Annotated in this window: 52 protein-coding genes, 1 tRNA gene and 1 pseudogene (1 of these 54 only partly in view); 26 read left to right on the top strand and 28 right to left on the bottom strand. The window is 69.9% G+C overall.

Annotated features, from left to right (window positions below; genetic code table 11):
* Nucleotides 1-18: 18 nt before the first annotated feature.
* Nucleotides 19-1,287: a sigma-70 family RNA polymerase sigma factor gene (locus tag A4R43_RS29580; RefSeq protein WP_172964539.1), complete on the bottom strand. Its 1,269-nt coding sequence runs from the start codon at nt 1,285-1,287 to the stop codon at nt 19-21.
* 482 nt (nt 1,288-1,769) lie between these two features.
* Here A4R43_RS29580 and A4R43_RS29575 point away from each other — a divergent pair, with 482 nt between their 5' ends.
* Both A4R43_RS29575 and A4R43_RS29570 read left to right on the top strand, forming a co-directional pair.
* Nucleotides 1,770-2,087, top strand: a complete 318-nt coding sequence (locus A4R43_RS29575; protein WP_216641980.1) for a hypothetical protein — start codon at nt 1,770-1,772, stop codon at nt 2,085-2,087.
* A 60-nt stretch (nt 2,088-2,147) separates the two neighbouring features.
* Nucleotides 2,148-4,778, top strand: coding sequence for a DEAD/DEAH box helicase family protein (locus A4R43_RS29570; RefSeq protein WP_098085224.1), 2,631 nt, complete (start codon nt 2,148-2,150; stop codon nt 4,776-4,778).
* A 17-nt stretch (nt 4,779-4,795) separates the two neighbouring features.
* Here the strand turns inward: A4R43_RS29570 and A4R43_RS29565 are convergent, their stop codons facing one another.
* From A4R43_RS29565 to A4R43_RS29555, 3 genes are all read right to left on the bottom strand, one after another.
* Complete coding sequence (locus A4R43_RS29565; protein WP_098085221.1) at nt 4,796-5,884, bottom strand: hypothetical protein; 1,089 nt, start codon at nt 5,882-5,884, stop codon at nt 4,796-4,798.
* Between the two features lie 116 nt (nt 5,885-6,000).
* Nucleotides 6,001-6,807, bottom strand: a complete 807-nt coding sequence (locus tag A4R43_RS43470; protein ID WP_228822309.1) for an MATE family efflux transporter — start codon at nt 6,805-6,807, stop codon at nt 6,001-6,003.
* Nucleotides 6,804-7,103 carry a helix-turn-helix domain-containing protein gene (locus A4R43_RS29555; protein WP_220818066.1) on the bottom strand — a complete coding sequence of 100 codons (300 nt, stop codon included), beginning with the start codon at nt 7,101-7,103 and terminating at the stop codon, nt 6,804-6,806. The genes A4R43_RS43470 and A4R43_RS29555 overlap by 4 nt, the downstream gene beginning before the upstream one ends.
* Nucleotides 7,104-7,477: 374 nt before the next feature.
* Between A4R43_RS29555 and A4R43_RS29550 the strand changes: the two genes are divergently transcribed.
* Genes A4R43_RS29550 through A4R43_RS29540 form a run of 3 tightly spaced genes read left to right on the top strand, consistent with a single transcriptional unit; the run spans nt 7,478 to nt 9,464 of the window.
* On the top strand, nt 7,478-7,792 hold the full coding sequence (locus tag A4R43_RS29550; protein WP_113695281.1) for a hypothetical protein: 315 nt from the start codon (nt 7,478-7,480) through the stop codon (nt 7,790-7,792).
* Nucleotides 7,793-7,818: 26 nt separating this feature from the next.
* Complete coding sequence (locus tag A4R43_RS29545) at nt 7,819-9,033, top strand: NlpC/P60 family protein (RefSeq protein ID WP_113695280.1); 1,215 nt, start codon at nt 7,819-7,821, stop codon at nt 9,031-9,033.
* Nucleotides 9,034-9,068: 35 nt separating this feature from the next.
* On the top strand, nt 9,069-9,464 hold the full coding sequence (locus A4R43_RS29540) for a hypothetical protein (RefSeq protein ID WP_113695279.1): 396 nt from the start codon (nt 9,069-9,071) through the stop codon (nt 9,462-9,464).
* Here A4R43_RS29540 and A4R43_RS29535 read toward each other — a convergent pair.
* Nucleotides 9,383-11,380 (bottom strand): helix-turn-helix transcriptional regulator, encoded by a 1,998-nt coding sequence (locus tag A4R43_RS29535; RefSeq protein ID WP_162788646.1) that lies wholly within the window; start codon nt 11,378-11,380, stop codon nt 9,383-9,385. The two genes, A4R43_RS29540 and A4R43_RS29535, sit on opposite strands and share 82 nt — an antisense overlap.
* 82 nt (nt 11,381-11,462) lie before the next feature.
* On the opposite strand from A4R43_RS29535, the gene A4R43_RS29530 reads away from it, so the two are divergent.
* The gene (locus A4R43_RS29530) at nt 11,463-12,236 is read left to right on the top strand and encodes a sporulation protein (protein WP_113695277.1); all 774 of its coding nucleotides are present in this window, start codon (nt 11,463-11,465) and stop codon (nt 12,234-12,236) included.
* Here A4R43_RS29530 and A4R43_RS29525 read toward each other — a convergent pair.
* Together A4R43_RS29525 and A4R43_RS29520 are read right to left on the bottom strand one after the other, a co-directional pair.
* A complete protein-coding gene (locus A4R43_RS29525) occupies nt 12,233-13,183 on the bottom strand; it encodes a pyridoxal-phosphate dependent enzyme (protein ID WP_113695276.1) in 951 nt (316 codons plus the stop codon). The genes A4R43_RS29530 and A4R43_RS29525 overlap by 4 nt on opposite strands.
* Nucleotides 13,183-13,821, bottom strand: a complete 639-nt coding sequence (locus A4R43_RS29520) for a helix-turn-helix transcriptional regulator (RefSeq protein WP_236808362.1) — start codon at nt 13,819-13,821, stop codon at nt 13,183-13,185. Before A4R43_RS29520 ends, A4R43_RS29525 begins: the two co-directional genes overlap by 1 nt.
* 111 nt (nt 13,822-13,932) lie before the next feature.
* On the opposite strand from A4R43_RS29520, the gene A4R43_RS29515 reads away from it, so the two are divergent.
* Nucleotides 13,933-14,376: a DUF4262 domain-containing protein gene (locus A4R43_RS29515; protein ID WP_113695275.1), complete on the top strand. Its 444-nt coding sequence runs from the start codon at nt 13,933-13,935 to the stop codon at nt 14,374-14,376.
* On the opposite strand, the gene A4R43_RS44210 is transcribed toward A4R43_RS29515, so the two are convergent.
* Nucleotides 14,370-15,326, bottom strand: coding sequence for a hypothetical protein (locus A4R43_RS44210; protein WP_236808361.1), 957 nt, complete (start codon nt 15,324-15,326; stop codon nt 14,370-14,372). The two genes, A4R43_RS29515 and A4R43_RS44210, sit on opposite strands and share 7 nt — an antisense overlap.
* A 47-nt stretch (nt 15,327-15,373) precedes the next feature.
* Here A4R43_RS44210 and A4R43_RS29500 point away from each other — a divergent pair, with 47 nt between their 5' ends.
* Nucleotides 15,374-15,898, top strand: coding sequence for a DUF2020 domain-containing protein (locus A4R43_RS29500; RefSeq protein ID WP_113695274.1), 525 nt, complete (start codon nt 15,374-15,376; stop codon nt 15,896-15,898).
* Nucleotides 15,899-16,062: 164 nt separating this feature from the next.
* Nucleotides 16,063-16,515, top strand: a complete 453-nt coding sequence (locus tag A4R43_RS29495) for a DUF6918 family protein (protein ID WP_113695273.1) — start codon at nt 16,063-16,065, stop codon at nt 16,513-16,515.
* 63 nt (nt 16,516-16,578) lie between these two features.
* Here the strand turns inward: A4R43_RS29495 and A4R43_RS29490 are convergent, their stop codons facing one another.
* Entirely contained in the window at nt 16,579-17,289 is a 711-nt protein-coding gene (locus A4R43_RS29490; protein ID WP_236808360.1) for a hypothetical protein, read from the bottom strand.
* A 92-nt stretch (nt 17,290-17,381) separates the two neighbouring features.
* On the opposite strand from A4R43_RS29490, the gene A4R43_RS29485 reads away from it, so the two are divergent.
* Entirely contained in the window at nt 17,382-17,933 is a 552-nt protein-coding gene (locus tag A4R43_RS29485; RefSeq protein ID WP_113697982.1) for a peptidylprolyl isomerase, read from the top strand.
* A 47-nt stretch (nt 17,934-17,980) separates the two neighbouring features.
* Nucleotides 17,981-18,964 carry a rhomboid family intramembrane serine protease gene (locus A4R43_RS29480; RefSeq protein ID WP_113695272.1) on the top strand — a complete coding sequence of 328 codons (984 nt, stop codon included), beginning with the start codon at nt 17,981-17,983 and terminating at the stop codon, nt 18,962-18,964.
* On the opposite strand, the gene A4R43_RS29475 is transcribed toward A4R43_RS29480, so the two are convergent.
* Both A4R43_RS29475 and crgA read right to left on the bottom strand, forming a co-directional pair.
* Complete coding sequence (locus A4R43_RS29475) at nt 18,947-19,375, bottom strand: PH domain-containing protein (protein ID WP_113695271.1); 429 nt, start codon at nt 19,373-19,375, stop codon at nt 18,947-18,949. The two genes, A4R43_RS29480 and A4R43_RS29475, sit on opposite strands and share 18 nt — an antisense overlap.
* A 66-nt stretch (nt 19,376-19,441) precedes the next feature.
* Entirely contained in the window at nt 19,442-19,708 is a 267-nt protein-coding gene (gene crgA / locus A4R43_RS29470) for a cell division protein CrgA (protein WP_113695270.1), read from the bottom strand.
* Between the two features lie 140 nt (nt 19,709-19,848).
* Here crgA and A4R43_RS29465 point away from each other — a divergent pair, with 140 nt between their 5' ends.
* Both A4R43_RS29465 and A4R43_RS43465 read left to right on the top strand, forming a co-directional pair.
* Nucleotides 19,849-20,712, top strand: a complete 864-nt coding sequence (locus A4R43_RS29465) for a class E sortase (RefSeq protein WP_236808358.1) — start codon at nt 19,849-19,851, stop codon at nt 20,710-20,712.
* Nucleotides 20,712-20,867 (top strand): hypothetical protein, encoded by a 156-nt coding sequence (locus tag A4R43_RS43465; protein ID WP_194239994.1) that lies wholly within the window; start codon nt 20,712-20,714, stop codon nt 20,865-20,867. The genes A4R43_RS29465 and A4R43_RS43465 overlap by 1 nt, the downstream gene beginning before the upstream one ends.
* Before the next feature lie 4 nt (nt 20,868-20,871).
* Here the strand turns inward: A4R43_RS43465 and A4R43_RS29460 are convergent, their stop codons facing one another.
* Nucleotides 20,872-22,188: a ferredoxin--NADP reductase domain-containing protein gene (locus A4R43_RS29460; protein ID WP_113697981.1), complete on the bottom strand. Its 1,317-nt coding sequence runs from the start codon at nt 22,186-22,188 to the stop codon at nt 20,872-20,874.
* 148 nt (nt 22,189-22,336) lie between these two features.
* Between A4R43_RS29460 and A4R43_RS29455 the strand changes: the two genes are divergently transcribed.
* Entirely contained in the window at nt 22,337-22,978 is a 642-nt protein-coding gene (locus A4R43_RS29455) for an aminodeoxychorismate/anthranilate synthase component II (protein WP_113695268.1), read from the top strand.
* Nucleotides 22,979-23,041: 63 nt separating this feature from the next.
* Here A4R43_RS29455 and pknB read toward each other — a convergent pair whose 3' ends face one another.
* From pknB to A4R43_RS29420, 7 genes are all read right to left on the bottom strand, one after another.
* Nucleotides 23,042-25,015: a Stk1 family PASTA domain-containing Ser/Thr kinase gene (gene pknB / locus A4R43_RS29450; protein ID WP_113695267.1), complete on the bottom strand. Its 1,974-nt coding sequence runs from the start codon at nt 25,013-25,015 to the stop codon at nt 23,042-23,044.
* Nucleotides 25,012-26,358: a serine/threonine-protein kinase gene (locus A4R43_RS29445; RefSeq protein WP_113695266.1), complete on the bottom strand. Its 1,347-nt coding sequence runs from the start codon at nt 26,356-26,358 to the stop codon at nt 25,012-25,014. The genes pknB and A4R43_RS29445 overlap by 4 nt, the downstream gene beginning before the upstream one ends.
* A 4-nt stretch (nt 26,359-26,362) precedes the next feature.
* Nucleotides 26,363-27,832, bottom strand: coding sequence for a peptidoglycan D,D-transpeptidase FtsI family protein (locus A4R43_RS29440; RefSeq protein ID WP_113695265.1), 1,470 nt, complete (start codon nt 27,830-27,832; stop codon nt 26,363-26,365).
* Nucleotides 27,829-29,277, bottom strand: a complete 1,449-nt coding sequence (locus A4R43_RS29435; protein WP_113695264.1) for an FtsW/RodA/SpoVE family cell cycle protein — start codon at nt 29,275-29,277, stop codon at nt 27,829-27,831. The genes A4R43_RS29440 and A4R43_RS29435 overlap by 4 nt, the downstream gene beginning before the upstream one ends.
* Nucleotides 29,277-30,716, bottom strand: coding sequence for a PP2C family protein-serine/threonine phosphatase (locus A4R43_RS29430; protein WP_113695263.1), 1,440 nt, complete (start codon nt 30,714-30,716; stop codon nt 29,277-29,279). Before A4R43_RS29430 ends, A4R43_RS29435 begins: the two co-directional genes overlap by 1 nt.
* On the bottom strand, nt 30,713-31,177 hold the full coding sequence (locus A4R43_RS29425) for an FHA domain-containing protein FhaB/FipA (protein ID WP_113695262.1): 465 nt from the start codon (nt 31,175-31,177) through the stop codon (nt 30,713-30,715). The genes A4R43_RS29430 and A4R43_RS29425 overlap by 4 nt, the downstream gene beginning before the upstream one ends.
* A gap of 113 nt (nt 31,178-31,290) precedes the next feature.
* Nucleotides 31,291-32,580, bottom strand: coding sequence for a DUF3662 and FHA domain-containing protein (locus A4R43_RS29420; RefSeq protein ID WP_113695261.1), 1,290 nt, complete (start codon nt 32,578-32,580; stop codon nt 31,291-31,293).
* Between the two features lie 133 nt (nt 32,581-32,713).
* On the opposite strand from A4R43_RS29420, the gene A4R43_RS29415 reads away from it, so the two are divergent.
* Nucleotides 32,714-32,796, top strand: a tRNA-Leu gene (locus A4R43_RS29415).
* Between the two features lie 123 nt (nt 32,797-32,919).
* Here the strand turns inward: A4R43_RS29415 and A4R43_RS29410 are convergent.
* Together A4R43_RS29410 and A4R43_RS29405 are read right to left on the bottom strand one after the other, a co-directional pair.
* The gene (locus tag A4R43_RS29410) at nt 32,920-35,049 is read right to left on the bottom strand and encodes a serine/threonine-protein kinase (RefSeq protein WP_113695260.1); all 2,130 of its coding nucleotides are present in this window, start codon (nt 35,047-35,049) and stop codon (nt 32,920-32,922) included.
* Between the two features lie 163 nt (nt 35,050-35,212).
* On the bottom strand, nt 35,213-35,587 hold the full coding sequence (locus tag A4R43_RS29405; RefSeq protein WP_113695259.1) for an FKBP-type peptidyl-prolyl cis-trans isomerase: 375 nt from the start codon (nt 35,585-35,587) through the stop codon (nt 35,213-35,215).
* A 172-nt stretch (nt 35,588-35,759) separates the two neighbouring features.
* Between A4R43_RS29405 and A4R43_RS29400 the strand changes: the two genes are divergently transcribed.
* From A4R43_RS29400 to A4R43_RS29390, 3 genes are read left to right on the top strand one after another with little or no spacing between them, the layout of a single operon-like run.
* Complete coding sequence (locus A4R43_RS29400; RefSeq protein ID WP_113695258.1) at nt 35,760-38,972, top strand: penicillin acylase family protein; 3,213 nt, start codon at nt 35,760-35,762, stop codon at nt 38,970-38,972.
* Between the two features lie 17 nt (nt 38,973-38,989).
* Nucleotides 38,990-39,940 (top strand): SGNH/GDSL hydrolase family protein, encoded by a 951-nt coding sequence (locus A4R43_RS29395; RefSeq protein ID WP_113695257.1) that lies wholly within the window; start codon nt 38,990-38,992, stop codon nt 39,938-39,940.
* 50 nt (nt 39,941-39,990) lie between these two features.
* Entirely contained in the window at nt 39,991-41,043 is a 1,053-nt protein-coding gene (locus A4R43_RS29390) for a trans-sulfuration enzyme family protein (RefSeq protein WP_113695256.1), read from the top strand.
* On the opposite strand, the gene A4R43_RS29385 is transcribed toward A4R43_RS29390, so the two are convergent.
* Both A4R43_RS29385 and A4R43_RS29380 read right to left on the bottom strand, forming a co-directional pair.
* On the bottom strand, nt 41,040-42,080 hold the full coding sequence (locus tag A4R43_RS29385) for a patatin-like phospholipase family protein (protein ID WP_236808356.1): 1,041 nt from the start codon (nt 42,078-42,080) through the stop codon (nt 41,040-41,042). The genes A4R43_RS29390 and A4R43_RS29385 overlap by 4 nt on opposite strands.
* Before the next feature lie 4 nt (nt 42,081-42,084).
* Nucleotides 42,085-42,837 carry a FadR/GntR family transcriptional regulator gene (locus A4R43_RS29380; protein WP_113695255.1) on the bottom strand — a complete coding sequence of 251 codons (753 nt, stop codon included), beginning with the start codon at nt 42,835-42,837 and terminating at the stop codon, nt 42,085-42,087.
* 83 nt (nt 42,838-42,920) lie between these two features.
* Here A4R43_RS29380 and A4R43_RS29375 point away from each other — a divergent pair, with 83 nt between their 5' ends.
* Genes A4R43_RS29375 through A4R43_RS29340 form a run of 8 tightly spaced genes read left to right on the top strand, consistent with a single transcriptional unit; the run spans nt 42,921 to nt 51,283 of the window.
* Complete coding sequence (locus A4R43_RS29375) at nt 42,921-44,414, top strand: ABC transporter substrate-binding protein (protein ID WP_113695254.1); 1,494 nt, start codon at nt 42,921-42,923, stop codon at nt 44,412-44,414.
* Entirely contained in the window at nt 44,411-45,358 is a 948-nt protein-coding gene (locus A4R43_RS29370; protein WP_113695253.1) for an ABC transporter permease, read from the top strand. Before A4R43_RS29375 ends, A4R43_RS29370 begins: the two co-directional genes overlap by 4 nt.
* Complete coding sequence (locus A4R43_RS29365; protein ID WP_113695252.1) at nt 45,355-46,176, top strand: ABC transporter permease; 822 nt, start codon at nt 45,355-45,357, stop codon at nt 46,174-46,176. The genes A4R43_RS29370 and A4R43_RS29365 overlap by 4 nt, the downstream gene beginning before the upstream one ends.
* Nucleotides 46,163-46,930, top strand: coding sequence for an ATP-binding cassette domain-containing protein (locus tag A4R43_RS29360; protein WP_113695251.1), 768 nt, complete (start codon nt 46,163-46,165; stop codon nt 46,928-46,930). The genes A4R43_RS29365 and A4R43_RS29360 overlap by 14 nt, the downstream gene beginning before the upstream one ends.
* Nucleotides 46,927-47,685, top strand: coding sequence for an ABC transporter ATP-binding protein (locus A4R43_RS29355; RefSeq protein ID WP_113695250.1), 759 nt, complete (start codon nt 46,927-46,929; stop codon nt 47,683-47,685). The genes A4R43_RS29360 and A4R43_RS29355 overlap by 4 nt, the downstream gene beginning before the upstream one ends.
* On the top strand, nt 47,682-49,118 hold the full coding sequence (locus A4R43_RS29350) for an aldehyde dehydrogenase family protein (RefSeq protein ID WP_113695249.1): 1,437 nt from the start codon (nt 47,682-47,684) through the stop codon (nt 49,116-49,118). The genes A4R43_RS29355 and A4R43_RS29350 overlap by 4 nt, the downstream gene beginning before the upstream one ends.
* Nucleotides 49,115-49,879, top strand: a complete 765-nt coding sequence (locus A4R43_RS29345; protein WP_113695248.1) for an SDR family NAD(P)-dependent oxidoreductase — start codon at nt 49,115-49,117, stop codon at nt 49,877-49,879. Before A4R43_RS29350 ends, A4R43_RS29345 begins: the two co-directional genes overlap by 4 nt.
* A 21-nt stretch (nt 49,880-49,900) precedes the next feature.
* Nucleotides 49,901-51,283: an amidase gene (locus A4R43_RS29340; RefSeq protein WP_113695247.1), complete on the top strand. Its 1,383-nt coding sequence runs from the start codon at nt 49,901-49,903 to the stop codon at nt 51,281-51,283.
* Here A4R43_RS29340 and A4R43_RS29335 read toward each other — a convergent pair.
* From A4R43_RS29335 to A4R43_RS29320, 5 genes and pseudogenes are all read right to left on the bottom strand, one after another.
* Nucleotides 51,234-52,463: an MFS transporter gene (locus tag A4R43_RS29335; RefSeq protein WP_113695246.1), complete on the bottom strand. Its 1,230-nt coding sequence runs from the start codon at nt 52,461-52,463 to the stop codon at nt 51,234-51,236. The two genes, A4R43_RS29340 and A4R43_RS29335, sit on opposite strands and share 50 nt — an antisense overlap.
* Nucleotides 52,464-52,502: 39 nt before the next feature.
* Nucleotides 52,503-53,783, bottom strand: coding sequence for an aspartate aminotransferase type Ic (locus A4R43_RS29330; RefSeq protein ID WP_205215545.1), 1,281 nt, complete (start codon nt 53,781-53,783; stop codon nt 52,503-52,505).
* 240 nt (nt 53,784-54,023) lie between these two features.
* Nucleotides 54,024-54,386 (bottom strand): annotated as a pseudogene (locus A4R43_RS43460) (DUF4276 family protein); the annotation flags it as partial.
* The gene (locus A4R43_RS29325) at nt 54,379-55,503 is read right to left on the bottom strand and encodes an AAA family ATPase (RefSeq protein ID WP_113695244.1); all 1,125 of its coding nucleotides are present in this window, start codon (nt 55,501-55,503) and stop codon (nt 54,379-54,381) included. The gene A4R43_RS29325 and the pseudogene A4R43_RS43460, both read right to left, overlap by 8 nt.
* A gap of 57 nt (nt 55,504-55,560) precedes the next feature.
* A protein-coding gene (locus A4R43_RS29320) for an HpcH/HpaI aldolase/citrate lyase family protein (protein ID WP_162788644.1) crosses the window boundary here: on the bottom strand, nt 55,561-55,937 show its final stretch. Its footprint extends 478 nt past the window's final position; 377 of the gene's 855 nt are visible here — the last part of the coding sequence; the start codon falls outside the window, past its right edge; the stop codon is at nt 55,561-55,563.

Genomic DNA, 55,937 nt, shown 5'->3' with positions numbered 1-55,937 from the left:
TTACTACGACCGGCTGGCTCAGTTCTCGTCGAAGTGCGCCTCGGCGGCCCGGCGGATCTGCGCTAGGCGCTTCGAGACGGCGCTGTGGTTGGCGTACCCGAGCACGTCCGCGATCTCGGTCTTCCTGGTCACGCCGCTGTTGAGCAGCACGACGATCTGCCGGTTCCGGGCGTCCAGCAGTGTGAGGAAGTCGTTGGTGACCAGGTTGTCCAGCACCTCGCTCTCCGGCCCTTGGACCGGGATGGTGTCGGTCAACTCGACGAACTTCACCGTGACCTTGCGTCGTTTGCCGTGCAGCTTGCGTTCGAAGTCTTCGCGTGCGTACGACCAGTGGCTGGAGAAGTCGTCCTCGATGCGGTGGGAGCGGACGGCGTCCAGGATGCCGCGGAGCTGGCCGGTCCGGTCGGCGGCTTCCACGGTCTCGACCACGGCGTCGTGGGCGTCGTCCTCGCCGAACCACACGGGCCCGCCCATCCGCGGGTTGCCGGCGATGGCCCCGGCGAGCACGCTGCCGTCCTCCAGGAGGACCGGGCCGGGCGTCTTGCCCTTGTCGACCTCGGGGAAGTCCCGCAGCCGGTCTTGGATCGTGGCGGTGACCGCGGGCACCCAGAAGTCGAGGTTGTGGGCCAGCAGCCGGATCGGGTCGTCGGCTGAGAACGCCTTCATCTTCGACCCCGACATCAGGTGCGGCCAGACCGTCCACGCCCAGGCGCGGGCGAGCCGGGCTTCGAAATCGGTCGGCAGGAAGTCGTCGATGCCGGCCCAGTCGGCCATGAACGGCCACTGGCCGCCACGCAACAGCGGGAGTCCGAACATGTCCAGGATGCGCTTGGGCAGCAGGTGGAACAGCGGCGCGTACTCGAAGTACCGCGCCCGCGTCCGGGGCACGAATGTGACATTGACGTCGCCGAGATCGGCGATCTTCGCCATCGGCTTCGGCAGGTCGTCCAAGTCGAAGAAGCGCCGCCGGAACTGGGCCGCTTCCCACAGCATGTTCCACTGCGCGAGTGCGACGAAGTCCCGGTCCGAGGTGTGGGACATCGGGAGCGTCGCGTACTCCGGCGGAGCCGGTTCGCGCGGGCGGACGACGCCGCCGAAGATGAATCCGGCTGAGATGTTCCGCAGGGATGGGAACTCCTCCGGAGTGGCCTCGGCCTCGGGGAGGAACACGTCATCGCGCCGCCACGCCAGCACCTCGGCCGCAGTCGGCTCGCGATCCTCGCTCACCTCATCCTCCGCCGTTCGCTGCTCCGTGCGCTGACCGGTCCGCTCGTCGATCTGGGTCATACCTACATCACGACAGTCTCCGCGGGATTCGTTCCGAGCGCCGCGAGAGTCACCGGACGTCACCGCACTCCTCGCCTCCGACGCAACCGCCGAGGACGCTCCTAGACCTCAACCGGACACCGTCCGACACACTCGAACGTATGTGCGAAGAGATGGTACGTTGCTGGTCATGGACCCGCGGCTACTCCGAACTGCTCAACCGGACGGCAGGCTGGCATACGGGCGCGACAGCTCCGGCAGGCCCGTGGCGCTCCTGCCGGCCAGGTGCAAGCTCGGCTTGCACACGCTCCCTCCATCCGAGTATCGGGCGGTTGTGCACGATGGCGAGGTCCATATCAGCTGTCCGGCTTGCGCTGCCGAGGGTGCTGATCATTGCTGGCGGCTGACTACCAATGGCCCGACTCCCGACCGCGCTGAACTGGACGAGGAGACCTATCGCGACCTCGTCCTCCGTCGAGCGAGGACAACACCGTCGTTGGCGGGTGGCCAACGTGATCAATAGCCCGTTCACCACCTGGGAAGGCGACGACGTTCACGGCCGAAGGCCCGTGCTCACCAGCGTCTGGGTCCTGCTGGACGACCTGTTCCCTCGCCCGCCCGATGCCCCTCGACACGTCATCGTGACTGGCCTGGATCTGACGGGCAAGGTGCAAGGCCGGCTCCACGGACGCTTTCCCAGCGTCGATGGCAACTGGCTCGGAGTGGTCAACTACGAGATCAGCTACGCCGATGGCCGCCGAGAGAAGCTGCACCTGGTCGACCAGTTGCTGCCGTTCTCGGTGCTGCGAGAACCGAAATAGCTCGATCGAGCATGCGCCCCGCGCCGTAGAGTTCATGCCCTACGGATGGAGGAGTGAGCGGTGGCGGAACCGGCGGCAGTACCCGACTTCGACGAACGGCTTGCCGGATTCCAGTCGACCACGTTCAAGGAGCTTCGGCCTGGTCAGAGGCAGGTACTGGCCGCCTACGCGGCTCACCACCTCACGACACCGGACGTGGCGATCGAAATGCCGACCGGTGAGGGGAAGACCCTGTTGGCGCTGTTGATCGCCGACTACGCCCTCGACCAGGGAATGTCGGTTGCTTACCTGACCGGCACCCGCCAGCTGGCAGAGCGGGTTGAGGACGAAGCCACCAAGTTGGGCCTGGAGGTCGTCCGGTTCGCCGCGAAGGACTACGGCGGCGCCAAGCTCGACGACTACCACCAGGCCCAGGCGGTGGGCGTGATGAACTATTGGGTCTACTTCAACAGCAGGCCCGTTCCGAAACCCGCCGACCTGGTCATCTTCGACGACGCCCATCTAGCGGAACAGCCGCTCAGCGGGCTACAGACCCTGCGCATCCCCGACAAGCCTGGCCCTGCTCGCGTCCTGTATCGAACGATCTGTGATCTTGTCGTCGCGCACACCGACGCATACGCCGGACTGCAGGCGATGCGCGATGGCACCGCTCGGCCGGGCACCCCGCCCGAGCTGCTGTCGTTCAGCGACTGGGCGGCGATCGCCACAGCGTCGCGGGACGCGATCGAGGCGTCGCCGCTGGTCGCCGACCTCGCGCTCAAGGACGAGTCGGACGAGATCAAGGCAGAGGTCAAGAAGCTCCGGGACGAGATCAAGTGGGTGTGGCCGAAGGTCCGTGAGCACCTCACCCACTGCGGCGTGCTTGTCGGGCCGTCCGGAATCGAGATCCGCCCCTACCACCCGCCGACGGCGCTGAACGCGGGGTACAGCCAGGCCAAGCAGCGGATCTATCTCTCGGCGACCCTCGGTTCGATGGACGACCTGCAACGCCGCATCGGCGGCGGCCGGGTCACCCGGCTGGAGACCGAGCAGCCGCTGCTTTCCGGCAGCACCGGCGAGCGCATGTTCGCGTTGAACCCCTCGTCCGAGCAGGCACTCGACCTCGGCGTGCTCAGCTGGGCACTCGAACAAGTCCAGGCAGCCGGTGGGAAGGCGGCCTGGCTGTGCGCCAGCCACAGCGAAGCGGACACACTGCAAGCGATCCTCGGTGGGCTCGGCCATCCCGTCTACCGCCTCCGGGCCGGCGACGACACCGCAGTCGACGGCTGGAGCCGCGCTCCCCAGGGGCAGTTGATCACTGCGGGCCGCTATGACGGGCTCGACTTCCCCGGCGACATCTGCAAGCTGGTGATCATCACCACGGTCCCGCAGGCCAGCAGCGAGTTCGAGCGGTTCGTGGTCGCCTACCTCGGTGACGCGACCTTCATGCGGCACCGTGTCGGACAACGAGTCACCCAGGCTCTCGGCCGGGCCAATCGCACCGCGACCGACCGCTCGCTGTACCTGGGACTCGACCCGACGTTCGCCCAGATCCTCGCCGACCCAGCGGTTCGCGCGTCCATTCCCGAAGGCACACAGCCGATCGTTCGCGCCGCGCTCGAACTCTACGACCAGGGCTCGGTCGCCACGACCGACGCCTGCCGGGCGTTCTGGCAGGTGGCCCAACCGTCCGGCCCCACCGAACCCGTCAAGCAGGCAACGCCGCGGCGACGGCCACGCCCAGGACGTAGCACCGGCGGCAGCGGTGAGGTCGCTAGCGCCGACGCTGAGGTGTCGGCGGCCACCGACCTGTGGATCGGCGACCACGGCCGCGCTGCTGAGCGAGCACGCGAAGCCGCGGACCTGCTCGCATCCGCCGGAGAGACCGAGCACGCCGCGTTCTGGCGCTACGTCCAAGCCCACGCACTGTTCGACCGCGGACGGAACGAGGACCTCGCCGCCGCGCGCACCGCCCTCGAAGACGCCACCACCAACGGGCCTCGCACCGCGTGGTTCCGCCGGTTGGGCCGCACGGTCGCCGACCTCAAGGGACACGAGCGCACCGCTGACGACACCGACCGCCTCTTCCTCGTGTGGGATGAATGGCGTCGTGAAGCCGGAGGCCGGCTCGACCGCGCACTCTCCGACGGGCGCACCCTGCTCGCCGGCAGCCACGATCAGCAATGCGACGGCCTCAAGGTGCTCGCACGTCTGGTCGGAGCCAGTGGAGAACGACCGCCCAAGACCGAACAAAGCGCCACCGACTGCCGGTGGACCTGGTCAACCGTCAAGCGCGGCGAACGTCGCGTTTGGGAGGTCAAGACCGGCGAACCGCACCCGGTGTCCCGCGGAGACGTCAACCAGCTGCTCGGCCAGATCGAAGTCGAGACCAAGCGCGCAGCCAAGACACGGGTCTACGGCTGCTTGCTCACCCCGGCCACCACCGTCCAGAGCGACGCCGCCGAGGCAGCCCGCGACAGGATCACCCTCATCAATCACGACGCCGCCGTCCGGCTCTACAACCTGCTGGCCGACCGCCTTCAGCAGTACGCAGCGCTCTGCGGCGACGGCAACGCCGAAGCCCGCGGCGAGGCTCGCACGAAGATCGAGGCCACACTGCCGCCTGACGGCTGGCTGGGCAAACTGCTCTCCCCAACCCTCGGGAAGATCATCACCGTGGACGACGTGGCGAGCTTGTTCCCCTCGCGCTGACCCGGCCTTCACCGCCGTCATCCTGAGTTCGACCGGGCCACGGCCGCAGGCGGCAACTGTTCGCGATCATCGGAATGGACAACCGCAAGGTGCCGTTGTGGGTGCATCCTGCCGTCTCCTGCAGGTGTGGCGAGGTGCTGGATCGCTGGTTCGGGATCGTGAATGACCACGATCCCGGCGACAGCGTCGGTAACCCACGTTGGCGGGGTCCGGCCAGCGAGCAGGTCTTGGACATAGGCCGGAGGTCGGTGACGTAGCCCGCCGAGGACGTGCGCCAGGTAGGGCACGCCGAAGTGGCCGCGATCACTCGGTAGGTGAGTGAACACTGCGTCTTCAACGCCGTCGTCTGCGTCTTCCGACAGCGCCGCTGAGAACTGTCCCATGCGGATGGAGTGCACGGCTTCCAGCATGGTCTTGGCGACCCGCCGGGCGCCGAGCTGCGGACGGCGCATGAACTCGGCGATGTCCGGGTGAACAGCCGCTAGGGGAGGCAACGGTGGCTGTGAGCGGCCGGGGTCAGCGACGTCCTCAAGTGGCAACGACCAGTGAAACGCCTCGACCGCGACGTTGTCACGCACCCGCGGCATCAGGTAGTGCGGGATGATGCTGGGCACGATCGACACCCCGGCCCGCTCCCGGTCGCGGCAGTTGGCGCCATCGTGATGCGTCAGTCCGCAGGCGAGGCCCGCACGGTATGCGGGCGTACCGCAGTACAGGACGTGAGCAGCCGGGACGCTGAACGTCATGGATGAGACGAGGAGCTTGTCGATCTGCGCGGGCTCGGTCTTCCTGCGGCGGTAGCCGAAGTCGACGTGCCAGCCGGTACCGCGGCGCTTCAGGATCTTGGCCTGGGTCAGCAGTCCGAAGCTGGTCCCGGTCGTGTCGATCCACCACCACAACCAGTCGGCGCCCACGGCGCTCTCTTGCCGCTTGGTGAACTTCCAGTACCGGACATCGGGAAATGCTTCCGTCAGCAGGATGTCCGTCGCGGTTTCCTCTGCCCACATGTCCTCGGCCTGGAGCACCTTCGACATGTGCTGGTCGACGGCGAGACGCCCGCGCTGGAACGCCTGGTACGGATCAGGCCGCCCATCGCCGCTGATCATCCTGCTCTCCAACCAATCACCCGGAGCGGGGCAGGCGCCTGGCCCCGCTCGTGCTCACCGAACGATCCTTCCACGGCCGGGGCAACCGGCCACGCTGGCGAGCACCGCCGCTCACGTCACGCCGCCAAGGCCGTCGGCACACCCCTCGCCGCATCCCCAGCGCCCGCGTCGACCGGACCCCCTGCGACCTCGGCTTGGTACTCCTCGCGGACAGCCTTGACAAGCCGCCGCGCCCGAGTCGCGCCAATCCCAAGCCGTACACGAAGCGTGTCCGCGGAGATCGGCTTCTGGTGAGCAGCACGGTGCGCCGCGTCTTCTCGCCGTGCCTGCGCCAAGAGCGCTTCCGGTGTCCGCCCAACGACTGGTCGCTCGCCACCTTGCTGCGGGACGTCCTCGTCGAGTTCGGGCCCCGTCTCCGGCGCACCGTCATCCGAGTCCACAGGGACAGCCGGCTCAGGCCGATCGCCTTCGCGTGCGGCTGGCACATGACTCGTTGCGCCGATCGCCTGCAATAGGCCAGGGCCGACCTCCGACCAGCCGATCAGGAGGAGTGGCCCTACCGCGTCGAAGGCCGCCTTACCAAACTCGCCTGCGACCAGAGGCTCTGCCACGTTCAACGCGAGCGTGACCACGCTTGCGAAGATCAGCAGCCGACGAGCAGGCCGCAGCACCTCCGGGGATGCACCGGCGAGCGCCAGGTGCCGTGTGCCGAGCAGCAGCCCGAGGATCGAAAGATCAACAGCGGGAGCCACCAGTGGCGCGACCCAGGCGGGCACGCCGAGCCGGAGCGCAAGGTTGAGGACGTTGCCGAAGCCGAAGAGAAAAGTGAGGCCAACGACGATGCCCATGATCACGGTGACGGCTTGAACCACAGCAGCCCTCTCCGAGCCTGATCGCGTCGACACAACTGCACGCCTGGTCATCGAGCACCACCTGCTTCGACGCGCGGACGCCCGTGGGTGTCTCGGGTGGGGATGCCGCGTTCACGCAGCTTATTCAGCACGGTGGTGTGGTTGACGCCGAAGTGGTCGCCGACTCGCGCCAGGGACCAGCCGAGCTTGTAGAGGTGGATGGCGTCGTCGACCTGCTCAGGCGAGAGGCCGCGGCGGCGCATCGGCACGCCGTGCCGGTGGAGGATGTTGCTGACCGTCCGCCGCTCGATGCCGAACCGGTCACCGAGTTCGTACACCGTCGCGCCGGACCGGTAGTCAGTGATCAACTGCTCGACTTGATCGGCACGGAGTTGCCGGGCCCGGCGAGGTCGGTCGCGCTTGATCACGGTCGGCTCGGGGGTATCGAGGCTGGGAAGCTTCTCGCGGAGCTCTTCCAGCGCCCTGACCTGGTCTTTTATGTTCGAGTAAGGTCCCCTAACCTCCACCCGATCCAGGAGAGCCCTGTTTGCGAAATGCGCAAACGGGGCTTTCTTCGTCGATGGGGAACCGAAGCGGCTCCGGCTGCGTCGGTAAGCACGAACGCCGTCATCGGCGTTCCGCGGAACGCGCGCACGGGCGGTTGTGAACTCATAGACTGCGGGGCAGGGCAGCGCGGGCCCGGTGAGCACCGGCGTAGCCGCCGAAACTGGAGGGACCACAGATGACTCGCCGATTCGACCCGGAACAGATCGCCGAGCTGGCCAAGAAGGTCGGGGGCCTCAAGGACAGCTTCGGCACGGCAAGCACCGATCTGGGTGACGGCAATCCCGGCGGCGCGTACGGCTCGCTGAAGAACGCGGCCGATTCGGCCAAGACCATGCAGGGGTTCTACAGCGGCGTGAACGCCGAGTTCGGCGCCGCCGCGAAGCTGGTCGAGGCCGCGTCCCAGGCGCTGGCCCACGCCGCCGAGCGCATGCGCACCGATGAGGACGCCGCCGTGTACACCCTCGGTGGCGCCAAGGCCGAGCGGGACTGAGAACGGGAAACCAGGGGACTTAGGCGATGACCACCGCAGAACAGCAGCCGAGCACGCTCGACGACCCGGCACAGGACCGCCCGAAGTCGATGGACGCCATCGACACCCACGCCAAGCAGGCGGAAAAGCTGGACGCGGGTGCGGTCAACGAGCAGGCGACGAAGGTCGGCGGAGCCGCCACCAGCGCCAACGATCTCGGCGACCAGCTCAAGGTCTTCCGCGACGACGTGCTCCGCGAGTGGGAGGGCAAGGACGCCGAAGCCGTCGCCGACCACCTCGAGCAGCTCGGCAAGGCCAGCTACAACGTCAGCGACAAGGCCGAGGCGGCCAGGGACATCCTCCAGCGGGTGTCGGAAATCCTGGAGAACGTCAAGAAGAAGGTCACCCAGCTCGCCCAGGAAGCCAACGACAAGGACGCGGACAACCGCGCCCTGATCGGCGCGGCCAGGCAGCGGAAGAACAGCGCCACCGACGAGAGCGAGATCGAGGCCGCCGCGGCGGACATCGAGCGCCTCCGGCAGCTGAACGAAAAAGACTCCAACGGCAAAAAAGACGAGATCGAGCAGGCGCTCGACGAGGCCGAGAAGCAGATCGACGAGCTGCTCAAGCCGCTCGGCCTGGAAATCGAAGGCGGCTTCGTCGAGCTGGTGCCCGCGGACGCCAGCCAGGGCGGCACGTCGGCGAGTTCCGCCGGTGCCCCCATCAACTCCGGCGGTGGCGGCACTCCTTCGGGTGGCGGCGGCAGCCCCAGCGGCGGTGGTGGCGGCAGCGACTCCGGCGGTTCCTACGCCGGGGTCCAGGGTGACGGGCGGCCCGCCAAGCCGATCGACGCCCGCGGTGACAACCCGGCGAAGATCGCCGAGCAGTTCCTCGGCCGCAACGCCGGTGACCTCAAGGGCAGCGGCGAGCTGCCCGCGATGCAGTCGTGGGTGCCCAACAACGTCAACTGCGCGAACTTCGTGTCCGGCTGCCTGGAAGCGGCCGGCCTGATCGACAAGAGCCAGGCCAGCGCGTCGGTCGCGCAGCTGCAGGCCAATCTCAAGGCGGACGGCTGGACTTCGGTGCCGCTGTCCGAGGCGAAGCCCGGCGACGTGGTGATCTCGAACGGTGGCGGGCACGTGGTGCTGTACGCGGGCGACGGTCAGTTCATCGGCTCGAACAACATCAATCCGGACGGTTCGCAGCAGATCAGCATGGGTGGTGGCGGTGGCCTCGTCGAGGTCCTGACCCCGCCGGCCTGAGCCGGTTCACCGCTTCGCTAGTGAGAGGTAGCTCGATGCACAGCCAATCCGTCCCGGTGGGTCTCGAAGACGACTCGGTCCGGTCCGCGGTGCTCCAGGCCGCGACCGCGCCGCTCGACGAGGTGTTCGACGACCGCGTCCGGCTGGAGGTCGACCAGCTCAACCGCGTCGGTCCGTGGGTGTTCCTGAAGGGGACCATGCACGGCAGCGACAGCGGCCGTCCCTACTACGCGGGCACCGTTTTCGAGGCACGCCGGGCTGACGGCGTGATGTCCGACGTCTACGCCGTGTTGCTCCGGTCGAAGGAGTCGATCGTCGACAACGACGCGCGCGGCTGGCACGTGGCCGACTACGTGATCGGCCCGACCGACGTCGCGTGGCTGGTCTGGCCGGACAAGCACGAGGCACCGCGCTCCGTGCTCGGCATCTGAGCGAGGTCCAGGCCGCGGAGCTGGGCTCGGCTGGAGACGCCGAGCTTCGGATACGCCTTGTACAGGTGGTATCCGACCGTGCGCGGGCTCAGGAACAGGCGCGTGCCGATTTCGCGGTTGCTCAGCCCGGCCGCGGCCAGCTGGGCGACGCGTAGTTCCTGCTCGGTCAGCGTGGCGGCCTTCGGGCGGGCGCCGCCGGTGGGGCGCAGTTGCGCTTCGGCGGCGTCGGCCCAGGGTGCCGCACCCAGCCGGGTGAAGGTTTCGAAGGCCGCACGCAGAAGTGGCCGCGCCTGGGACGGTCGCCGGGTGCGCCGGAGCCATTCGCCGTGCAGCAGCTGGGTTCTCGCCTGGTCGAACGGGTGGTCTTCGCAGTGGGCGGCGGAGTCGGTGAAGTGCTTCTCGATGTTGCTGTCTTCGGCTGAGAGCAGGGCTTGGCAGCGCGCGAGGCGAGCGTGCACCAGGGGAGACGTGGTGTGCTCCGCCCACGGGCGCCAGGCTTCGAGCGTGGCCTGAGCCTCTGCCGTGTTTCCCGCGCGGACCAACGCTTCGCCCAGATCGCCGGTGGCCAGCCGGGCGACAAATCTGTGGGTGATCGAGGCCAGGTGCTCGGCGGCGGTCTCGGCGTTTCCGTTCGACAGCTCGGCAAGGCCGATTGCCCAGGTCGCGCGGGCGGCGGCGAGCTCGTTGTGCAGCGGTAACGCCAGCTCACGCGCGGCTGTCGCCTCGTCACGGCAGGGCCTGCCGCGGGCGGCGGCCAGAAGCGCCAGTGTCGCAAGGAAATCGGCGCGGCGAGCGCGTTGGCCGGTGTCCTCTGTGGACCGAATGCCCTCCTCGGCGCGCGCCTGCGCCCGGTCCCAGTGGCCCAGGTCGAATTCCAGCTCGGCCAGCCACAACTGGGGCAGCACCAGCACCGCGTGCATGCCGTTCGCGGAGAACTCGGCCAGCGCCGACCGGCCGAAGTCGTAGGCCTGCCGTGCCGACGGTCCCGACCGGCTCAGCACCAGCGGCCAAAGCCATTGGTGTGCATCGCTTTCCGGTAGTGCGTGCGGAGCCGCGGCACGCAGGCGCCACGGATCCGAGGTGTGCGCGTCGGCCGACAGCTCGGTGAACCTGGCCAGCAGTCCCGCGTATTCGGCGAAGGCCGGATCGGCGGCGGTGATGCGGGAGGCGATCGGCGCGAGCGGCAGTCCGGCGTGGTGCGCGGCCGCCGCGGCCATGAACAAGGTCCCGGGTTCCGATGCCGAGCGCAGCAGGTGGTCGTGCGCGGACAACTGGTCGCCGTCGCCGAGTGCGATCAGGCCGTGCAGGCGATCGAGCACCCGCGCGACGGAAGGTTCGTGGCGTTCCGGCGTCGCTTCGGCGACCAGCGTGCGCGCGAGTTCCGGCTGTCCCGATTTCCACGCCAGGTACGCGGCCGCCGCCGTGCGACGGTGTCGCTCCGGTTCCCGCGACAGGCGTGCCGCTTCACGCAGAACCATTGCGGCGGACGCAATTCCACCGCGACGCGTGGCATCCGACGAACGTGCTTCCAGCCGGGCGGCCAGGTCCTCGTCCGGCGGAACCTCGGCAGCCGACGGCAGTTCGGCCCCGGTCAGCAGGATCGCGACACCACGCGCGCGCCGGGCCGCGAACCGCAGGGCGGCGATCGACGACCGGTCCCAGTGGTGGGCGTCTTCCACCCTGATCAGCAAGGGCGACAACGATTCCAGCAACCGCAGCACGGCCGTGTACAGCACGAGGTCCGTGCACGAAGCATCCCGCGACCCCAGCGCGACGTGGATCGCGTCGCGGTGCACCGGCGGCAGCGCTTCGACCTCCGCCTGGAGCGAGCCGAGCAACTGGTGCAGGCCCGCGAACGGCATCGCCGATTCTTCCGGCGTGCCACGAGCCGATAGCAGCCGGATCTCGCGAATCACGGGCTCGACGGTAACCGGGCCCGGCTGAGGACGCGCTCAGCCGGTCGTGGACAGCGGCCCCAGAAGTGGGAAGACTCGCGGCATGTTCAAGAAGCTGCTCGCCGCCGTCGGTGTGGGCGGAGCCGAGGTCGAGACCGAACTGTTCACCCCGGGCGTGCAGCCGGGCGGCGTGGTCGAGGGGGTGATCCGGCTGCGCGGGGGCGAGGTGCCGCAGGAAATCCCCGGCGTGCTGGTCGAATTCGTCACGCGGGTGGAGCACGAGGGCAACGATCGCGAGGTCGACGTCAACCGCACCTTCGGGCGCACCGACGTCCGCCGCAACGTGCCGCTCGCCCCGCGTCAGACGATCGAGCTGCCGTTCCGGCTGCCCGCCCCGCTGGAAACCCCGATCAACTTCTACGACAACCGCCAGCTCCACGGCACCACCGTCGCGGTGCGGACCACGCTGGAGATCGCCGGCGCGATCGACGCCACCGACAACGACCCGATCGGCGTTGGCGCGCTGCCCGCGCAGCACGTGCTGCTGGCCGCGGTGGAAAGCCTCGGTTTCCGGCTGCATTCGGCCGACGTCGAGGCCGGGCACCTGCGGGGCACCCGGCAGCGGCTGCCGTTCTACCAGGAGATCGAGTTCCACGGCTCGCCCCGCTACCCGCGGTTGAAGCAGCTCGAAGTCAGCTTTGTCGCCGGGCCCGACGGGATGGACGTGGTGCTCGAGGCGGACAAGAAGGCCGGGCTGCTGTCCAGCGGCCGCGACCTGGTCAACCTGCTGCGCGTGGACTACCACACGATCGACCGCGTCGACTGGGCCGGCGAGGTGCACCGGATCGTCGAGCCGATGGGGAGCGGCTGGCTCTAGGCGAGCAACGCGGCGAAGCGATCGGCCGCGACGTTGCCGCCGGACAGGATCACGCCGACGCGCTTGCCCGGCAACCGGACCTGTTCGGCCAGCAGCGCCGCGACCGCCGCCGCGCCGCTCGGCTCGACCACGATCTTGGTGCGCTCGAACAGGAAGCGCATCGCGTCGAGGATCTGCGCGTCGGTGACGGTGACGATCCGGCGGACGTGCTGGCGGATGATCTCGAAGTTCAGCACGCCCGGTGACGGCAGCGCGAGCCCGTCGGCCACGGTTTTCGGCACCGGCACGGAGACCGGTTTCCCGGCGGCCAGCGACCGTTTCTGGTCGTCGCCCGCTTCCGGCTCCACGCCGATGAGTTCGAGTTCCGGCCGCAGCGTGCTCGCGACCGTGGCCGCGCCCGCCATCAGCCCGCCGCCGCCCATCGGCGTGACGAGCACGTCGAGTTCCGGCTGCTCGGTGAGCAGTTCGAGGGTCGCGGTGCCCTGTCCGGCGATCACGTGCGGGTGGTCGAACGGCGGGATCAACGCGAACCCGTTGTCCGCGGCCAGTTTCTCGCAGAGCGCGAACCGGTCTTCGGTGTAGCGGTCGAACCGGCGCACCTCGGCGCCGTACCCGAGCACGGCGTCCACTTTGGACTCCGGCGCGTCGGCGGGCATCAGGATGGTGGCCTTGGTGCCGAGCAGCCGCGCGGCCAGCGCCACGGCCTGCGCGTGGTTGCCCGACGAGTGCGTGCACACGCCCGCGGCCAGTTGCTCGGGGGAGAGCTGGGCGATCGCGTTGTAGGCGCCCCGGAACTTGAACGCGCCGACGCGCTGGAAGTTCTCCGCCTTGAGGAAAACCCGTGCGCCGGTGAGCGAATCGAGCGTGCGCGAGGTGAGCACGGGCGTGTGGTTGGCCTGCCCGGCCAGTCTCGCGGCCGCGGCGCGGACGTCGTCGATGGTGACCATCAGTTCTCCCCGGATTTCCGTATTTCGGTCAGGTAGCTGTACGCCGACGCGCGGGAGATCCCCAGCGCGGCGGCCACTTCGGGCACGGCCTTCTGCAGGCCGAAGACGCCGCGTTCGTCCAGCGCGCGGAACAGGTCGAGGCGTTCGGCGCGGGAGAGCCGATCCACCGGGCGGCCGAGCTTGAGCTCCTCGGCCTGCACCACCGCGCGGACCAGTTCGGTGACGTCGTTGGTGAAGGTGGTGGTGTCGTCGGGAATGGCGTCCAAAGCGGACAGTTCGCCGAGCAGCACCGCGGTGTGGCGCAGTTCGGTGATGTCGACGTTGACGCAGAGCGCGCCGAAGACCTCGCCGTCCTCGTCGCGCAGCAGCATGGTGGAGGACTTGACCAGCCTGCCGGACGCGGTGCGCGTGACGTAGTTCAGCTGGTCTTCGGCGTCCTTGCCGCGCGCGAGCAGGCCGAGGCCGATCTCGCTCATCGCGCCGCCGACCGCGCGCTGGGTGACCTTGCCCGCCACCGCGACCACCGAGGCGTCGCGGTTGCGGTAGTCGTGCAGCACCACTTCGCAGTGGGGGCCGAAGGTCGCGGCGAGGCCGTCGAGCACGGGGCGCAGGGCGTGGAGCACGGCATCGGCAGTCACTTGGACAGTATGTACAGGAGTTGGACGTATTGTCCAGTGAGCTACCGGAAACTGTCGGTGGCGCGCGGTAGTATCGAACAAAAGTTCGAAGCCTGATTCCGGGGGTGCGTCTTGAACAACACCATTCTCGACGAGGACGACCGCACGTGGGAGTTCATCCGGATCTCCGGGTGGGCGGTCCGGTACGTGGAAGGCTGGGCGGCGGAGGGCGCGCCGTACGGCTACACCGTGGGCCTGAGCGCGCTGGACCATCCCGAGCTGTTGATGTTCGGGTTCGGTGAGGCGAACACCGCGGTGATGCTGGACGAACTGGCCGAGCGCGTGCTCGGCGGGGAGCGGCTGCACGCGGGCAAGGTGGTCGCCTTCGACGAGCGGATCCACCGCGCCACGCTCGTCCCGGTGCCCGATTCGCGGCCGTACCTGGTCGACGCCAACCGCCTGTTCCGCTCGCCGGTGCCCGCCCTGCAGGTGGTCACCGACGATCGGCGCGGCTACTTCCCTTGGGAGGAGGGGTATTCACTGCCGGTGGGCAGGCAGCCGCTGCTCGGTCAGTAACCCCGCGGCGGCCCGTACCCAGGCTGCTGCGGCGGATACGGCTGCTGCTGGCCTGGCTGACCGGGCTGCTGCTGACCGGGCTGCTGCTGACCGGGCTGCGGCGGTTGGCCGGGCTGCTGGCCGTACTGGGGCGGCTGACCGTACGGCGGTTGCTGTTGCGGGTACGGCTGTTGCGGCGACGGCGGCTGACCGGGCTGACCGGGCTGACCGGGCTGTGGCTGACCGGGCTGATACTGCGGCTGCCCGTGCGACGGCGGCTGGCCGGGCTGCTGCTGGCCGGGCTGTGGCTGGCCTGGCTGCGGTTGGCCAGGCTGATACGGCTGCCCGTGTGGTTGCTGCGGTTGGCCGTGCGGCGACGGCGGTTGCCCGTGCGGCGGCTGGCCGTGTGGTTGCTGCGGGTACTGCTGTTGCGGTGCCTGCTGCCCGAATCCCGGTTGCTGCGGCTGCCACTGCAACTGCTGGTACGCCTCCCCGGGCTGCGGGAAGGTGAAGAAGATCTTGGCCTTGATCGAACCCTGCATCGCGGCGCCCCAGACCTTGCTGCCGGTGAAGGTGTGCGTCTGCCCGCCGGACAGGTCGACCGCGACCATGCGTGTCTCACCGCCGAACTGGTTGCCCGGTTTCGCGGTGGCGGCCTGGATGGCGTCCGGGTACACGCGTTCGCCGACCAGTCCGGCGATGACCACGGACGCGGCGGTCCAGCCGACCGTGCCGACCACGTTCGCGCGCGCGTGCTGCGTGGCGTGCCCGGTGAAGTCGTACAACGCGGCGGCGGTGACCTCGGGCAGCGCCGCGGCGACCACCGCGTAGTTCATCGTGGACATCATGACCGACTCGGTGAACAGGCCGAGCACGGCGTTGGCCGGGCCGATCTGGATCTGCCGGAGCTGACCGCCGGACCGCTGCACGCGTTCCGCGACCACGCTCAGGTACTGGTCAGGGGTGAGCACCCGCTCATACTGGCAGAGTTCCGCGGTTCTGGTTGACTGACCGCGCTATGCGCTCATTCGTTTTCGCCGCCGCCGTGTCGTTCGGCGTGCTGGCCGGTTGCTCGTCGCCGGAAGCTCCGGCACCGCCGCCGGTTCCGGCGCCGCCGCCCAGTCCGGTCGCGCCCGTGGCTCCCGCGGCGCCCGAGCCCGCCGCCGACGGGAAGTGCCCCTATCTCGAAGAAACCGCGGTGGAACGCGCGAACGGGCAGCGGGTGTCGAAGGTGCGGTTGTCCGCAGAGCCGCCGCCGACCTGTTTTTTCTATGCCCTGAACGGAAAACCGCAGCTCACCGTGCGCCCGTACGCCGGCGATCCCGCGGTGGCGAAGGCCGTGGTGGATCAGGCCGCCCCGATCGCCACGTCGAATCCCGCCGACCAGCCACCCGGCTGGCAGGGCGGAATGCAGACCACGGGCGAGGGCGCGGTGTACGCGGTGGCCAAGGGCGGCAACGCCGTGGTGGTCACCACGAACCAGGGCCAGACGGTCAAAGCACGCGAGGTGGCCAAGCAAGCTATCGCGTCATTGGGTTGGTAGGCAATACGGGTTCCCGCTCAGTGGCGCAAGTTGATCTTGTATTACCCTGGCCGCCACGCGCAGGCGTCGAGGACTCGCGCACAGTCAGCCGGAAACGCCGGTCGCTACCGGGCGTGAAGGCTGGACACAGTCGGTTAATTCGATTCAATGAAGGATATGAAGCCGTGGCTGAAACCCTGAAGGAAATCCTGCTTGACTCCGGTCGCCGGCCGGCTGTCGTGACCGACCTCCAGAACCTGGTCGACGAAGAGGTTTCGGACAAGGGCGGTGTCTCGGGCGCGGTCGTCAAGACCGGCTACGCGGCCGTCAAGAAGATCAAGCCGGGCATCATCCCCGCCGCCGTCGACTCGCTGCTCGACGACTTCGCCTCCGCGCTCGAGCCGTTCTACGGCGACTACAAGGCCAAGGGCGGCGCCGACTTCGGTGCCTACCTGTCCGGTCGCTCGGACGAGGCCTCCGACGCGCTGCTGGGGGTCACCGACGCCCGTGCCGAGCGGAGCAGCCGCGACAGCATCAAGAAGGTCTACGGCAAGCTGCGCCCGAACGGCAAGAAGAACGTCGAAGAGGCCCTGCCCCGCCTGGGCAAGCTGATCGACAAGCACGCCGCCACCGCGTGACTCGCTGATTGATCGCGAAGAAGGGCCCCCGGGAGACGTCCCGGGGGCCCTTCTCGTGTCAGCTCAGTTCTTCTTCTCGGTGCCCGAGGTGCTCTGGGCCTGCTGGCCGTTCGCACCCTGCGCCTTGGGCGTGGCGGTCTTGCCAGGGGCCGGCGTCGGCGCGGGGGCCGGCTTGGGTGCCGCGGCCTTCGGCGCCTCGGTGGTGTTCGAGGGCTTCGGTGTCTCCCGAGCCTCCGGCTTGCTGCCGTCCCCGCCGGTGCGCGGCGGAGCGGGAGCGATGGGCGGTTCCGGCTTGGACCGCATGGCGAGCGCGGCACCGGCCGCGACCACGGCGATCCCGATCAGCCACGGCCACTTGCGGCGCTTCTTGTCGCCCTTGGCGGCGACCTTCGCCTCGGCGAGGGCGGCCTTGAACTCCTTCTTGGCCGCCTTGAAGTCCTTCTTGCCGCGGCGCTTGGACTCACCGGCGGACTTGGCGGCCTTGATCGCGGCCTTCTTGGCCTTGCGGCCCGGCTTGCGCATCTCGGCGATGCGCTCGGCGGCTTCCTTGCGCGCCGCCTTCGAGCTGCGGGCCAGGTCCTTGCCGGTCTTCTTGGCCTGCTTCGCCAGCTTCTTGCTGGCCTTGCGCCCTTCCTTACGTGCCACTTCGGCGCCTTCGGCGAGCCGGAGCTCGGCTGCCTGAGCGGCTTGGGTTCCGGCTTCCACTGCGCGCTTGCGTGCCGTGGACAGCCCGGTCTTCACCGACTCACCCACCGCTTCTGAGGCCCGGGTCATGGCCTTCACCTTCCGTCGTTTCGTTTGGCATCTGTCTCGTTCCCCTTAACCTATCGTGCCCCTTTTCGGCCGATCGCGCCGCAGATGGCACGATTGGCCCCGTGACCGAAAGCAACGGATCCCCCGCCGGTGGCGTGCGCAAGGCGACGCTGCACACCAATCACGGCGACATCAACCTGAACCTGTTCCCCGACCACGCACCCAAAACGGTGGGGAACTTCACCGGCCTTGCCGACGGCAGCAAGGACTACACCCAGCCGAACGCCAAGGGTGAGAACTCGGGCCCGTTCTACGACGGCTCGATCTTCCACCGGGTGATCGACGGCTTCATGATCCAGGGCGGCGACCCGACCGGCACCGGCCGCGGCGGCCCCGGCTACAAGTTCGGCGACGAGTTCCACCCGGAACTGCAGTTCAACAAGCCGTACCTGCTGGCCATGGCCAACGCGGGCCCCGGGACCAACGGCTCGCAGTTCTTCATCACCGTCGCGCCGACCACCCACCTGAACTTCAAGCACACCATCTTCGGTGAGGTGGCCGACCAGGAGTCGCGCAACGTGGTCGACCAGATCGCGCGCACGGCCACCGGCCCGGCGGACCGCCCGCTGAACGACGTGGTCATCGAGCGGATCTCGCTGAGCTGATTCGCGGCGCTGAAGCAGGGGGTGGATGCGGGTAAGTTGGACACATCGTGACTCAGCCCCCGTATCCCCCGCCTTCAGGGCCCGCGTACGAGCAGGCCCTGCCCACCTGCTGGTGGCACCCCAAGCGGCAGACCGGCCTGCGCTGCGTCCGCTGCGAGCGGCCCGCGTGCCCGGACTGCCTGCGTGAGGCCTCCGTCGGCGCCCAGTGCGTCGACTGCGTCCAGGCCGGCCAGGTCCAGGACCGCGCCCAGCGGGCGCAGTACCGGGCCGCCGGGTACGGCGCGCGCACGGTGGCCGGTGCCAGGGTCCAGCGGCCGATCGTGACGCCGGTGCTCATCGCGCTGAACGTGCTGGTGTTCGTCGCGACCGTGGCCCAGGCGCAGAACCCGATGGACAACTCGGGTGCCGAGCTGATGACCCAGGGCTCGCTGTGGCCGTACGGCATCACCTTCTTCGACGAGTGGTGGCGCCTGGTCACCTCCGGGTTCCTGCACTTCGGGCTGCTGCACATCGCGATGAACATGCTCGCGCTGTGGGTGCTCGGGCGTGACGTCGAAGTGCTGCTCGGCCGGGGCCGGTTCCTCGCCGTCTACTTCCTGTCCCTGATCGGCGGTTCGGCGGCGGAGTTCGTCTTCGGCGCCGTCGGCCAGCCCACGGTCGGGGCGTCGGGCGCCATCTTCGGGCTGATGGGCGGCGTGCTGATCGCGGTGTTCCGGCTCAAGCTGAACCCGACGATGGCGCTGGTGACCATCGGGCTGAACCTGGTGCTGACCTTCTCCATCCCGAACATCTCGTTCCTCGGCCACCTCGGCGGGTTCGTGGTCGGGGCGATCGCGGTGGCCGCGCTGGTCTACGCGCCGGCCAAGAACCAGCTGACCTACCAGGTCGTCGCGCTGGTGGTGCTGGCGGTGGCGCTGGCCGCGCTGATCCTGTTCCGGGACCTGCAGCTGGCCGGGCAGGTGTGCTCGCTGGTGCGCAGCACGCAGGAGATCGTCTGCCAGGACCCGGCGAGCCTACCGTCCGGCGCGTAGCGCGCTGAGCACGTCGAGCACGTCACGCGGGTCGGTGCCCAGCTCCAGCCAGCCCAGCACCAGCAGGTGCGGCGGGATGTCCTCGCATTCGATCTCGAGCGTGGGCACCTCGCGCCCGAGGCGGCGGGTCTTTACCAGCCGGACGCGGACCTGGGACCACTCGAGCCGGTGGTCGCCGGTGAGCGTGCGGACGCGGACGCCGTGCGCGTCCGCGCTCAGCTTCGGCCGGATGGCGCTGCCGTTGGCCGCGAACCCGGCCAGCGCCAGCGCGGCCACGCCGAACAGCACCGGGCCCGCGCGGTCGCCGGAGAGGCCGGTGAGCACGGCGGCGACGGTCGACAGGGCGGCGAGCAGCCAGCCCGCCCAGACGAGCGCCGGTCGCGGGGCCCAGCTTGCCGACAGGTTATCCACAGGGCTTATCCACACTGGGGACTAGTCACACGGTTGTAATTCGCTGTCAAGCCGCCATTCGGCCGATCAACGCCACTTCATCGTCATCAGCAGGCCGGAGATCATCAGCGCGAAGCCGATCGCGAAGTTCCAGTTGCCCAGCTCCGTCATGAACGGGATCTTGTCGCTGGCGAGGTAGTTCACCACGAGCCAGGCCAGCCCGAGCAGCATCAGGCCGAACATCACGCCCTTGTAGATCGGGTGGGACGGGCCTGCCGCCCGCACCTTGACCGGCGTGCGCCGGTCGGCGGGCGGGGTGTAGGCGGTCTTCTTGCGGACCTTGGACTTGGGCATCGGAGTCCTCGCTGCTCATGGGCTCGTTCGGGTGGCCGGTGCGCAACCAGGGCCACCCCAACACGTTAACGTAATCGGGGCCGGGCAAGAACGGGGGACGACTACTCCGTCCGGCCGAGATTGGTGTGAAGGGAGCCCCTGTGGCGGTGTCCGACGACGAGCGCGAGCTCGTCGGGCCCGAGTCCGGCCCGGTCAGCACGGCCGAGCGCACCGATCCGCGCTGGCGGACCGCCGTTCGCACGACCGGTGAAGTTTTGATAACGCTCGGTATCGTCGTGCTGCTCTTCGTCACCTACGAGCTGGTGGTCACGGACTGGTTCTCCGCCGAGAAGCAGGCGGACGCGGAAGCCAGGCTCGACGACCGGTGGGCCGAACCGCAGCGGCAGCTGCACCTGGACCCGGCCGACGGGGAAGCCTTCGCCCGCCTCTACATCCCGGCGTTCGGCCCGGACTACCGCTTCACCATCCAGGAGGGCGTCGGGCCGGACGCGCTGGAGGTCGGCCCCGGCCACTACAAGGGCACGGCCTGGCCGGGCGAGCCGGGCAACTTCGCGGTCGCCGGGCACCGGGTCGGCAAGGGCGCCCCGTTCAACGACCTCGACCTGCTGAACTCGTGCGACGCGATCGTGGTCGAGACCTCCACCGACTTCTTCGTCTACCGGATGCTGCCGAAGCAGGAGGAACTGGCGGGCTGGGCCGAGGGCCGCGGCCGCGACCCGAAGTGCGCCGGCGTGCCGACGCTGCGGGACCTGCCGGACTACGAGGAGACCGTCGGCCGCCGCATCGTCACCCCGGACCGCGGGGACGCGGTCGCGCCGGTGCCGTACCGCGCGCACAGCCTCACCCCGCCGGTCGGGCGGGCGCCGCTGGTCACGCTGACCACCTGCCACCCGCAGTTCTCCGACCGCGAGCGGCTGATCATCCACGGCGCGCTGGTCAAGCAGCTGGCCAAGGCGCCGGGCGCGGGCTATCCGGAACTGCTCAAGGCGATCGGGGAGGCCTGATGTACGGCTGGATCTGGCGGCGGCTGCCCGGGCCGCTCGCGGTGCGGGCGATCACCGCGGTGGTGCTGGTGCTCGCGGTGATCGCCCTGCTGATGTTCGTGGTGTTCCCGTGGCTGGAGCCGTTGCTGCCGTTCAACGACGTCGCGGTGCAGTAGGTGCTCAGCCGCGGCTGACGCGCAGCATCTCCTCGCGCTCGACCACCTTCACCCGGTCGCGGCCCTGCGGCTCGCCCAGCGCGCGCTCGTGCGCGTCGAGCTTGCCCCAGCCCGCCCAGGTGGTGAACGGCACGCCGCGCTCGAGCAGGAAGTCGATGATCGCGTCCGGCTCGTTGCGGGTGGTGCCGGTGAGCGTGTCCGCGTCGGCGAGCAGGCTGGCGATGGTCTCCGCCGCGTCACCCTTGGTGTGCCCGATCAGGCCGACCGGCCCGCGCTTGATCCAGCCGGTCACGTAGACGCCCGGCACCTGGTTCTCGTCGATGTCGAGCACCCGGCCCGCCTGGTTGGGCACGGTGCCGGTGACGTGGTCGAACGGGATTTCGGCCAGGTGCGAGGACAGGTAGCCGACCGCGCGGTAGACCGCCTGCACGTCCCAGTCGTGGAAGACGCCGGTGCCGCGCACGTTGCCGTCGCCGGTCAGCTCGGTCCGCTCGGTGCGCAGGCCGGTCACCTTGCCGTCGCCGAGGACCTCGGCTGGCGAGTGGAAGAAGTGCAGGTGCAGCCGCTTCGGCCGGTTGCCTGGCTCGCGGATCGCCCACTCCTGCAGCGTCTTGACCACCATGTCGACCTGCTTGGAGGAGCGGATCGCGGCCATCGAGCCCTCGTCGAACTCGATGTCCTCCGGATCGACGATCACTTCGACGTTCGGTGAGTGGTCCAGCTCGCGCAGCTCCATCGGGGTGAACTTCGCCTGCGCGGGCCCGCGGCGGCCGAACACGTGCACGTCGGTGACCGGGCTGGCCTTGAGCCCTTCGTAGACGTTCGGCGGGATTTCGGTGCTGAGCAGCTCGTCGGCCGTCTTCGCGAGCACCCTGGCCACGTCGAGCGCCACGTTGCCGACGCCGAGCACGGCGACGCTGGTCGCCTCCAGCGGCCAGGTGCGCGGCACGTCCGGGTGCCCGTCGTACCAGGACACGAAGTCGGCGGCGCCGTAGCTGCCCGGCAGGTCGATGCCGGGAATGTCGAGCGGCCGGTCGGCGGAGGCGCCGGTGGAGAAGATGACCGCGTCGTAGAACTCGCGCAGCTCGTCCAGCTTGAGGTCGGTGCCGTAGTCGACGTTGCCGAGCAGCCGGATGCCCGGCCGGTCGAGCACCTTGTGCAGGGCGTTGACGATGCCCTTGATGCGCGGGTGGTCCGGGGCGACGCCGTACCGGATCAGCCCGAACGGCGCCGGCATGCGCTCGAAGAGATCGATGTGGGTGGGTGTATCGGACTTGTCCAGGATGTCGGCGGCGTAGATGCCGGCCGGGCCGGCGCCGATGATCGCCACGCGCAGTGGACGGTTCAATGCACTTACCTTCGTTCGAGTCGCGGGAGGGCCAACACTTCCACGGTAAGGTGAGGCGAACCTAAGTTTCACTGTGATCTGGCGTACCCGTCCAGCATGCGGACACGGCTAAGCTGGCGGCATGCGCGTGCTCGTCGTCGACAACTACGACAGTTTTGTCTACAACCTGGTCCAGTACCTGGCCCAGCTCGGCGCCGACTGCACGGTCTGGCGCAACGACGTGGTCGACGTCTCGCGCCTCGGCGAGTTCGACGGCGTGCTGGTCTCGCCTGGCCCGGGGACGCCGGAACGCGCTGGTCAGAGCATCGAGGTCGTCCGGGAATGCGCCTCGCGGGAGCTGCCGATGCTCGGGGTGTGCCTCGGCCACCAGGCCCTCGGCGTCGCCTTCGGCGCGACGGTCGACCGCGCGGAGGAACTGCTGCACGGTAAGACCAGCCGCGTCGGCCACTCCGGCGGCGGGGTGCTCGCCGGCCTCCCGGACCCGTTCACCGCGACGCGGTACCACTCGCTGACCGTGCTCCCGGACACCATCCCGGCCGAGTTCGAGGTCACCGGCAGCACCGAGTCGGGCATCGTGATGGGCATGCGCCACCGGTCGCTGCCGCTGGAAGGCGTGCAGTTCCACCCGGAGTCGGTGCTCACCGAGGGTGGCCACCGCATGCTCGCGAACTGGATGGCGAGCGCCGGTCACCCGGTTGCTCCCCAGGTCGTGCGTGACCTGGAAGCGGCCACCCGCGCCCTGCAGAAAGCCGCCATCGCCTGAACCACGAACCAAAAGAGGGGCACCGGCCGCGATCGGCTGGTGCCCCTCTTCGTACGTCTGGCGTCAGCTGCCGCCCGGGATGCCCGGGATGGACGGCGGGCCGCCGCCCGGCTGGTTCTGCTTGCCGATGTACAGCGTGACCGTCTGGTCCTTGGTGATCGTGCTGCCGCTGGACGGGTCGCTGTTGGTGACCCGGCCCTCCAGGTCCTCGTCGTTCACCTCGTCCTCGAGGGTGACCAGCTGACCACTCCAGCCCGCGTCCTTGAGCTCCTTCTTCGCCTGCTCCAGGGTCGCCCCCTGCAGGTCCGGCATGGAGATCTGCTCCTTGGCCCCGGTGGACACCTCGAGCGTGATCGTGGTGCCCTCGTCGACCGTGCCGCCGACCGGGTTCTGCGCGACGACCTCGTCCTTCGGCTTGTCCGAGGTGACGTCCTTGCGGGTCACCTTCAGGTTCAGGTCCTCCAGCGCCTTCTTCGCCTCGCTGAACTTCTTGCCCACCTGGCTCTGCGCCAGCACCTGGTTCGGCCGCTTGCCCACGGTCAGCTTGATCGCGGTGCCCTGCTCGGCCTCCACGCCCGAGCGCGGGTTCTGCTCGATGACCTTGCCGTACTCGTTCGGGTCCTTCGTCTCGACCTCTTCGATGTTCGGGTCGATCTCGAAGCCCTGCTCCTTGGCGAGGTCGGCCGCCGGGCCCTGCTCCTTGCCGACCAGGTCGGGCACCTTGACCTTCTTCGGCGCGGTGCCGATCTGCACCTTGACCACCGAGCCCTTGGCCACCTCGACCCCCACCTCGGGATTGGTCGAGACGACCTTGTTGATCTGGTCGCTGTTGCACGGCGGCGTCGTACCGGCCTGCGCGGCCTTGCAGATGACCTCTTCGCGCTCCGGCTGCAGGCCCGCCGAGCGCAGGGCCTCCATCGCGGCCGCTTCCGTCTGGCCCTTCACCGTCGGGATCGCGACGAGTTCCTTCTTCTCGTCGAAGACACCGGCGAAGTACATCACCGCGGCCACGATCAGCACGCCGAGCACGGCGAGCGCGGCCAGGATCTTGTTCCGCTTGCTGCGTCTGGCCCTGTCCTCGGCGAGCGGGTCGTACCCGTCGGCGCCGTAACCGTCGTCGTAGGCGGCCGGTGGGCGACGGCTGTTCATCACCTGCGTGCGCTCGTCCTCCGACATCACCATCGGCGCGAGCGGGTGCTGCCCCGACAGCGTGCGGACCATGTCCGAGCGCATCTCGGCGGCCGACTGGTACCGGTTCGCCGGGCCCTTGGCCAGCGCCTTCAGCACCACCGCGTCCAGCTCCGGCGACACCGCCGGGTTCACCGACGACGGCGGGCTCGGGTCCTCCCGCACGTGCTGGTAGGCGACCGCGACCGGCGAGTCACCGGTGAACGGCGGCTCCCCGGTGATCAGCTCGTACAGCACGCACCCGGCGGCGTAGACGTCACTGCGGGCGTCCACCGACTCACCCCGCGCCTGCTCCGGCGACAGGTACTGGGCGGTGCCGATCACCGCGGCGGTCTGCGTCATCGCGGACTGGCCGTCGTGGATGGCGCGGGCGATGCCGAAGTCCATCACCTTGACCGCGCCGTTGGTGGTGATCATCACGTTGGCCGGCTTCACGTCGCGGTGCACGATGCCGTGCCGGTGCGAGAAGTCCAGCGCCGCGCAGACGTCCGCCATCACCTCCATGGCGCGCTTCTGCGACATCGGACCCTCGGTCTTGACGATGTCACGCAGCGTGCGCCCGGAGACGAACTCCATCACGATGTAGGGCAGCGGACCGTACTCGGTCTGCGTCTCCCCGGTGTCGTACACGGCCACGATGGCCGGGTGGTTCAGCGCGGCCGCGTTCTGCGCCTCCCGCCGGAACCGCTCCTGGAACTGCGGGTCCCTGGCCAGGTCGGCACGCAGGATCTTGATCGCGACCTCACGGCCGAGCCGTACGTCATGCCCATGGTGAACCTCGGACATGCCGCCGTAGCCGAGCGTGTCGCCGAGCTCGTAACGATTGGAGAGCAGTCGGGGTGTGCTCATCGGTGCGTGCCGTTCCGTTCCATCCATGTTGGGTCCATCATCCCTGGCAAGCCGTCGTCTCCGGGTGAACGCACCGAACCCTCCGTTGCGTTGTCCCCGTCTTCGTTCTGACCCGGCCCCGGCTGGGGCGTGTGGTGCGGCGGGCCCTCGCTGGGCTCCGCCGGGCGTGGCGCGGTCGGCTGGTAACCCGGATCACCCACCGGCTCGCTGGTCTCGACGTTCCCCGACGGTGTGTCACGCGAACCGCTGAGCAGCTTCGGGACGACCAGTGCGGCCGCCACCACCACCGCGACGACCACCAGGGCGAGCAGGATCCACAGGCCGGTGTGCCCGCGCCGCCGCGGCGGAACCATCGGCCCGACCCCGGTGGCGGGGCCCGGCTGGTGCGCCGGCGGCGCTACCGGCTGGATCGCCGGGTGCGAGACGGGGCCGACCGGCGCGTGCGAGTTTACCGGCAGCTGCTGGCCCGCGGCCTGTGCGTAGGCCGAGGCGAGGCCGAGCGGCGTGGGCAGGCCGCGGCCGGCCCGGACCGCGGCCACCGCGTTCGCGAACTCGCCGCCGTTGTTGTAGCGCTGCCGCGGGTCCTTGACCAGCGTCGCTTCGATCAGCGCGCGCAATCCCGGCGGGACGTCCGGCGGCAGCGGGGGCGGGATGTCGCGGATGTGCATCATGGCGACCGTCACCGCGTTCTCGGACAGGAACGGCCGGTAGCCGGTGAGGCACTCGTACCCGCAGACCGCCAGCGAGTACACGTCGCTGGCGGGTTCGGCGTCGTGGCCGAGCGCCTGCTCCGGCGCGATGTAGTGGGCGGTGCCCATCACCATGCCGTTGCGGGTGACCGGCGCCGCGTCGGCGGCCTTGGCGATGCCGAAGTCGGTCAGCTTCACCTGGCCCGCCGGGGTGACCAGGATGTTGCCCGGTTTCACGTCGCGGTGGACCAGCCCGCGCTCGTGCGCCGCCTGCAGCGCGCGCCCGGCCTGCTCCAGCAGGTCCAGGGTGAACTCGGGGGAGAGCCTGCCCTGCTTGGCCAGGATCGCGGCCAGCGGGTCGCCCTCGACCAGCTCCATCACCAGGTAGGCGATGCTCAGCTCGTCGGCCACGGTTTCGCCGTAGTCGTGCACCGCGGCGATCCCGGCGTGGTTGAGCGAGGCCGTGGTCCTGGCCTCGGTGCGGAACCGGTGCAGGAACTCCGCGTCCCCGGACAGCTCCGCCTTGAGCACCTTCACCGCCACGGTGCGGTCGAGCCGGGTGTCGCTGGCCTGCCAGACCTCACCCATGCCGCCGACCGCGATCCGGCTGGTGAGCCGGTAGCGCTCGGCGAGCAGCTGACCCGTGGACAGCATCGGCTCATCCACCCCCGAGTGCGGCGGCGATGGCGGACCGGCCGATCTCGGCGGCCACCGTGCCACCGGTCGCGGCCAGGCCGCGGTCACCACCGGACTCGACGATCACCGCGAGCGCGATCTTCGGGTCGTCGGCGGGGGCGAAGGCGGTGTACCAGGCGTGCGGCGGGGTGGCCTTCGGGTCGCTGCCGTGCTCGGCGGTACCCGTCTTCGAAGCGATCTTCAGCGCGTCGTTCTTGCCGCCGCCCTTGGTGTTGGCCTCCGAGGCCAGCATCATGTCCTTGAGCACACCGGCGTTGCTGGCCGACATCGCCGGGTCGTCGGTCAGCTCCTCGGGGCTGAACTTCTCCATCTCCGAGAGGTCCTGCGCCAGCAGCGACTTGATCAGCTGCGGCTTCATCACCGTGCCGCCGTTGGCCACGCCCGCGGACAGCAACGCCACCTGCAGCGGGGTCAGCCGGACGTCGCGCTGGCCGATCCCGCTCTGGTACAGCTGCGGCTTGCCGGCGAGGTCACCGAGGCCGGACGGGGCAACCCGCATCGGCACGGTCAGGTCGGTCTGGCCGATGCCGAACTTCTCCGCGGTCTCGGTCAGCTTGTCCTTGCCGAGGCCACCGGCGATCTCGGCGAAGGCGGTGTTGCAGGAGTAGGCCAGCGCGTCCTTGAGCGTGTTTCCCTGGCAGGTGGCGCCGCCGAAGTTCTCCAGGTCGGCGTTGGTGCCGGGCAGCTTCACGTTGGCCGCGGTGGTGACCTCGCTGTCCGGCTTCATGCCGTCCTCGAGCGCGGCCGCGGTGGTGACGATCTTGAAGGTCGAGCCGGGCGGGTAGGTCTCCGAGATCGCCCGGTTCAGCATCGGCTTCTTCTCGTCGGCGTCGAACTCGGTCCAGGCCTTCTCCTGCTCCTTGCCGTCGTGCGAGGCGAGCGCGCTCGGGTCGTAGGAGGGGGTGGAGACCATGGCCAGGATCTCGCCGGTCTTCGGGTCCAGCGCCACCAGCGCGCCGGTGTAGCCCTTCTTGGTCATGCCTTCGTAGGCGGCCTTCTGCACGGCCGGGTTGATGGTCAGCGCCACGTTCCCGCCGCGCGGGTCGCGGCCGGTGACCATGTCCGACAGCCGTCGCACGAACAACCGCGGGTCGGAGCCGTTGAGCACCTCGTCCTGCGCGCGTTCCATGCCGCCTGCGCCGTACCGGATCGAGTAGAAGCCGGTGACCGGCGCGTACATCGCGCCACCGGGATAGGTGCGCAGGAACTTGTACTTGTCGTCGGTCGGCTCGATCCCGGCCAGCACCTGGCCGTTGGACGCGGCGATGATTTTGCCGCGCTGGCGGGAGTACTCGTCGAGCAGCACGCGCGCGTTGTGCGGGTCCGTGCGGTAGTCCTCGGCCTTGATGAACTGCACGTAGGTGGCGTTCACCAGCAGCAGCAGCAACATCACGAGCATGGTCACGCCGACGCGGCGCAGTGGTGTGTTCATTTCGGACGCTCCACCATCACCGTATGGGCTTCGGCCAGCGGCGCCTGCTGCTGCGGGCGCGGCTTCGCGCTGGTCTGCGGGCGCCGTGCGGCATCGGAGATCCGCAGCAGCAGGGCGACCAGGATGTAGTTCGCCAGCAGCGACGAACCACCGTAGGACAGGAACGGCGTGGTGATACCGGTCATCGGGATCAGCTTGGTGACGCCGCCGACGATCACGAAGAGCTGCATCACGATGGCGAAGGACAGGCCGCCGCCGAGCAGCTTCCCGAAGGTGTCGCGCACGGCGAGCGCGCTGCGCATGCCGCGCATCGCGAGGATCAGGTAGACCATCAGGATCGCGCAGAGCCCGATGAAGCCGAGCTCCTCGCCGATCGCCGCGGTGATGAAGTCGGTGCTCGACTCGGGCACCATCTCCGGCCGCCCGGCGCCGAGGCCGGTGCCGCCGATCCCGCCGGTGCCGAGGCCGAACAGCGCCTGCACGATCTGGAAGCCGTCGCCGGTCGGGTCGGCGAACGGGTCCAGCCAGTTCGCCACCCGGGTCTTGACGTGGGTGAACAGCTGGAAGGCGATCAGCGCGCCGACGGCGAACAGGCTCAGCCCGACGACCACCCAGATGATCCGCTCGGTGGCCACGTACAGCATCATCAGCACCACGCCGAAGAACAGCAGCGAGGTGCCCAGGTCCTTCTCGAAGACCAGGATGCCGAGGCAGGCCACCGCGGCGATCAGGATCGGGCCGAGGTCGCGGGCACGCGGCAGCTCGATGCCCAGCACCCGCTTGCCCGCCGCCATGAACAGGTCGCGCTTCGACACCAGGAAGGACGCGAAGAAGATCATCAGCAGGATCTTCGCGAACTCACCGGGCTGGATGGAGAAGATGCCGAGCTTCAGCCACACCTTCGCGCCGTTGACCTCGGACAGCGAGCTGGGCAGCAGCGCGGGCAGGGCGAGCGCGATGATGCCGACCAGGCCGAAGGTGTAGGCGTAGCGGGTCAGCGTGCGGTGGTCCTTGATGATGATCAGCACGGCCAGGAACAACGCCAGCGCGATGACCGTCCACATCACCTGCTTGGGCGCGTTCGCCGAGAACTCGCGCCCGGCCTGCAGCGCCTTCTCCGCCCTGGCCAGGTCGATCCGGTAGATCATCACCAGGCCCAGGCCGTTGAGCAGGGCCACGCACGGCAGGATCAGCGGGTCGGCGTAGGGCGCCCACTTGCGCACGGCGAGGTGCGCCACGGTGAGGATCGCCATGTACGCCAGGCCGTACCAGAGAATGGCGAAGCTGAGCTCCTGCTCCTGGTTCGCCTCCACCAGCATGAACGCCGCGGTGACGATGAACGAGGCGAAGCCCAGCATCGCCAGTTCCGTTCCGCGGCGGGTCGGCAGGTCACGCGGGGGATTGGTGACGTACTGACCGGCGGGATCGGAGTTGGGCTGGCCCATCAGCGGACGCCGCCCGTGGCGAGCCGGCAGTCCACCCCCGGGCGATCCGGGCTGGGGGTGTCCACCGGCGCGGAGGACTGTTCCGGCGGGGGAACCGAGGACGGCGGCGGCTGCACCGGCGTCTGCTGCTGCGCGCCGAAGCCGCCGATCAGGCCGCCACCGGAGCCCGGGACCTCACCCGGGATGCCGCCGCCCTGGCTCGGGGGCTCGGGGCAGATCGGCAGCCGCTTGTCCCACAGCGAGTCGATGTAGTCGCGCGCGGCGGCCAGGCTGTCCATCCGGACCCCGTTGCGCACGTCCTCGCGCGGGGCCTCCTGCAGGTCCGACAGCAGCAGCCGGTCGCACAGGTTGGCGCCGGGCGCACACGAGTCCTCCACCTGCTCCTGCAGGTCCAGACCCAGCACGCTGCCGGACACCCCCTGGTAGATGACCACCTCGTCGTTCGGGCCCGCGCCGACGTAGTACTGGCTCAGCACCCAGTACCTGGTCGCGATGGTGCCCGCGGCCAGCACGATCAGCACCAGGATCAGCACCCCGAAGATGCGGAACAGCTTCCGCCGCCTGGCCTTGGGGTCCGGGGGCGGCGGGGAGTCCTGGCGCCGCGGCTGGGGCGGGGGCGCGGTCAGCGCCCTGGCCCGCGCGGCCGGGGAGTCGCCCTGGTGGTTGTAGTCGTCACTGCCGTCACCGGCGGCCCCGCCGACGATCGGCGCGTTCTCGCCGTAGTCGACGTCCACCACGTCGGCGATGATCACCGTGACGTTGTCCGTGCCGCCGCCCTTGAGCGCCAGCTCGATCATCCGGTCCGCGCAGTCCTGCGGGTCCGGGATGCGCATGGCCTCGGCCATGGTCTCGTCGCTGACCATGCCGGACAGCCCGTCGGAGCAGACCAGGTAGCGGTCGCCGGCGCGGGCTTCCCGCACGGTCAGGCTCGGCTCCACCTCGTGGCCGGTCAGCGCCTTGAGCAGCAGCGAGCGCTGCGGGTGGGTGGCCGCCTCCTCCTCGGTGATGCGGCCCTGCTCGAGCAGCTCGTTGACGAAGCTGTCGTCGCGCGTGATCTGGGTGAACTGCCCGTCACGCAGCAGGTAGGCGCGGGAGTCGCCGACGTGCACCAGGCCGAGCCGCGAACCGGAGAACAGCACCGCGGTGAGCGTGGTGCCCATGCCGTCCAGGTCGGGGTCGTTGGCGACCAGTTCGGCGATGGCGCCGTTGCCGGCGGCGACCGCGTCCCGCAGCTGCGAGAGCAGGTCGTCACCGGGTTCGTCGTCGTCCAGCGGCGCGAGGGACGCGATGACGACCTTGCTGGCGACTTCACCGGCGGCGTGCCCGCCCATGCCGTCGGCCAGGGCGAGCAGGCGGGGGCCGGCGTAGACGGAGTCCTGGTTGTTGGATCGAACCAGGCCACGGTCGCTGCGGGCCGCGTAGCGGAGGACGAGGGTCATGGGCGAAGCTCGATCACCGTCTTGCCGATCCGGATGGGGACCCCGAGAGGTACTCGGAGGGGTGCTGTGACCTTAGCCCGGTCGAGGTAGGTCCCGTTCGTCGAGCCCAGATCTTCCACGTACCAGTCTTCCCCACGCAGTGAAAGGCGAGCGTGCCGGGTCGAGGCGTAGTCGTCGTCGAGCACCAGCGTCGAGTCGTCGGCGCGCCCGATCAGGATCGGGCGCCCGTCCAGCGCGATCCGCGTGCCGGCCAGCGCACCGTGCGTGACGACCATCTGCCGGGGCACCTTCCCGCCACGCGGTGGCTTCTTCTCCTTGTTCCGCCGCAGGCTCGGCAACGCCACCCGCAGGCCCGACGCCGCGTAGAGATCGGAGCGGACCACCCGCAGCGCGGCCAGCACGAACAGCCAGAGCAGGACGAGAAATCCCACCCTGGTCAGTTGGACGACCAGCTCTGGCACCTTGTGTGTCAGCTCCTCGAAGACTCACGAGCGGCTTTCCTACAGCGACGACCGGTACGTCGCAGCGCTCCCGCGGACTCTCATTCTGCGGGAGCGGTCGGACGGGGCCGACGTCAGCCCTGTGTGCGGAACACCAGAGACGAGTGGCCGACCCTGATCACGTCGCCGTCGGCCAGCTGCCAGGTCTGCACCGGGGTGCCGTTCACCGTGGTCCCGTTGGTGGACCCGATGTCGGCGAGCGTGGCGCTCTGGCCGTCCCAGGTGATCTCCAGGTGCCGCCGGGAAACCCCGGTGTCCGGCAGCCGGAAGTCGGCGTCCTGGCCGCGGCCCACCACGTTGCCGCCCTGCTTGAGCGAGTAGCTGCGGTTCGAGCCGTCGTCGAGCTGCAGGCTCGCGGCGAGCTGGCGGTTGCCGCTCTGCGTGGCGGGCGGCTGGTACCCGGCCTGCGCGTACGGGTCCGGCGCCGCGGGCTGGCCGTACGGCTGCTGACCGCCGTACCCGCCCTGGTCGTAGCCCGGCTGGGCACCGCCCTGGTCGTACCCGGGCTGGCCGCCGTAGCCGCCTTGGTCGTAACCCGGCTGGCCACCGCCGTAGCCGCCCTGGTCGTAGCCGGGCTGGCCACCGCCGTACCCGCCCTGGTCATAGCCGGGCTGCTGGCCGCCGTAGCCACCCTGGTCGTAACCCGGCTGACCACCGCCATATCCACCCTGGTCGTACCCGGGCTGCTGGCCGCCGTAGCCACCCTGGTCGTAACCCGGCTGACCACCGCCGTACCCGCCCTGGTCGTAACCCGGCTGGCCGCCGTAGCCGCCTTGGTCGTAGCCGGGCTGCTGGCCGCCGTAGCCGCCCTGGTCGTACCCGGGCTGGCCCTGCTGTCCGTAGCCGTACTGGCCCTGCTGGCCGTACGGGTCACCCTGGTCGTATTGGCCGTAGCCGGGGGGCTGGCTCATTGCTGGGTCTCCTGCGTTGCTGGGTCGTGCTGACCGTCCAGGGCTTCCGTTGCCAGGGGCGGTGATCTCACTGGCCTTGACATCGGGATCGACGGACGAGCGTGTCTTGAACTGTCCAGTATGCAGCGCCTCGTTGCGCTCGAGCGAAACTACGACGTCACCATAGGTGTCCCACCCCTGCTCGGCGAGATGCTCCGCCACCGCTTCGGCGAGCACGCGGGTGACGCGTTGTTCGTCACCGGCCATCCGGTCGTGATCGGTCGGGCCCAGCGACACGATGTAGTGGTTGGGCGCGAGCTCACGGCCGCCGGCCAGCTCACGAACGTTGTCCTCACTCTCACGCTCCAGTGCCTGCGCCACTTCCTGAGTGACGACATTGCCACCGAACATGCGCGCGAAGGTGTTCCCCACCAGGCCCTCCAGGCGCCTATCAAAACGCTTAGCGCGGCCCACCGGGCACACCCTCCTCTCACGCGCCTGTGCTTCCGCACCGATCCTATCCGGGTGCGGGCCGTTCTACACGGCCCCCGGTGAAACGGCCGGAACCAGCCTGATAGGCTGCTCTCGCTGTCGCAGTGAAGCACTCGGGCGAGTGGCGGAATGGCAGACGCGCACGGTTCAGGTCCGTGTGTCCGAAAGGACGTGAGGGTTCAACTCCCTCCTCGCCCACGTTGTTCAGGCCCCCGCGAGCTTCGCCGCGGGGGCCTTTCCCGTTGGCCCTATTTTGCTTGGGGGCCCGAGCCCCCCAAACCCCCCGCGGTGCGGTGAGGGCCTGTGGGATGGGTCATACGGCTAGTCGACGATTTTCCAGGTGTTTTGGCGCCATTCGAGGACGAAGCCGTCCTGGTCGTTGATGCCGGTCATGGGGACAAGGGCGGCGGGCGGCGCGATGATGCGGTTGGGGCCGTCGGCGCGTAGCTTGCCCGGGTCGGTCTTCGCGCTCTTCGCCTTCGCCAGGTCCTGCGGGCTCAGGTGGTCGAAGAGGACCTGGAACAGCTCCGGGCACGAGCCCGATTCGTCCTCCCAGGCCGGGGCGCTGATGTCACAGACGACGGTGGTGTTCTTCGCGCCGACGGCGTGGAAGTACCGGTCGAGCACGATCGCCGCGCCCTGCACCGTATGCGGTACCGGCTCGGCGCCGGACGGCTTCTGCGAGCTTTTCGGCGGTGCCTGAGTGGCGGGCGTGGCCGGAACCGTGCCCGGCGGCAGCTTCGCCGCGAACGCCGGGTTCAGCAGGTCGGCGAGTTCGGCATAGGGCACCACCACCTCGCGGACGCCGCAGGCCTGCCCCAGGTTCAGCATCAGGTCCAGCCCGTCGGCGGCGGCGATCGGCTGGACCACCGGCGGCGCGCTGTTCACCGCGCGGAAGCTGTTCCGGTCGAACGGCCGGACACCGGGGCAGTCGGCGATGCGCCCGGCGATCCGCTCCTGCAGGCGGCCCGCGCCGTCGTCGCCGACGTCGGCGAAGAAGTCGGAGATCTCGACGATCGCGCCGGTTTCCAGGTCCACCGTGACCGCCATCGGCGCCACCGTGACCTCCCCGCCCGGCGAGCTGAAGTCGTGCCGCAGCGAGACCAGCCGCGGCCCCTGCATGCGGAACTGCGCGGTGCCGGTGGCATTGGCCGGGGTGTTCGGGCCGAGCGAGGACATCAGGTAACCGCCGAAGCGTTCGTCCGGCTGGCGCAGTGCCTCGTTCACCTTGCGCTCCACGTCCGGGTCTGGCAGCCCGGTCACCTGGCCGTGCTGCACCGGCACCGAGATCGGCGTGTCCGGCACGGCACGCGTGGCGTTCTGGATGGTGAACCGCGGGCCGGGCTGCGCGGCGGGCGCGGCGATCGGCGCCGGCTCTGGCGGTGGCGGGTCGTCCTGGTTCGCGATGATCACCGCGGCACCCGCCCCGGCCAGCACGGCGAGCGTGGCCACCCCGGCGACCACCTTCGCCGCGGTGCTGCCGAGCACCGCCTTGCCCGCGCCCGCGCCGACCGAGGCCGCGGTGCCGCTGCCCGCCATCGCGCCGGTGGCCGGGGCCAGCTGGGCGGCGGCCGCGAGCATCGCCACCGGCGACAACGCCATCACCGCGGCCGCGCGGCGGGCCAGCCGGGCGGTGCCGCGGTCCTCCCAGTCCTCGCCGTACCCGGCGCGGGCCGCACGCTCCACTTCGGACACGAACTCGGCGGCGTTGGCCGGGCGTTCCTCCGGCTTCTTCGCCATGCCGTGCCGGATCAGCTCGCGGATCGGTTCCGGTGCCTGCCCGAACGGGATCGGCGCGTACTCGTGCAGGTCGCGCAGCACGGTCGAATCGTCGGCGGCGTACGGCCGTTCCCCGGTGACGCTCTGGAAGAACACGCACGTCGCCGCGTAGACGTCGGTGGACGGCGTGGCCACCGAGTAGGACCACTGCTCGGGCGCCATGTACGCGGGCGTGCCCGCCGGGACGCCGGTGGCCCCGGCCAGTACGGCGAGGCCGAAGTCGACCAGCTTGCTCTGCCGGTCCGCGCCGACCAGCACGTTGTCCGGCTTGTAGTCGCGGTGCACGGTGCCCGCCGCGTGTGCCGCGGCCAGCCCGAGCAGCGAGCCCTTCAGCACGGCGAGCGCGGCTTCCGGTTCGAGCGGACCTTCGGCGAGCACCGCCTTCAGCGACACCCCCGGCACGGCCTCCATCACGATGGCCGCGCCTTCCGGCCGTTCCACGAATTCGTGCAGCTTGGCCACGTGCGGGCTGATCACCCGGGCCGCCTGCCGGGCCTCTTCGCGGAAGCGGCCGAGGTGCTCCGGATCGCCGAGGTAGCGCGCGTAGAGGTATTTGATCGCGACCTCGGTGCCGGACTGGTCGTGCCGGGCGAGCACGACCCGCCCGAACGAGCCGGCGCCGAGCGGCGCCAGTTCGGTGAAGCCCGGCAGCACCCAGTCCGGTGAACTCATCGGTTACCCCCATGATCAGGCAAATGTGACAGTGCGAACTTTCCTGTCACATGCGACGCACAGAAGGTACTGCCGGATCCCGATCGCGACAAGCGGCTTCACACGACGGCGGCACGGTGGGAAGCCCACCGTGCCGCCGTCCGGGATGCTGTTGCCCGACCGCCTAGCTGACGCCGACCAGGTCGACCACGAAGATCAGCGTCTCGCCCGGCTTGATCTTGCCGCCCGCGCCGCGATCGCCGTAGGCCAGGTGCGGCGGGATGGTCAGCCGGCGGCGCCCGCCCACCTTCATGCCGGCGACACCCTGGTCCCAGCCGGGGATGACGTACCCGGCGCCGAGCGGGAAGTCCAGCGTCTGCCCGCGGTTCCACGAAGCGTCGAACTCTTCACCGGTGGAGTACGCGACCCCCACGTAGTGCACGGAAACCGTGTTCCCGGCCTGGGCCTGCGGACCGTCGCCCTCGCTCAGGTCGTGCACGGTCAGCTCGGCGGGCGGCGGCCCCTCCGGGGCCTCGACCTCGGGCTTCTCCAGTGCCATACCGCGTTCCTCCCTGTTCGTTCACACAAGTGGACCCACCGTAGGCGATGTCCCCGGTACGCGCCGGAGGTGGCAATACTCCGTCGGGACGAGAAAACGTGAGAGCTATTCACAAACCGGGTTACTCCTGCGTACGGTGCTGCACGTCACACCGTCGAAGGGAGCCGGTGGCATGCGCCGACGCGTCGGGACGTTTCTCGGATTGGGTGCACTGGCGGCGACGCTGGCAGTGGTGCCACCGCAACTGGCGGGGACGGCGGCCGCGCAGGCGCCCCCACCGATCGACTTCTGCCTCGACCAGTGCGCTGACATCCTGCCGCCCGGCCAGAACGGCAACGCCACGCTCGCCGAGATCCTGGCGCACCGGGCGCTCGGCACCCGGCCCGCGCATTCGGCCGACCAACTCGGCAAGTACGCCGACCTCGGCGCGAACTACCGCGGGCTGACCACCGACACCATCGGCGAGTTCTTCAACGACGCCTCCTTCGGCGTGCCGCCGGAGGAGGTGGAGAGCACCATCAAGCCGCGCGCCGACGTCACCATCGTGCGTGACAAGGCGACCGGCATCCCGCACATCACCGGCACCACCCGCGCCGGAACCGAGTTCGGCGCCGGCTACGCCGCCGCGCAGGACCGCCTGTGGCTGATGGACGTGATGCGCCGCGTCGGCCGCGGTCAGCTGTCCTCGTTCGCCGGTGGCGCGCAGGGCAACCGCGACCTGGAGCGCCAGTTCTTCGCGAGCGCGCCCTACACCGAGGAAGAACTGCAGCGGCAGATCGACGAGGTGAAGAACTCGGGACCGCGTGGTGCGCAGGGCTTCGCCGACGCGACCGCCTACGTCGAGGGCATCAACAAGTACATCAGCGAGTCGCACGCGGGCCGGTACTTCCCGGGCGAGTACGTGCTGACCGGGCACGTCGACGCGATCACGAACGCGGGCAAGATCGAGCCGTTCAAGCTGACCGACATGGTGGTGCTGTCCTCGGTGGTCGGCGCGCAGTTCGGCGGTGGTGGTGGCGGCGAGGTCCAGGCCGCGATCGCGAAGCTGGCGATCCAGGAGCGCTACGGCATCGAGGAGGGCGAGAAGGTCTGGCGCGGCCTGCGTGCCGAGAACGACCCGGAAACGGTGAACACCCTGCACGACGGGCAGAGCTTCCCGTACGGCAAGACCCCGGCGAACCCGCAGGGCGTGGCGATGCCGGAACCGGGTTCGGTCAGTCCACAGCAGACGGTTTTCGACGAGGTCGGCGGCCAGGGCGCGTCGGCGAAGCCCGCCGCGCCCGCCGAGCAGGAACCGGCCCGCGACATGTTCCGCGACGGCGTGCTCCCGTCGAACCTGCTCAGCGAGAAGCACGGCATGTCCAACGCGCTGGTGGTTTCCGGGCAGCACACCGAAAGCGGGCACCCGGTGGCCGTGTTCGGCCCGCAGACCAGCTACTTCGCGCCGCAGCTGCTGATGCTGCAGGAACTCCAGGGCCCGGGGATCAGCGCGCGCGGTGCCTCCTTCGCCGGGGTCAGCCTGTACGTGCTGCTCGGCCGCGGCCAGGACTATTCGTGGAGCGCGACCAGCGCCAACCAGGACATCATCGACACCTACGCGCTGGAGCTGTGCGAGCCGTCGGGCGCACCGGCCACCAAGGAGTCGAACGCCTACCTGTTCAACGGCCAGTGCACGCCGATGGAGATCATCGAGCGCAGGAACTCGTGGCAGCCGACGATCGCCGACGGCACCCCGGCCGGTTCGTACACGCTGCGGGCCTTCCGCACCAAGTACGGGCCGGTCACGCACCGCGCCGTCGTCGAAGGCAAGCCGGTCGCCTACGCGGCCCTGCGCAGCAGCTACTTCCACGAGGTCGACGCGCTGATCGGGTTCCAGGAGTTCAACGACCCGGACGCGGTGAAGTCGGCGGCGGACTTCCAGCGCGCGGCCTCGCACATCAACTACACGTTCAACTGGTTCTACGCCGACGCGCAGGACACCGCCTACTACAACTCGGGCGCGAACCCGGTGCGCCACCCGGCGGCCGATCCGAGCATGCCGATCAAGGCGGGTGCCGGGCTGGAGTGGCGGAACTGGAACGCGGCCACCAACCGCGCCGACTACACCCCGTTCGAGCAGCACCCGAACTCGATCAACCAGGACTACTACATCAGCTGGAACAACGCGCAGGCCAAGGACTACGCGGCCAGCGGGTACGAGAAGTCCTCGGTGCACCGCGGTGATCTGCTCGACCGCCGGGTCAGGGCGCTGATCGACAGCGGCACCAAGGTGACCAGGGTGAACCTGACCCAGGCGATGGCCGAGGCCGGGCTGGCGGACCTGCGGGCGGAGAAGGTGCTGCCGCAGCTGCTGCGCGTGATCGACACCGCGGCGGTCACCGATCCGGCCGCCGCGGCCGCGCTGGCCAAGTTGAAGGACTGGCGGGGCCGGGGCGCGCTGCGGGCGGAAACCAGCCCGGGCAGCAAGGCCTACGCCGACGCGGACGCGATCAAGATCATGGACGCCTGGTGGCCGCTGCTGGTCCGCGCGCAGTTCGAGCCGGGGCTGGGCAAGCCCGCCTTCGACGCGATGACCGGCGTGCTGAAGATCAACGAGTCGCCGTCGGGCTGGCAGAACGAGGTGCCGGGCAAGCACGTCGGCCAGGGGCACCAGGGTTCGGCGTACCAGGCGGGCTGGTGGGGTTACGTGCACAAGGACCTCCGCGCGATCCTCGGCGACCAGGTCGCGGGCCCGCTCGGCGCCGAGTACTGCGGTGGCGGGGACGTGGCGAAGTGCCGGACGATCCTGCTCGACACCGTGAAGCAGGCCGCCGCGCAGCCGATCAGCGAGGTCTACCCCGGCGACGGCGACTGCGCTGCGGGTGACCAGTGGTGTGCCGACTCGCTGATCCACCGCCCGCTCGGCGGCATCACGCACGACAAGATCAGCACCCAGAACCGGCCGACCTACCAGCAGGTGGTGGAGTTCGCGGCCCGCCGCGGCGCCGACGTGTCGAACACCGCGCTGGGCGCGAAGGCGACCGCCACCAGCCACGAAACCGGCTGGTACCACTCGCCGCCCGCCAACGCGGTGGACGGCAAGCCCGGCACGCGCTGGGCCAGCGACTGGTCGGACCGGCAGTCGATCACCGTCGACTACGGCTCGGTCAAGCCGGTGGCGCGCGCGGTGCTGCGCTGGGAAGCCGCCTACGGCCGCGACTACCGGCTCCTGGTTTCGGACGACGGGACCAACTGGCGCGAGGTGGCGTCCGTCGTCAATGGCGACGGTGGCGTGGACACCGTCACGTTCACCCGGACCGACGCCCGTTACCTGCGAATGGAGGGTGTCCGGCGGGGCACGGACTACGGATACTCGTTGTACGAACTGGAGTCATACGCTTACTGAGGGGAATCGGCGTGTCCATGCACAAAGGCGCCTTGGTCGCCGCTGCGTTGCTGACCGGGATCACCGCGGGCACCGGGGTCGCCTCGGCGTCGCCCGGCTATGAGCACTACGTCGCGCTGGGGGATTCCTACACCTCCGGGCCGCTGATCCCGTTCATGCGGCTGGATCCGCTCGGCTGCGCCAGGTCGACGAACAACTACCCGTCCTACCTGGCGCGCAACCTGGACGTCGACCGGTTCACCGACGTCAGCTGCGGCGGGGCGGACACCACGCACATGACCGCGGCGCAGTCGGTGCCGCTCGGCTCCAACCCGCCGCAGTTCACCGCGCTCAAGGCGGGCACCGACCTGGTGACCATCGGTATCGGCGGCAACGACTTCGGCGTGTTCGGCACGCTGATCAGCGAGTGCCCGCCGCTGCGTGAGCAGGATCCGACGGGTACGCCGTGCCGCGACAAGTTCACCGTCAACGGCGTGGACACCATCAAGCAGCGCATCGAGCAGACCGGCACCCGCGTGACGGCCGTGCTCGACGGGGTGCACGAGCGGTCGCCGGACGCGAAGGTGCTGCTGGTCGGCTACCCGCGGATCGGCCCGCCGACCGGGACCTGCCCGGACATCCTGCCGTTCGCCGACGGTGACCTGCGCTGGCTGGACAGCGTGGAGCAGGCGCTGAACGACGCGCTGGCGAAGGCCGCCGCCGAGGACGGCGACACCACCTTTGTCGATATGTACCCCGCGTCGCTGGGGCACGACGCGTGCGCGCCGGGCGGGGCCGCCTGGATCCAGGGCAAGGACATCAACCTGTTCGCCGCGGCGAACTACCACCCGCGCCGGGCGGGCATGGCCGGCGTGGCCACCGAGGTGCAGGCCGTGCTGACCGGCAAGGCCCCGGCGAAGCTGAAGGCTCCGGTGTACAACGGGCCGGTGGCGTCGCCGGACCAGGTGGCGGGTGTGCACGGTCACTAGCCGGAGGCCGCACCTGAGCAGGACCGCTCGCCCGCGGTTAGGTTGGCCTGGTGGACTTCGATGACTGGTCACCCCGGACCCGGGCGGTGGCGGCGGGACGACCGCAGGAGCCGGGCGAACCGCTGAACACCCCGATCGTGCCGGTGAGCACCTTCCACGCCGGTGGGGCTCGCGCCTACTCGCGCGAGGACGGCACGCCGAGCTGGACCGCGCTCGAGGAGGCGGTCGGCGGGCTCGAAGGCGGGCACGCCACCGCCTTCGCCTCGGGCATCGCCACCGCGGCGGCGGTGATCGACCTGCTGCCGGTGGGGGCCGAGGTGGCCGTGCCGCGGTTCAGCTACGCGGGCACGCGCGGCCTGCTCGGGCACGCGGCGAAGAACGGGCGCCTGCGTGCGGTCGAGCTGGAGCCGTCGGACCTGGCCGGGTGGACGGCCGCCGCCGAGTGGGCCGACCTGGTGTGGCTGGAGTCGCCGACCAACCCGACGCTCGACGTGATCGACATCCGCGCGGTCGCCGAGGCGGCGAAGGGGCATCTGGCGAAGGTGGTGGTGGACAACACCTTCGCCACCCCGCTCGGCCAGCAGCCGCTCGCGCTCGGCGCGGACATCGTGGTGCACAGCGCGACCAAGCTGATCGGCGGGCACAGCGACCTGCTGCTCGGCCTGACCGTGACCAAGGACGAGGAACTGGCGAAGTCGCTCCGCGACGCACGCACCCGCAACGGCGCGACGCCGGGCGCCCTGGAGGCGTACCTCGCCCTGCGCGGGCTGCGGACGCTCCCGGTCCGGCTGGCCGAGGCTTCGCGCAGCGCGGAACTCCTCGCCGAACGCCTGGCCGCGCACCCGAAGGTCACGCGCGTGCGGTACCCGGGCTCGGGCCAGATGATCGCCTTCGAACTCGACGGCGCCGACGCCGCCGACGCGGTGTGCACGGGCCTGCGCCTGATCCGTCACGCCACCAGCCTCGGCGGCGTCGAAAGCTGCGTCGAACGCCGAGCCTGGCTGGCCGGTGACGCGCATGTGCCGCCCGGGCTGATCCGCTTCTCCGTCGGCCTCGAAGACCCCGAAGACCTCTGGCGCGATCTGCAAAGTGTGCTGGGCTAGCCGATTCCGTCCGGGTACGGGTAGGACTTCGGCGGTTCGGCCTCGGTCAGGACGTGCTTCCGCATGGCCGCGTCCGCGACCGCGTAGCCCCAGTTGATCAGGGCTTCCTGCGTGCCGCGGGCCAGCCGGTGCAGGCGGGTCGGGATGGCGGCCAGCGCCTCCGACTTCTCCTTCGGCGCGGGCAGGGTGTCCGGCATTTCGTAGTCGTCGATGTCGCTGCGTGCGGACCAGTAGGTGCCGTTCGCCTCGCCTTCCACGTAGCACTCGACGAGCGCGCGCTTGCGCAGCGAGCGCACCTGGTTGTCCATCACGTCGAGCACCCGCAGCAGGTGCAGCACCCAGTTCCGCTTGATCCGCGGCTGGAAGTCGAACTTCTGCCCCGCGTCGCTGACCAGCACCGTGTCGCAGCGCGGCAGGACCGGGTCGAGCCCCAGGTTGTCGAACACGCCGGCGTCGCTGAGCATGGCGGTTTCCGGCAGCCCGCTTTCCCGTTCGCGCGCGCTGGTCGGCACCGTGATCGGCGACAGGAACGGCGGGAACGCGGACGACGCGGCCACCGCGGTGGCCAGCAGGATCGGCTCACCGGCCGCGGTCGGCGGTTCCTTGTCGCGGTAGAACCACCACAGTTCGCCGTTCTGCAGGTTCGTCGCGTTGAACACGAACTGGGGTTTCTCCGGCAGCTCGCTCATCCGGACATCACCGAACAGGTGCTCGCGCAGCACGGCGATCACCTCGTCGCCGACCGACCGGCCCGGCCGCAGCAGCCCGCGCAGCACGGCCCGCACGTCGATGTTCCGGTTCGCCAGCCGCCGCAGCGGGTCCACCACCGCGGGCACGAAGTTCGACGCCACCCCGTCCTCGAACTCCAGGTCCGGCCACGCCTTGGCGAGCGCGCCCGCGGTGATCGAACCGCCGGAAACGCTGGAGAGCACGTCGAGCCGGGACAGCACCCCCAGTTCGTTGAGCCGCCACAACGCGCCGGTGTGGAACAGCAGGGCGCGGTATCCGCCGCCGGACAGGCACAGGCCGATGCTCACCCGGTCATTCTCGCCCGCCCAGCAGTGGGGACAACAGGGGTCGTTCGGCCAGCGGAACGTATTCGGCGTAATGGTCGAAGATCGCCCGCCGCGCCAGCCGTTGCGCTCGCTCACCGTCACGGACGCGGACCGCCTCGAGCACTTCGCCGTGGTGCGCCAGCCAGGCCGACATCAGCGCCTGCCGGTCGTCGGCGTGCGAGAGCTTGTCCTCGATCAGCTCGAGCACGATGCCGCGGACCACCTCACCGCACACCACGATCAGCTTGTTCTGCGTGGCGCGGGCGATCGCGTCGTGGAAGGCGATGTCGGCGCGGCTGAACTCCTCGTACCCGCGTTCCGCCGCGACGGTCATCTCGGCCATCGCCGCGTCCAGCTCGGCGAGCTGCTCGTCCGTGCGCAATTGCGCGGCCAGCAGGTACGCCGAACCTTCCAGCAGCATCCGGAACTGCAGCAGCTCGGCCAGGCTCATGCCCTCGGCGCGGGCCAGCCGGTGCATGGACTTGTGCAGGTGCGCCGGTGACGCGGGCAGGATCTCCGGCCCGCGCGGATCTCCCGGCTTGGAGCGGATCATGCCGCCCGCCTGGAGCACCCGCAGCGCCTCGCGCACGGTCGACCGGCTCACCTCGAACTGCGCCATCAGCTCGCGCTCGCTGGGCAGCCGTTCCCCGACCTTCAACCGCCCGCTCAGCACGGCCTGTTCCACCTGCTCGACAACCCGTTCGTAGGCGCGGACCGGGGCGATCGGCTCAAAATCCATGCTGGGCACCTCTTGACCTCGGGGTGGGGGCGGTGCTTCTCTATCGGCTACTGGTCCGACCAGTCTACTAGGTTGGGAGAACGATGAAAGCCCGACTTCTCGCCGCGGCCCTCGCGCTGCTGCTGGTGGCTTCGGGCTGCTCCGCGGGTTCGTCCGCCTTCGTGCCGGACGACGGGTCCACGCTCGCCGTCGGATTCGCGGCCGAGCCGCAGAACTTCGACTTCACCCGAACCGACGGCGCGGCCATTCCCCAGGCGCTGCTCTACAACGTCTACGAGGGCCTGGTGAAGCTCGACGACCAGGGGCGCGTGGTGCCGCTGCTCGCCGAGTCGTGGACGGTCAGCGAGGACCGGCTGGTCTACGACTTCAAGCTCAAGCCGGGCGTGCTGTTCAGCAACGGCGCCGAGTTCACCGCGGAGGACGTCCGGTTCTCCATCAACCGCGTGAAAACCGACTGGTCCATCTCCATCAAGTCCAAAATGGACGTCGTGGACCGGGTCGAGGTGGTGGACCCGCTGCACGCCAGGGTGGTGCTGACCAAGCCGAGCAACGCCTGGCTGTTCGACATGGCCAGCCGCGTCGGCGCCATGTTCACCCCGACCGGCATCGCCGACCTGGCCAACAAGCCGGTCGGCACCGGCCCGTACGAGGTGGCTTCGCGGCGGCGCGGGGATTCCGTGGTGCTCCGGGCGAACCCGCGCTTCCGCGGCCCGGAACCGGTCTACCGCACGGTCTACCTCAAGTACTACAAGGACCCGACCGCGCTGAACAACGCGCTGCTCAGCAACGGCATCGACGTGATCGGCACGATCACCGCGCCGGACTCGATCCCGCAGTTCGAGGCGGACAGCCGGTTCAACGTGGTCCAGGGCACCACCAACAGCGAAGTGGTGCTGGCGTTCAACAACAAGAAGGAACCGCTGAACGACGTGCGCGTGCGGCGCGCGCTGACGCTGGCCATCGATCGCAAGGCGCTGCTGGCCACCGCGTGGGCCGGGCGCGGCACGCTGATCGGCAGCATGGTCCCGCCCACCGATCCCTGGTACGAGGACCTGTCCGGCGCCTATCCGCACGACCCGGCGCAGGCCCGCGCGCTGCTCGCCGAAGCCGGGAAAACCCAGCTGAACCTGCGCCTGCGCATCCCGAACCTGCCGTACGCGGTGTCGAGCGCGCAGGTGGTGGCGTCGCAGCTGGCCGAGGTCGGCGTCACGGTGACCATCGAGCCGCTGGACTTCCCGGCGGTGTGGCTCAAGCAGGTGTTCACCGACCACGACTACGACCTGTCGATCATCCAGCACGTGGAAGCCCGCGACATCACCACCTTCGGCAGGCCGTCGTTCTACTGGGGCTACGACAGCAAGAAGGCGCAGGACCTGCTGGCGCGTGCCGACCGCGGCTCGCCGGAGGAGCAGGTCACCGCGATGCGCGAGGTGGCGCGGACGCTCAGCGAGGACGCCGCCGCGAACTGGCTGTTCCTGTACCCGAACGTGGTCGCCGCCAAGAAGAAGGTGACCGGCATCGTGCGCAACCAGGTCAGCGAGTCGTTCGACCTGACCACGCTGGGGAGGGCCGGATGACCGCCCGCATCCTGCGCCGCGCGGCGATTTTCGCGCTCAGCCTGCTCGCCGCGTCGATCGTGGTTTTTGTGTTCACCGCGGTGCTGCCCGGTGACCCGGCGCAGGTCGCGCTCGGCGTCAACGCCACGCCGGAGCTGCTCGCGCAGACGCGCCAGGAGTTCGGCATCGACCGGCCGCTGGTCACGCAGTACCTCGACTGGATGGGCAGCGTGCTCACCGGCGACTTCGGCAAGTCCTACGTCACGCGGGACGTGATCGGGCCGCAGCTGGCCGACCGGCTCGGCGTGACGCTGTGGCTGGTCGGCGCGGGCATGCTGGTGGCGGTGCTGATCGCCGTCCCGATGGGCGTGCTCGCCGCGGTCCGCCACCGCAAGGCCAGCGGCACGGTGGTTTCGGCGGCCTCGCAGCTCGGCATCGCGGTGCCCGCCTTCCTCGCCGGGATCCTGCTGGTGCAGGTTTTTGCGGTGCGGTTGCAGTGGCTGCCCTCCGGTGGCTGGACACCGCCGGTGCAGGACCCGGTGGAGTTCCTGCGCGGGCTGATCCTGCCCGCGCTGTCGCTCGGCGTGGTCCAGGGCGCGGTGCTCACCAGGTACGTCCGGTCGTCCGTGCTGGACGTGCTCGGCGAGGACTACCTGCGGACCGCGCGGTCGAAGGGGCTCATGCCGGGGCAGGCGCTGGTCCGGCACGGGCTGCGCAACGCGGCGGTCCCGGTGGTCACCGTGCTGGGGCTGCAGCTGACCACGCTGCTGGTCGGCGCCGTGGTGGTGGAACGGGTTTTTGTGCTGCCGGGCCTGGGCAGCATGCTGCTGGACGCGGTCGCCGCACGTGACCTGCTGACCGTGCAGGGCATCGTGCTGGTGCTGGTGGCCGGCGCGCTGCTGGTGAACTTCCTGGTCGACGTGCTGTACACGGTGCTCGACCCGAAACTGCGAGGTGCGAAGTGAACGGTCGCGCTTTGCCGGTCGGCGGCATCCTGGTCGGGCTCGTCGTGGTCGCCGCGTTGCTGTCGTTCCTCTGGACGCCGTACGACCCGACCGTGGTCAGCGCCGGGGAACGCCTGCTCGGGCCGACCGGCGACCACGTGTTCGGCACCGACAAGTTCGGCCGCGACGTGGCCAGCCAGATCATGGTCGGCGCGCGCACCACGCTCTACGTCGGTGTGGTGGCGGTCGGCGTGGCCGCGGTGATCGGCACGCCGCTGGGCATCCTGGCCGGGATGTCGCGGCGCTGGCTGGGCGAGTTCATCATGCGCGTCAACGATCTGGTGCTCGCGTTCCCCGCGCTGCTGCTGGCGATCCTGTTCGGCGCGGTGTTCGGGGCGGACACGCTCACCGCGATGATCGCCATCGGCATCGCCACCGTGCCGTCGTTCGCGCGCATCGCGCGGTCCGGCACCCTGCGCGTGATGAGCACGGAGTACGTGCTCGCCGCCCGTGCGGCCGGACGCTCGCGGTGGCACATCGCGCTCCGGCACGTGTTCCCGAACATCTCGGGCCTGCTGATCGTGCAGTCCTCGGTGTCGTTCGCGATCGCCGTGCTCGCCGAGGCGGCGTTGTCGTTCCTCGGTTTCGGCACCCGCCCGCCGACACCGTCGTGGGGCCGGATGCTGCAGGAGTCGCAGGAACTGCTCGCCGTGCAACCGCGGCTGGCGCTGGTGCCGGGCATCGCCATCGCGATCGCGGTGCTCGGCTTCAACCTGCTCGGCGACGGCCTGCGTGACCGGTTCGACCCGAAGCTGGAGGTCCGCCGTGTTGCGAGTTGAGGGGCTCAGCCTCCAGACCGGTGGCCACGGCCTGGTCCACGACGTTTCGTTCACTGTGGACAGTGGCGAGCGGGTCGGCCTGATCGGCGAGTCCGGCTCCGGCAAGTCGCTGACCGCCTCGGCGGTGCTCGGCCTGCTGCCCTACGGCGTGACCGCCACCGGCACCGCCGAACTCGGCGGCCGGGACCTGCTGCGTGCTCCGGAACGCGAGCTGGCCGGGTTGCGCGGGCGCGAGATGGCCATGGTGTTCCAGGAGCCGATGACCGCGCTGAACCCGTCGATGCGGATCGGCAACCAGGTCGCCGAGGTGATGCGGGTGCACCGCACGCAACCCGACCGCCGGTCGGCGAAGCGGGCCGCGCTCGATCTGCTCGACCAGGTGCGCCTGCCCGATCCGGAGCGCATCGCCCGCGCCTACCCGCACCAGCTTTCCGGCGGGCAGCGCCAGCGCGTGGTGCTCGCCATCGCGCTGGCGAACAATCCCTCGTTGCTCATCTGCGACGAGCCGACCACCGCGCTCGACGTCACCGTGCAGGCGCAGATCCTCGACCTCATTCTCGCCGGTGTGGACGGCAAGGCGCTGCTGTTCATCACGCACGACCTGGCCGTGGTCGCCAGGGTGTGCCAGCGCGTGCTGGTGATGCTGGACGGCCGGATCGTCGAGGAGGGCCCGGTGCGCGAAGTGTTCCTGAACCCGCGGCACGACTACACCAGGAAGCTGCTGACGGCGTCGGATCTGGAGGCGCGGCGATGATCGAAGTCCGTGACCTGCGGCGCGTCTACCACCGGGTGGAGGCGTTGCGCGGGGTGTCGTTCACCGTCCAGGCCGGGCAGCGGTTCGGCATCGTCGGCGAGTCCGGTTCCGGTAAGTCCACTTTGGTCAGACTGCTGGCCGCGCTGGACCAGCCGACCTCCGGGGAGATCCTGTTCCAGGGCCGGCGGATCGACGGCCTGCCCGAGCGGCGGCTCGGCTTCCTGCGGTCGTCGCTGCAGATCGTCTTCCAGGATCCGATGGGCTCGCTGAATCCGCGCATGCGCGTGCGGGACATCATCGCCGAGCCGCTGGGCCGGTCGGCCGAGCGCGCTGACCGGGTGGCCGAACTGCTCGACGCCGTCGGTCTGCCCGCCGACGCCGGGCAGCGGTACCCCCACCAGTTCTCCGGCGGGCAGCGGCAGCGGATCTCCATCGCGCGCGCACTGGCGCCGCGCCCCGCCGTGCTGCTGGCGGACGAAGCGGTGAGCGCGCTCGACGTGTCCGTGCGCGGCCAGATCCTCGACCTGCTCGCCGATCTGGTCGACCGCTTCGCGCTGACGCTGGTTTTTGTCTCGCACGACCTGTCGGTGGTGCGTCACCTCTGCGACACGGTGGCGGTGATGAGGGCGGGCGAGGTGGTCGAACTCGGCCCGGTCGACGAGGTCTACGACTCGCCGTCACACGAATACACCCGCGACCTGATCGCGGCCGCGCCGACGTTGCGCAAGGTACTGAGCGAAATCGGGGAGAACTGATGCGGTATCCGGACGGCCTGCCGATCGGCTCCGGCTGGGTGTCCACTTCGGACACCGAGCCGGTGCGGTTCCCGTACGACGGGAGCGTGGTCGCCGCGGCGCCGGTGGGCACGGTGGAACTGGCGCGCCGGGCGATGGACGAAGCGGTGGCGGTGGCGCCCGCGGTGGCGGCGCTGCCCTCGCGCACCCGGCGCGCGGTGCTGACCGGCGTGCGTGACCGGCTGGCCGCGCGGCAGGACGAGTTGGTCGAACTGCTCGTCGCGGAAACCGGGAAACCGCTGGTGGACTGCCGGGTCGAGGTGGCGCGCACGCTGGTCACCTGGGAGGCGGCGGCCGAGGAGGTGGCGCGCCTGCACGGCGAAACCGTGCCGCTCGACCTGCTGCCCTCCGGTGACGGCCTGGTCGGCTTCTGGACCCGCAAGCCGATCGGTGTGGTGGTCGGCATCGCCGGGTTCAACTACCCGCTGCTGCTGGCGTCCCACAAGATCGCGCCGTCGATCGCGGCGGGCTGCCCGGTGGTCGCCAAGCCGGCGCCCGCCACCCCGCTGGCCACCTTGTGGCTGGTCCACCTGGTGCGCGAGGCCGCCGAGGAGGCGGGCGCGCCGGTGTCGATGGTCCAGCTGGTCACCGGTGACGTGGAGGTCGGCTCGACGCTGGTCACCGATCCGCGCGTGGGTGCGGTGTCGTTCACCGGCTCGGCGGCGGTCGGGCACCGGATCGCGCGGGACGCGGCGCCCCGCAAGACGCTGCTGGAGCTGGGCTCGAACGCGGCGCTGGTGGTCGCCGAGGACGCGGATCTCGACGCCGCGGCGGACGCCGTGCTGCGTGGTGGTTTCTACGCCTCCGGCCAGGCGTGCATCTCGGTGCAGCGGTTGCTGGTGGTCGATTCGGTGGCCGACGAGTTCACCGGGAAACTGCTCGCGCGCCTGGGCGAAGTGGTCATCGGTGATCCACGCGAGGAGACCACGCGGGTGTCGGCGCTGATCGACGAACGCTCCACGAAGCGCGTGCTGGCGTGGGTGGAGCAGGCAGTCGAAGCGGGCGCGAAGGTGCTCGGCGGCGGCGGTGCCGAGGGCGGCATCGTGCGGCCGACCGTGCTCGCCGACGTGCCGGACGACGCCGACTGCTGGGCGGAGGAGATCTTCGGGCCGGTGGTGTGCCTGCGCCGCGTGTCCGATGTGGACGAAGCGTTCGAACTGGTCAACGCGTCGCGGTACGGGCTGCACGCCAGCGTGTTCAGCCGGTCGTTGAACACCGCGTTCCGCGCGCTGGACCAGCTGGAAGTGGGTGGTGTGGTGGTCAACGAGGTGCCGGGGTTCCGCTCGGACACGATGCCGTACGGCGGGGTCAAGGACTCCGGCATCGGCCGGGAAGGCCCGCGGTTCGCGGTGGAGGAGCTGACGGTGACGCGGATGGCGGTGATTCGGCCGTGAACTACGAGAAGTTGTTCCGGCTCGACGGTCGGCACGCGGTGGTGCTCGGCGCGGGCAGCGGCATCGGGCGCGAGTCGGCGAAGGCGCTGGCCGCGCAGGGCGCTTCGGTGGTCTGCGCCGACCGCGACGCCGGGACCGCGATCGCCACCGCCGAGATGATCGGCGGCGAGTCCTACGAGATCAACCTGCTCGACAGCGACGCCGTGCACCGCGCCGCCGCCGACCTCGGTGACCTCGACATCGTGGTGCTCACCGCGGCGATGAACGTGCGCAAGCGGCTGCTCGACTACTCGCGCGAGGAGTTCGAGCGGGTGATCGGGCTGAACCTCGGCGCCACCTTCGAGGTGGTGCGCGCGTTCGGCGCCCGCATGGTGGAGCGCGGGCGCGGCAGCATCATCGGCTTCTCGTCGATCCGCGGCACCACGGTCGAACCGGGCCAGGGGGTGTACGCGGCCACCAAGGCCGGGCTGGTGCAGATGTTCCGCACGGCCGCCGCCGAGTTCGGGCCGTCCGGGGTGCGGGTCAACGCGATCGCGCCCGGGGTGGTGGAAACCCCGCTGACCGCGCAGATCAAGGCCGACGCGGACTGGTACCGGGCGTACGCCGACAAGGGCGCGCTCGGCCGGTGGGCGAAGCCGGAGGAACTCGCCGGCGCCGTGGTCTACCTGGCGTCCGATGCCTCGACCTTCGTCACCGGCTCGGTGCTCGCGGTCGACGGCGGCTGGACCGCCGTGGACGGCCGCTTCACCCCGCCCGCCTGAGTTTTTCTTGGAGGACACCGCATGACCGAGCTGCCTGATCTCCCCGCCACCGAACTCGTCGCGGCCTACCGCGCGGGCACGGTTTCCCCGGTCGAGGTGACCGAAGCGGTGCTCACCCGCATCGAGGCACGGGAACCGGAACTGCACGCGCTCTACGCCTACGACCCGTCGTCCGCGCGAGCGCTGGCGAAGGAGTCCGAGGCCCGCTGGCAGGCGGGGGAGCCGCTCGGCCCGATCGACGGTGTTCCGCTGACGCTCAAGGAGAACATCGCCACCGAGGGCACGCCGGTGCCGCTGGGCACGGCCGCCACCGAACTGCGGCCCGCGCCCGAGGACGCGCCCGCCGCCGCGCGCGTGCGCGAGTCGGGCGGGGTGCTGCTGGCGAAGACCACCATGCCGGACTACGGCATGCTCACCTCGGGCCTGTCCAGCTTCCACACCGCTTCGCGGAACCCTTGGGACACCTCGAAAACGCCCGGTGGTTCGAGCGCGGGCGCGGGTTCGGCGGCGGCCGCCGGGTACGGCCCGCTGCACGTCGGCACCGACATCGGCGGCTCGATCCGGCTGCCGGCCGGGTGGTGCGGTCTCGCCGGGTTCAAGCCCAGTTTCGGCCGGGTGCCGGTGGATCCGCCGTACATCGGCCGGGTCGCCGGGCCAATGACCCGCACGGTCGCGGACACCGCGCTGCTGATGGACGTGCTGGCCCGACCGGACGCCCGCGACCACATGAGCCTGCCCCCGGCGGAAATCCCGTGGCAGGAGCTGGACTTCGAGGTGCGTGGCCTGCGCATCGGGCTGCACACCGACCCGGGTGCCGGGCTGTCGGTGGCCCCCGAGACGCTCGCCGCGGTCACCGAGATAGCGCGGCGGCTGGAGTCCGCGGGCGCCGTGGTCGAGCCGGTCGCTCCCTTCCTGACCAGGGAACTGCTCGACGGGCTCGATGTGTTCTGGCGCATCCGCGCCTGGTCCGACATCAGCGAGTTGCCGCCGGAACGCCAGGAGAAGGTGCTGCCCTACATCGCCGACTGGGCACGCGGGGCGGCCGGGGTCGACGGGCTGACCGGGTACCGCGGGTTCTCCTGCATCGACGTGATGAACGCCAAGACGCTGCGCGCGACCGAGCCGTACGACTTCGTGCTCTCGCCGACCTGCCCGGTTTCCGCGCCACCGGCCGACTACGCCTCGCCGACCAACGATCCGGAGAAGCCGTTCGAGCACATCGCCTTCACCGTGCCGTACAACATGTCCGGCCAGCCGGCGATCTCGGTCAACTGCGGTTACACCGGCGACGGCCTGCCGATCGGCCTGCAGATCTCGGGCCGCCGGTTCGACGACCTCGGCGTGCTGCGGCTGGCTACGGCCGTGGAGCGGCTCCGGCCGGAACAGCGTCCTTGGCCGGCGTGACCAGTTTCAGGCCCCGCCAGCAGGCGAGCGTCACCACGGCCATCACCACCGCCGAACCCCAGAACGGCGCGGTGATGCCGAACGACTTGGCGATCGGCCCGCTGATCAGGCTGCCGAGTGCCGCGCCGCCGACGGAGAACACCATGTAGGCGCTGTGCACGCGGCCACGCAGGTTCTCCGGCACCACCCGCTGGCGCCAGGAAATCGCGATCACGCCCCAGATCGAGCCGTGGATGCCGAAGACCACCAGCGTCACCATGGCCACCCACGGGGTTTGCGTGAGCGCGAGTCCGACGTGGGTCAGCGTCTCGATGGTCAGCCCGACGCGCAGCAACGCGGTGTTGGAGAACCGCGCCTGCAACCGGCTGACGATCATCGTGCCGATCAGCCCGCCGACCGCCGACGCGGTGAGCAGCAGGCCGAAGCCGACTTCCCCGAGGCCGAGCCGCTCGCGGGCGTAGAGCACCAGGATCGCGAACGCGGCCATCAGCGTCACGTTCATCAGGCAGATGGTCACCGCGAGCATGCGCAGCACGCGGTGGTTCGCCAGCCAGCGCACGCCTTCGGCGAGTTCGGTGCGGATCGGCCGCTTCCCGTCGACGGGCACCGTGCGCTGCCCGCCCTTGATGCTGAGCACCAGCAGCCCGGCCACCACGAACATCACCGCGTTCACGCCGAACGGCACCGCCGCGGCCAGCGCGAACAACGCCGCACCCAGCGGCGGCGCGGCGAACTGGTTGGCCACCGTGTGCACCGCGACCAGGCGGGCGTTCGCCTTGGGCAGCAGCGGTTCCGGCACCACGCTCGGCACCAGCGCGCTGGAGGCGTTGTCCGCCAGTGTTTCCGCCGTGCCGACCAGGAAGAAGGCCAGGTAGATCAGCCAGATCGTGGCCACGTCGGCCTGGACCGCCACGGCCAGCCCGCCGATCACCAGCGCGCGGAACCCGTTCACCGCGGCGATCAGCTTGCGCCGGTCGAGCCGGTCCACAAAAACGCCGCTGACCAGCGACAGCAGCAGCCACGGCAGCTGCTGCGCGAAGGCGGCACCGGCCACCAGCCGGGGATCGCTGGTGAGCGAGGCCATCAGCAGGGGACCGGCGGCCAGCGCCACCCCGTCCCCGATGTTGGTCGCCGCGTTGGCCGACCACAGTTTCCCGAAATCGGCCCCCAGTTTCCCCATTCCCCCAAGCTATTTGCCCTGGGGGAACGGGGCCACCGATTAAGCCGCGCTTTCGCTCACCGCGAGCCGCACGCAGACCGCCAGCGCGCGGGTCGCGGCCTCGACCTCTTCGATCTTCGGGAAGGTCGGGGCGAGGCGGATGTTGCGGTCACGCGGGTCGTCACCGAGCGGGAAGGTCGCCCCGGCCGGGGTGAGCTTGACCCCGGCCTGCCCGGCCAGCTCGACCACGCGCTTGGCGGTGCCGTCCGGCACGTCGAGGCTGATGAAGTAGCCGCCTTCCGGCTTGGTCCAGCTGACGCCGTCCACTGCGCCCAGCTCGGTGTCCAGGATGGAGAGCACCAGGTCGAACTTCGGCTGGATGATCTCGCGGTGGCGGCGCATGTGCTCGGCCACGCTCTTGGCGTCCGGCAGGAAGCGCACGTGCCGCAGCTCGTTGATCTTGTCCGGGCCGATGGTGCGCTTGCTCAGGTGCGCGAGCAGCCACTGCACGTTCGCCTCGGACCCGCCGAAGAACGACACCCCGCTCCCGGCGAGCGTGATCTTCGAGGTCGAGGCGTACACGAACGGGCGATCCGGGTGACCGGCTTCGGCGGCCAGCCGGAGCACGTCGGCGATCTCGACCTCGGTGTCGGTCAGGTGGTGCACCGCGTAGGCGTTGTCCCAGAAGAGCCGGAAGTCGGGCGCGGCGGCCGGCATCGACGCCAGCTCGGCGACCACCTCGGCGGAGTAGGATACCCCGGTCGGGTTGCTGTACTTCGGCACGCACCACATGCCCTTGATCTGCGCGTCCTCGGCGACCAGCCGCTTGACCTCGGCGACGTCGGGGCCGTTGTCGTCCATCGCGACCGGGATCATCTCGATGCCGAACTGCTCGCAGATGGCGAAGTGCCGGTCGTACCCGGGCACCGGGCAGAGGAACTTGATCCGCTGGCCCGCCCAGGCCGGGCCGTCGGTGGTCCCGTTCAGCAGCGCCGCGACCACGCTGTCGTGCATCAGCGCGAGGCTGGAGTTGCCACCGGTGATCAGCTGCGCCGCGGGGATGCCGAGCACCTCGCTCCACACCGCACGCAGCTCGGGCAGGCCCTGGAGGCCGCCGTAGTTGCGCGTGTCGGTGCCGTCGGCCGCGCGGAACCCGGCGGCCCCCGGCAGGTCGAGCAGCGCGGTGGACAGGTCGAGCTGATCGGGCGCGGGCTTGCCACGGGTGAGGTCGAGCTTCAGTCCTTCGGCACACAGCCGTTCGTGCTCTGCCCGCAGCGCGGTGACGTCGGTCAAGGTACTTCCTAACGGGGAGGGGCCGTTCTCGCCCTGATTGTCGGCCATGGCCGCCGCCCCCGCCTCGCCAGGTCTCGCCGCGTGCCTCGCGAGACCGGCCACCCCTGAACACGAATGTGGCTTTCGGGGCCGATTTCGCCCCGAAAGCCACATTCGTGTCTGGGAGCCGAGCTGGCCGCCCGCGGTCGCGATGTCGGCCTGCAGCCGGTCGGCCAGTTCGGGCGTTCCACGCAGTTCGGCCAGCTCGGCTCCGGCGGCGAACACCCAGGTCTCGGTCTCGTGGAGGACCAGGTGCGGGAGGAACCGGTGATCGCCGACCGCGGTGGCCAGTGCGCGCTCGACGTGCAGCACCCGGTCGGCGGCCGAGCCGGTGGGCCGATCCGCCATACCGGGGGCGTCGGCCGGGAAGCCGTAGTAGTCGAACAGCGTGGTCAGCACCCGCAGCCGGGTGCTGCCGAGCAACATCCGGATTTCGCGTTCGATCTTGGGCCAGCTGGTCACGCCACCACGACGGGCGTCCGCGGACTGCCGAGTCCGCACGATCGAGGAGGTGACGATCCAGCCGCGGGCGGCGAGGTAGGGGCGAAGCACCAGCCGGACGACTTCTTCCTCGGTCTGCCCCTCGACCAGCAGGTGCAACCGCTCAGGCATCGGTGATGCTGCCCCGCGTTCCCGGCTGTCCGCCGATCAGGTGTTTCTCCCACAGCTCACCGAGCGAGTACTCGTCCAGCCACTCGCGTAGCCGCTCCGGGTCGGGCCTGGTGAACACCGACCCACCCTGCTGCTCGTCGCGTTCGACCACGATCAGGTCCTGCACGCTGAACTGGTTCATCAAGGTCACCGACTGCGTGGCGAGCAGGACCTGGCTGCGCGCGGACGCCTGCTTGATCAGGTCGGCCAGCAACACGATCGCCGACGGGTGCAGGCCCAGTTCCGGCTCGTCGAGCACCACGACGGCGGGCAGCTTGGGTTGCTGGAGCAGCGTCACCAAGCAGACGAAGCGCAAGGTGCCGTCCGACATCTGATTGGCCGAGAACACCGCGTCCGAGCCCCGCTGCCGCCAGCGCAGCAGCACCCGATCACTGCTCTCCGGCACCAGCACGAAGTCACGGAAGAACGGCGCGATGAGCTGGACGGTGCGGACGATCCGCTGGTAAGCAGCGCGGTCCTGTGGGTCCTCGCTGCTTTGCAAGTACAGCAGCACTGCCGCCAAGTTCCCCGCGTCATTGCGAAGAGTGAGGTTGTCGGCGGTCGAGACGTACTGCTTGACCGGCGCGTTCCGGCTGGTGTCGTGAAAATGGAACACGCGACAGCTGTGGAGCGGGTCGACAACTGATGAGATTTCTCGCGACTCCGGGTGAAAGGCGGCCGGATTGAGCCGACTCTCTCGCTGCCCTTGCCCGAAGGACCGTACGCCGGTTTCACTGCGAGGTTCGTCGAGGCTGACGGATTCGTGTTCGAAGACGAACTCGTCGTTCGCCGCGGGCAGGAGCGCGAATTCGTACGAGCCAGCGTCAGTTTGAACACTGACGCGGAGTCGGGGCTCACTGCCTGAATTGAGCAGAGCCGAAGCGCCACCGTTCAACCCGACGAAGAGTCCCAAGCCCTGCTCGACCACATGGCTGAGCAACTCGAAAACGTGGACGAAGTTGCTCTTGCCCGCACCGTTTGCGCCCACGAGCACGTTCAAGGCACGAAGATCGACCGACGCCGACCGGATCGATGTGAAGCCTTCGACATCGATCGAGGTCAGCGGCGTGGTACGCATGGTTCGTCATGTTACGCACCGGGCGAACCACGCGAACCAACGTCCAGGACGAGAGCGCTACTCCGCCGTGCCGATGGCTTCGGCCAGGTCGAGGATTCGGCGCGCGTTCTCCACGTGCAGGTTTTCGATCATCCGCCCGTCCACGGTGACCACGCCCTTACCCGCCGCGCGTGCTTCTTCGAAGGCGGCGGTGATCTTCCGCGCCGAGGCGATCTCCGCCGCCGACGGTGCGAAGATCCGGTTGCACGGCTCCAGCTGCGCCGGGTGGATCAGGGTCTTCCCGTCGAAACCGAACTGGCGGCCCTGCACGCATTCCGCCTCGAAGCCTTCGACGTCCTTCACATCGTTGTAGACGCCGTCCAGGATCACCTTGCCGGTGGCCCGCGCGGCCAGCAGCGCCAGCGACAGCCCGCCCAGCAGCGGCGCCCGGCCCG

It is taken from the genome of Amycolatopsis albispora, from assembly GCF_003312875.1.
Classification (GTDB): domain Bacteria; phylum Actinomycetota; class Actinomycetes; order Mycobacteriales; family Pseudonocardiaceae; genus Amycolatopsis; species Amycolatopsis albispora.
The sequence above is the reverse complement of the archived record's forward strand: the minus strand, read 5'-3'. Positions and strand labels throughout refer to the sequence as shown.

Bases quoted from the DNA above. Each gene is read 5' to 3' on its own strand.
- A4R43_RS29370 (WP_113695253.1), top strand. From the start codon at position 44,411: ATGACCGCCCGCATCCTGCGCCGCGCGGCGATTTTCGCGCTCAGCCTG.
- A4R43_RS29405 (WP_113695259.1), bottom strand. From the start codon at position 35,587: ATGGCACTGGAGAAGCCCGAGGTCGAGGCCCCGGAGGGGCCGCCGCCC.
- A4R43_RS29530 (WP_113695277.1), top strand. From the start codon at position 11,463: ATGTTCAAGAAGCTGCTCGCCGCCGTCGGTGTGGGCGGAGCCGAGGTC.
- A4R43_RS29545 (WP_113695280.1), top strand. From the start codon at position 7,819: ATGACCACCGCAGAACAGCAGCCGAGCACGCTCGACGACCCGGCACAG.
- A4R43_RS29375 (WP_113695254.1), top strand. From the start codon at position 42,921: ATGAAAGCCCGACTTCTCGCCGCGGCCCTCGCGCTGCTGCTGGTGGCT.
- A4R43_RS29550 (WP_113695281.1), top strand. From the start codon at position 7,478: ATGACTCGCCGATTCGACCCGGAACAGATCGCCGAGCTGGCCAAGAAG.
- A4R43_RS29335 (WP_113695246.1), bottom strand. From the start codon at position 52,463: ATGGGGAAACTGGGGGCCGATTTCGGGAAACTGTGGTCGGCCAACGCG.
- A4R43_RS29325 (WP_113695244.1), bottom strand. From the start codon at position 55,503: ATGCGTACCACGCCGCTGACCTCGATCGATGTCGAAGGCTTCACATCG.
- A4R43_RS29440 (WP_113695265.1), bottom strand. From the start codon at position 27,832: ATGAACACACCACTGCGCCGCGTCGGCGTGACCATGCTCGTGATGTTG.
- A4R43_RS29540 (WP_113695279.1), top strand. From the start codon at position 9,069: ATGCACAGCCAATCCGTCCCGGTGGGTCTCGAAGACGACTCGGTCCGG.
- A4R43_RS29490 (WP_236808360.1), bottom strand. From the start codon at position 17,289: ATGACCCGGGCCTCAGAAGCGGTGGGTGAGTCGGTGAAGACCGGGCTG.
- A4R43_RS29380 (WP_113695255.1), bottom strand. From the start codon at position 42,837: ATGGATTTTGAGCCGATCGCCCCGGTCCGCGCCTACGAACGGGTTGTC.
- A4R43_RS43465 (WP_194239994.1), top strand. From the start codon at position 20,712: ATGTACGGCTGGATCTGGCGGCGGCTGCCCGGGCCGCTCGCGGTGCGG.
- A4R43_RS29565 (WP_098085221.1), bottom strand. From the start codon at position 5,884: ATGATCAGCGGCGATGGGCGGCCTGATCCGTACCAGGCGTTCCAGCGC.
- A4R43_RS29500 (WP_113695274.1), top strand. From the start codon at position 15,374: ATGCGCTCATTCGTTTTCGCCGCCGCCGTGTCGTTCGGCGTGCTGGCC.
- A4R43_RS29355 (WP_113695250.1), top strand. From the start codon at position 46,927: ATGATCGAAGTCCGTGACCTGCGGCGCGTCTACCACCGGGTGGAGGCG.
- A4R43_RS29580 (WP_172964539.1), bottom strand. From the start codon at position 1,287: ATGACCCAGATCGACGAGCGGACCGGTCAGCGCACGGAGCAGCGAACG.
- A4R43_RS29435 (WP_113695264.1), bottom strand. From the start codon at position 29,277: ATGGGCCAGCCCAACTCCGATCCCGCCGGTCAGTACGTCACCAATCCC.
- A4R43_RS29340 (WP_113695247.1), top strand. From the start codon at position 49,901: ATGACCGAGCTGCCTGATCTCCCCGCCACCGAACTCGTCGCGGCCTAC.
- A4R43_RS29400 (WP_113695258.1), top strand. From the start codon at position 35,760: ATGCGCCGACGCGTCGGGACGTTTCTCGGATTGGGTGCACTGGCGGCG.
- pknB (WP_113695267.1), bottom strand. From the start codon at position 25,015: ATGAGCACACCCCGACTGCTCTCCAATCGTTACGAGCTCGGCGACACG.
- A4R43_RS29455 (WP_113695268.1), top strand. From the start codon at position 22,337: ATGCGCGTGCTCGTCGTCGACAACTACGACAGTTTTGTCTACAACCTG.
- A4R43_RS43470 (WP_228822309.1), bottom strand. From the start codon at position 6,807: ATGACCAGGCGTGCAGTTGTGTCGACGCGATCAGGCTCGGAGAGGGCT.
- A4R43_RS29395 (WP_113695257.1), top strand. From the start codon at position 38,990: ATGCACAAAGGCGCCTTGGTCGCCGCTGCGTTGCTGACCGGGATCACC.
- A4R43_RS29430 (WP_113695263.1), bottom strand. From the start codon at position 30,716: ATGACCCTCGTCCTCCGCTACGCGGCCCGCAGCGACCGTGGCCTGGTT.
- A4R43_RS29410 (WP_113695260.1), bottom strand. From the start codon at position 35,049: ATGAGTTCACCGGACTGGGTGCTGCCGGGCTTCACCGAACTGGCGCCG.
- crgA (WP_113695270.1), bottom strand. From the start codon at position 19,708: ATGCCCAAGTCCAAGGTCCGCAAGAAGACCGCCTACACCCCGCCCGCC.
- A4R43_RS29330 (WP_205215545.1), bottom strand. From the start codon at position 53,783: ATGGCCGACAATCAGGGCGAGAACGGCCCCTCCCCGTTAGGAAGTACC.
- A4R43_RS29525 (WP_113695276.1), bottom strand. From the start codon at position 13,183: ATGGTCACCATCGACGACGTCCGCGCCGCGGCCGCGAGACTGGCCGGG.
- A4R43_RS29445 (WP_113695266.1), bottom strand. From the start codon at position 26,358: ATGCTGTCCACGGGTCAGCTGCTCGCCGAGCGCTACCGGCTCACCAGC.